Source organism: uncultured Arthrobacter sp., assembly GCF_947495145.1.
Taxonomy (GTDB): domain Bacteria; phylum Actinomycetota; class Actinomycetes; order Actinomycetales; family Micrococcaceae; genus Arthrobacter_D.
Map to the genome: position 1 here is coordinate 170443 of NZ_CANLXP010000004.1, position 48607 is coordinate 219049.

Consider the following 48607-nt stretch of genomic DNA (forward strand, 5'->3'; position numbering starts at 1 on the left):
CGGGATCCGCTGAGCAACCTACCCGCGATGCCGGCGACCAGGAGGAGAATCCCGGCCGCCAATGCCGCGAGACACCATTCCTGGAAGTCGCTTGCTGCACGCTCGGCGAGCGCATCTTTGAAGACATCCGCAACAGCATTCCCATCAGCGACGTGGTCTACAAGATCCGGAGCGACGCTGGCACCGAGCCACAGCGCGGCGCCGCCGATCAGTATCCCGAGACCAAGGAGAGCGAGCGTGGTACTGCGACGGCGTGCGAGCAAAAGCGCAAGAACCGCTCCCACGCCGGCAGCGATGGTCAACGCAGGCCACAGGTTTGCCGCCGCCTGTACCCGCTCCACGACGGCTTGCTGGTTTGCGTCCCCGACGTTGACGAGAGTTTGTCCGGGGGCGGGAACGTCAACCCCGAGCTGGCCCCCGATTTCGTTCGTAATCAGCCTCACGAGAGGGGCGATATCCAACGTGAACGCAGCAGCTGCGCTGGTTTCACCTGCCTGCGGCTCCTGGTCGGAGAAAGTCAGGGCGTGCGAGCGGCGAAGCGTCTCCTGCCAAGCCGAATCGAAGTTCGGTAGCTGCGTTATGCCTTGCGTGACTTCCCGTACCACTGGTTCAAGAACCCCCGCGACCCCGGCAGGCACTTCCACGCCGGCCGCAGCTTCCTCGGACAGAGCGTCGGCGAGCGTACCCGTGAAGCCGGCGTCGCTGGCCAGCGGCGAGGCGAGCTCGACAAACCCGTCTTCAGCCACCACGTGGGAAGCGAGCCAGGCGCTCGGCAGTGCCACGAGACCGAGGACCAGGGCGAACAGGACAAAGAAGGCCGATCCAGCGGTTCTCATCAGCTCTCGTTCCGTTGATTGACGATCCTACGATTATGCCTGCGTCCGCGGTCATGCCTGCGGCCACCTTCCCCGTGCACGGTCCGGGTTCTCTTCCTGCACATGGGCGCTTCCGGTCCTGCACATAGGCACTTCCGGTCCTGCACATAGGCACTTCCGGTGCCGTGGATGTCGGGGGCACCTGATAAACATTAACCAGAAGAACGCGGAAAATAGCCTGGACAGGCAATGCACTGTTTATTGGGAGGATGCGGTAATTGATGAACCACGACGGCGCGCCGTTGGGCACCGTGGTCGCAGCTGACCCGCCAGCTGCAACAGATCCCTCCACTCTCCCGGAAACTGCAGCCGACACATCAGCGGAACGCCCTTGGCCACTGCATGTGCTTTCCGAGAAGTTGAAGGCCCACATCGAGCGTGCCCCTGCCGCCTGGGTTGAAGGGCAGGTCATTGAGCTCAACAAACGGGGAACAATGTGCTTCGTCACCCTTCGCGATGTGGATGCCGAAATATCCCTCTCCCTGACCGTCTGGGGCACTGTGATGGATCGGCTGACCGTGCCTCTGGAACGCGGATCCCGCGTTGTGGCCCGTCTCAAGGCGGACTTCTGGGTCAAGACCGGGCGGCTGTCCATGCAGGCCTGGGATATCCGTCCGGTCGGCCTTGGCGATCTGCTCGCCCGGATCGAGCGTCTTCGCCAGGCCCTGTCAGCTGAAGGGCTCTTCGCAGCACATCGAAAGCGTCCCCTCCCAGCGCTGCCGCATCGAATTGGGCTCATTACGGGACGTGATTCGGATGCTGAAAAGGACGTTCTGAAGAACGCCCGCCTGCGCTGGCCTGCGGTGGAGTTTGAAATACGAGAAGTCGCCGTGCAGGGTGTCAATGCCGTCTCGCAGATTCGTTCTGCGCTGTCGGAACTTGACCGGATGCCGGAGGTGGATGTCATCATCATCGCCCGCGGCGGGGGGTCCCTGGAGGATCTTCTTGCCTTCAGCAGCGAGGAACTCGTACGCGCCGTGTCTGCTGCCAGTACCCCCATCGTCAGCGCAATCGGTCACGAGGCTGACCACCCGCTGCTCGACGATGTGGCCGACCTCCGGGCCTCCACACCCACGGACGCTGCAAAGCGCGTTGTCCCCGACGTCACCGAGGAACAACAGCGCATCCGACAGGCGCGCGCACAGCTCTCCCGTTTCGTTGACCAGCTGATGTCGAGAGAAACTGAGCGGCTGGTACATCTGCGTTCCCGCCCGGTCCTCGCCCAACCCGCCGGCATGGTAACCGTCCGGCATGACGACCTTGTGCGGCTCCGCAACCGGAGCACCATGGCAATCGAAAGCGCACTGGCCCGAGAAACAGACCGGGTGTCCCACCTACGGGCACATGTGAGGTCACTCTCGCCCCAGAACACCCTGGACCGCGGATACGCGGTGGTACAGAACGAGCTGGGTGAAGTAGTGAGGACCCCCGACCAGGCGCCGCCGAATTCCCGGCTCGCCATCCGGGTTGCCGACGGAAAAATCAGCGCCCGCACCGAAACTCCTGCTGAGCCCCCCATCGATTCCCCCACCAGTAAGGACCAGAAATGACCGAGAATGCCGCCAGGGCCACAGCAGCATCCACCGATGTGTCGGCACTGAGCTACGAAGACGCGCGCGAGCAGTTGGTGAAGGTGGTCAGCCAGCTCGAGGCGGGCGGTGTGAGCCTTGAGCAGTCACTAGCGTTATGGGAACGCGGTGAAGCCCTCGCCGACCACTGCGAACAATGGCTGGAGGGTGCGCGCAAACGCCTCGCAGCTGCGCGGGAGACGGCCGATCCCGAGAACGCAGCGCAGGGCTGAGTCTCAGGTTTCGGCCAGCTTCGCCTTCTCAGCGGCGACGTCAAAGGTGGCTTTAGGCCAACTGAGCTGCATCCCGGCCAGTGCATCGGTCAGCAATTGCTGGACAGCAATCCGGGCATACCACTTGCGGTCTGCGGGGAGGACAAACCAGGGGGCGTCAGCAGTACTCGTTCGTTCGATAGCGATCTGGTAGGCGTGCTGGTATTCCTCCCAGAGTGCGCGCTCGGCCAAGTCTCCCGGGTTGTACTTCCAGTGCTTGTCTCTGCGTTCCAGCCGCTCACCCAAACGCTTTTTCTGCTCCTCTTTACCCAGGTGCAGCATCACCTTGATGATGCGGGTTCCCGATTCCACCAGGCCGGCCTCAAACTCCCGGATTTCCGCGTACCGATTGTCGAGGACGTCCGGCTCCGCAAGCTTGTGCACCCGGTGAATGAGCACGTCCTCGTAGTGCGACCGGTCGAACACGCCGATGATCCCCGGCCCTGGAAGTTCCCTGCGGACGCGCCAGAGGAAGTGATGCTTTTTCTCTGCCGCGGTGGGCGCCTTGAAGGCATGATGCCGAACCCCCTGTGGATCCACAGCTCCGACGACGTGCCGCACAATTCCGCCCTTGCCGGCGGTATCCATGGCCTGCAGGATCAACAGCACGGAGATATCGCTGCCGAACCGGCTCTCAGCGAATAACTTCTCCTGAAGTTCAGACAACCCCTCCTTGCCAGCTTCGAGCCGCGCCTTCCCTGCCTGCTTTCCGCCGCTGAAACCCGGAGTAGAGGCGGTATCGATCCGGGCCAGATCAAGGTCCGGCTCAGCGAGCAGCGACTGGGTGGGAGAAACGTTGAAGTCAGGAACACGGTGCATGGAACCTCCCTCGTTGAGGCGCCGCTGTGGCGCAGCTCAGGGCTTGTAGGTGCTAAGGAATTCTGCGAGGCGTCCTATCGCGTCTTCGATGTCTTCCACGTTGGGCAGTGTGACCATGCGGAAGTGATCCGGGTTGATCCAGTTGAATGCCGTACCGTGCGAAATAAGGATCTTCTGCTGTTTGAGCAGGTCAAGCGCAAACTGCTCGTCACTCTTGATCGGATACACCTCGGGATCAAGCTTCGGGAACAGATACAGCGCACCCTGCGCCAGTTCGCAGGAAACGCCCGGGATGGCGTTGAGCAGCTCATATGCCTTGTCCCGCTGCTGGCGAAGACGACCACCGGGCAGAATGAGGTCGTTGATGCTCTGATAGCCGCCGAGGGCGGTCTGGATGGCATGCTGCGCCGGAACGTTGGCACACAGCCGCATGTTGGCGAGCAGGTTGATGCCCTCAATGTAGTCAGCAGCTCGGTGCTTCGGGCCGGAGATAGCCATCCAGCCGCTCCGGAAACCAGCGATGCGGTATGCCTTCGACAGGCCGCTGAAAGTCAGGCAGAGGACATCCTCACCGGTGACTGAGGCAGCGTTCACGTGTACGGCGTCGTCGTACAGGATCTTCTCGTAGATTTCGTCCGCGAAAATGATGAGGTCATGGCGGCGCGCAAGATCCACGATCTGTTGGATCACGGAGCGGGGGTAGACGGCGCCCGTGGGATTGTTTGGGTTGATCAGCACGATCCCGCGCGTCTGCGGGGTGATCTTCGACTCGAGGTCCTCGACATCCGGCCACCAGGATTTACTCTCGTCGCACAGGTAGTGGACAGCCGTTCCGCCCGCCAGGCTGACCGAAGCGGTCCACAGCGGATAATCCGGAGTGGGCACCAGCACTTCTTCACCGTTGTTCAGCAGGGCCTGCAGAGAAAGCGTGATGAGCTCACTGACACCGTTGCCGAGGTAGACGTCGTCGACGTCGATGTTCTGGATGCCCCTGCCCTGGTAGTACTGGACCACTGCCGTTCGGGCCGAGAAGATGCCGCGTGAATCGCTGTAACCCTGCGCGGTCGGTAGGTTCCGGATCATGTCGACGAGGATCGCATCGGGCGCCTCAAAGCCGAAGGGCGCTGGATTGCCGATGTTCAGCTTGAGGATCCGGTGGCCTTCCGCCTCCATGATCTTGGCGTGCTCAAGCAGCGGCCCCCTGATGTCGTAGAGGACGTTGTGCAGCTTGTTGGATTGCTTGAATTCGGCCATTAACAAAGAATGCCATAGCCCGGGCCCACCCCCTCGCATTGTGATCAAGGGAACTGGGCAGGCCCGGGGCGAGGTGGAGTTACTCGCCGGCGAGACCGTTCTCGGCGAGCCAGTCTGCCGCGGCGTCTGCTGGGTTGCGCTTGTCGTCGCCGCTCACTTCGCGGTTGAGGTCGATGAGGTCTTCCGTGGTGAGCATGCTGGAGACTTCATTGAGAACCGATTGTGCCTCTTCGCCGACTGTGTCCAGGTTCACCAGCGGCAATACCTGCTGGGCGATGAAGTTGTTGGCCGGGTCCTCGAGCACAACCAGGTCATTGTCGGCAATGGACGGGGTGGTGGTGTAGATGTCAGCGACTTGGATGGTGTCGTTCAGCAGCGCTTCCAGCGTCACTGCACCGCCGCCGTCGTTAATAGCTTCGAAGGACTCCGGGACACAGCCGTAGTTTTCCTCCAGGCCGGGCAGTCCGTAGGCGCGCTCGGAGAACGTGCTCGGCGCACCGATGACCAGTTCGTCACACACCTCGGCCATGTCCTCGATCGAGGTCAGCCCGTACTCCTCAGCCGTAGCAGCCGTGACCACCATGGCGTCCTTGTTCTCCGCTTCGGCTGGTTCAAGGACGCCAAGGTTCATATCCGGCGTCTCAGCTTCCAGGGCCTCAGGAAGCGCCGTCATGATGTCCTCCGCGGATTCGGCGGTTGCCTCGGCATCCAGGAAGAGCAGCAGGTTACCGCTGTAGTCGGGGATGATGTCGACTGAGCCATCGACGAGCGCCTGATAGTAGATCTCGCGCGACCCGATGTTGAGCTGGGTGTCAGCCTCAATACCCGCAGCGTTGAGCGCGCCGGCATAAATTTCGGCGATGATCTGGCTCTCCGGGAAGTCGGCGGAGCCAACAGTCAGCGGCCCGCTGCTGCCCTCCGCGCCTTCGCTCTCCGTTCCACCCTGCGGATCCGAATTCACTCCGCAGGCCGTCATGGCGAGCGCCGCGGCCAACCCAGCGGTCAGGCCGAGCAGGCTGCGGCGCACGCCGCGCGTGGTTGTTCTGATCATGGTGTTCCTCCTTGTGGAACGACGTGGGCTTCCTGCCCACCGGTCTTTGACGGTTCCGCCGGTACGCGGGATGCCCGCAGGCCCGGCGATACAGCGAATCGTTGAAGCAGTGCCATGAAGCCGTCGACAGCGATGGCGACGACGGCGATCACCACGGCACCGCCGAAAAGGCGCCCGTTGTCCCGGAGTTGGGTGCCCTCGATGAGGAACACTCCCAGCCCGCCCAGGTTTATGAAGGCGACGACGGCGGCGGTCGCGACCACCTGTAGGACTGCTGCACGGAAGCCGCCGAGAATAACCTGCAGTCCGTTGGGCACTTCGACCCGGAACAGCACCTGCAATTCGGTCATGCCCATGCTCCGGGCGGCATCCACCACCGCGGGGTTCACTGAGGAGATACCGGCGTACACGCCCGCGAGAATGGGCGGAACGGCCAGGAGAACCAGTGCCCAGATCGGCGGCATCAGCCCCAGCCCCGCCAGCAGGACAAACAGAATCAGGACGCCGAGGGTGGGGAGGGCACGCAAGATGCCCACACCGGAGACGATGATCACGCGTCCTTTTCCCGTGTGCCCGACAATGAGGCCGACAGGAACGGCAATCGCCGCGGCGATCAGGATGGTGAGCGCGGTGTACCCGAGGTGCTCGACGATCCGGACCGGGATGCCATCGGGCCCGCTCCAGTTCGGGCCGAAGGTGAGCCACTCGAACATCTGGACCAGGAGGTTGCTGCTCGAGTAATCCATCAGTAGACACCTCCGGCCCGTGCGGCATCAGCGGAAAGATTTGCCTCCCGGGTAACAGCCATGGGATCAATGGGCTTTTCCGTGACCTTCGCCGCCCGCGCCCACGGCGTGAGCACTTTTTCGAGAACCACGAGCAGCAGGTCCATCACGAGTGCGAGGATCAGGGTCACGACAATCCCGATCACGATCTCGGTCGGGAAGGACCGGAACAGCCCGTCCGTGAACAGGGTGCCGAGGCTTGGAATTCCGATGAGCGCACCCACGCTCACCAGTGAAATATTCGTGACCGAGATGACCCTCAGGCCGGCGAACAGCACGGGGATGGACAGCGGCAGGTCCACGGTGAGGAAGCGGCGCAGCGGCGTGAAGCCCATCGCGACCGCAGCCTGTCGGACGCCGTCGTCGATTGAGTTGAGCGCATCCAGGGTTGAGCGGATAAGAAGCGCTACGGCGTAGATGGTCAGCGCCACGATCACGTTCGCCATGTCGAGCACCTGGGTGCCCAGAATCAGCGGTAGAAGAACGAACATCGCCAGGGACGGCACGGTGTACAGCAGTGCGGAGGTCGTGAGGATCACCCCTCCCAGCGGCTTGTTCAGCCGGGCAAGCTGCGCCACGGGGATGGCGATAACGACGCCGAACACCAGCGGAAGGATTGCCTGCACGAGGTGGTAACCGGTCAGTTCCGCGATGTACGAAAAGTTGTCTATGAACCACTCCATGTCAGACCGCCGTATTGTGATCGGCGCGGCCGCGGTTCAGGCGTGCCTCCTCGATGAGTTCAAGCACCTCCGCGGCCTGGACTACCCCGAGCACCCTGCCGCGCTCATCCACCGTTACGCCCAGGCCGGACGGCGCGGACAATGCGGCGTCAAGGGCACGGCGCAGCGAATCGCCACGGCGGTACAGCGAACCGCCGGGCACGACGTCGGCACCTGAGCGGATGCTGTGCCGCTTGGCCTGCGGCACCCAGCCCTGCGGACGTCCGTCGTCGTCAACCGCCAGTGTCCAGGAGGAATCTACAGTCACGTCCTGATCGGCGAGCCTGCTCACCCTGACCGTCTCGATGGGGTGGACGGTAACACCGTCACCGGTCTGGAAGGACAGCCGGCGGAAGCCGCGGTCCCTGCCGACGAAGCTTGCCACGAAGTCGTCCACGGGTGCGCGCAGAATCTCCTCGGGGGCCGCGTACTGGGCGAGGCGGCCTCCCGTGGCAAAAACCGCCACCTTGTCGCCGAGGATCGTGGCCTCATCGATGTCGTGGGTGACGAAGACGATGGTCTTTGCCAGATCACGCTGCAGGCGCAGCAACTCTTCCTGGAGTTCCTGGCGGACCACCGGGTCGACGGCGCTGAACGGCTCATCCATCAGCAGGATCGGCGGGTCTGCGGCGAGGGCGCGCGCCACACCGACGCGCTGCTGCTGGCCGCCGGACAGCTGGCCCGGGTACCGCTTGCCGAGTACTGAAGCGAGCCCGACGACGTCGAGCAGCTCTGCTGCCCGCTTCCGTGCAGTTGACCGCGGCACCCCATTCAGTCTCGGTACCGTCATGATGTTGTCGAGCACAGTGCGGTGCGGCAGCAGACCCGAAGACTGCATGACGTACCCCATGGACCGGCGCAACTCGGAGGCGCGCTGCCGACCGATGTCCCGGCCGTCGACGACGATGGAACCGGACGTGGGCTCCACCATGCGGTTGATCATGCGCAGTGACGTGGTCTTGCCGCAGCCTGAAGGGCCCACGAGGACGGTGATGGTTCCCCGCTCGATGTCCATAGTGAGATTCTCGACGGCCGGGGCCGCGCCTCCGTAGCGCTTGGACACGTTGCGGAACCGAATCATTGCAGTGGAGCCGGAGCTGCCCTCGCCGGGGTCTGGAGTTTCGCCAGTCATGAAGCTATCCCTTTCATCGACGTCAGGCCCGGCCCGTGCCGCTCCCAAGCGATTCCACGCACCCACGACCCGCGGAAAGACGTTGGGCGGGGCATCATCTTGTTGAGTCTAGCTAGGCGTTCGTACCGCACAAGCGCTTGTATGGCCCATCCGGAGACTTTGTTTCGAATCGGCAGCACGGAACCGGTTCCCTCTTGATGAGCGGTGTTGTAAGTCACCAACACCGCGTTTCTCACCCCTCCGCGAAACGGTTTCGATAGTCCTTCGCCTTGGCCGCCTCTTTCGCCACCCGATGAAACGACTTGCCGTGGCGGCGTTGCTCCACGACGCTCTGACGACGGTGGAGGCTGGCAAGTTCCCGCTGCATCTTTTGGTAACTGAGCCAGCGGCGCTCCTCCAGGGCACCTCCGTCCATAGCCGCCTGGACAGCGCACCCGGGTTCGGCATTATGGGCGCAATCGTTGAAGCGGCAGTGTGGAAAAAGCTCCTCGATATCCCCGAACACCGCCTCGAGACCGTCCTCCGCATCCCATAGAGCAAATCCCCGGACGCCCGGCGTATCCATGAGCACCGAGCCGGATCCAAGCGGAATGAGTTCGCGTGCCGTTGTTGTGTGCCGTCCCTTGCCGTCCCCCGCGCGCACCTGTCCCGTGTCCTGGACGTCGGTCTCGGCGAGCGCGTTGATCAGAGTCGATTTGCCGGCCCCGGACGGCCCGATCAGCGCCAGCGTGTTTCCGGCACCGATCCGCTCGTGCAGTGCATCTAGGCCGTCTCCGGCCTCGGCGGAGGTTGTGAAAACCTCCACGCCGCGGGCACGTTCGATGGTCTGGGCAACCACTTCATCGAACCGGCTGCTGAGGTCGGCTTTGGTCAGGATGATGATCGGGACTGCCCCCGAGTCCCATGCCGCGACAAGGGTTCGTTCGAGCCGGTTGGCCGACAGCGGACGGTCGATGGGCACCACCACGCCCACGAGGTCGAGGTTGGCGCCCAGGACCTGCGCCTCGGACAGCGGATCATGCGCCCGCTTCCGCTGCAGGGTGGCGTAGCGCGGAAGGATGCCGACGACTACGGGTGGCGAGGCGCCGTCGTCGTTGTTGCGTGCCAGCGCCACCCAGTCCCCGGTGACCACGCTGCCGTCGGTTTCCACGTGCAGCGGCCCGTGATGCGTCATCAGCAGGACGCGCCCCCGGTCGGCGCGGACCGCTCGGGCCGGCTCAATGGCCGGAAGTTCAGTTGGAGATTCAGCTGAAGAGATCGCGGAGGGGAAAGATAGAAGGAACAGACCACGGATGCGGTCGGTGAAGCCGTATTCGGCAAGAGTGTTCAAGGGAAGTCCTTTGGAAGGGCCTCCACCCGTTGCAGGGAACGAGTCAGTGCGAATGCAGGTGGGAGGCGGGGGCTACGAATTGGATCGTTGGTAGTGCCTTTACAGGGCGAAATACAGCAACAGAGACCGTGTTCATAACGTCACCTCCCTCAGCGCCGATGGCGAGTCGATTGAGTTCCCGGTGGTCCGAGGACTGACAGAAGAGTTTTATAGTAGCGCCCGGCTGGGACTTTGGTAAGAGAGCAAAATCGCTTTGTCGACGAGGTCGACGCGCGTCAGGTTGGACACCTCGGCGATTGGAACCCAGGCCGCTTCATCGGTCGACCCGTCCAGCTCATGAACGAGCTCACCCGACACGGGATGCGCGCGGTAAACAATCCGAAGCGCATGCAGAGGCCTGCCCGAGCCGTTCAGCCGGTCCTCCGGCCGGATTTGCAGGCTGTCCACTCCGAGGAGCTCGTCAAGTTCGACGACGTAGCCCGTCTCCTCCAGCACCTCGCGGACTGCCGCGGTGGGCGCATCCTCGCCCAGTTCGAGACCACCGCCGGGGAGCGTCCATCCCTGTTTGCCGTGCTCGTTCCAGTGCGCAAGCAGGATCATCCCGTTCCGAACGACGACGGCATACGCACCTACCCGGGTGTCCCACTCCTGCGCCATGAACGCCAGTCTAAACCTGCCGCGCGTGGGCCCGGAGCGGTGCCAGCCTGCTGCAGCAGCAGCGCGCCGCCGGCTACAGCGCGCCGGTGCGCAGCAGGTAGTCCACACCGTGCACGGGGTCGATGCCGAGGAACCACACCTCGTCGAATCCCTCCTCCGCGAGCCCGGCGCGCAGGAGTTCCTGCAGCTTCGGCTGGTGCACCGCCAGGCCGCCGCCGATGATGACAGGACGGCGCACGCCGAGAACCGAGGCAACGTCGGCAATGAGACCGCGGAGGTGGCGGGCGCCGCTGTTGATGATCTGCTGCGCGGCCTCGTCGCCGGCCTTGGCCGCGTCGAACACGAGATGCGCGTGGCCGGCCCAGTAACGTCTTCCGGAAGGCCCGTGAAACAGGGCGATGAGCTCTTCGGGCTTCTGCACCCCGGCGGCCCGGAGCAGCGACTCGCCCAAGATGCCGAGCGGTTCTGCACGGTTGAAGCGGTGAAGCGTTGCGCGCACCGCTTCACGGCCCACCCAGTACCCGCTGCCCTCATCGCCGAGCAGGTACCCCCAGCCACCCGAACGCGCCTGCCTGCCCTCGCTGTCCAGTCCCCATGCCACGGATCCTGTGCCGGCAATGACTGCAATGCCGGTCGTGGCTGCGCCGGCGGCGAGGATAAGGCGCGTGTCATGCACAACGTCTATGCGGGCGTTCGGCACCTGCCGGGCGATCAGTTCCCTGAGGGCCTCGGCGTCGTCGTCGGTGTCCACGCCGCCGGACCCCGCCACCACGCGGCCGACCCGACCGGCCAGGGCCGTGAACAGTTCGGCCAGGTTCCGGTCAGCTTCCTCCCGCGGAACGTTCTGGACGTTGGCGCTGCCGCAGATTGCTTCCGCCACCACTTCTCCGTCGCGCCACCGCACTCCATGGGTTTTTGTTCCACCGATGTCGAGACCGACGACGTCGGAAGCTGGGAACTCGTCGAGCGTGTGCTTTGGCATGGGCACAAGGTTACGCACCCGCCGGTAGGCTAAAGGAATTCCCGCAGACAGGACCACAGGCGAAGCAGGAGCTCCCGCATGACGAACAGTGGCAAAGCGGACGGACTCGATCCGGTGGACCGTCGGATTGTGCAGGAGTTGCTCGCAGATGCGCGGATCACCAATGCGCAGCTCGCCGAGAAGGTGGGCGTTGCACCCTCCACGGCGCTGCTCCGAACCAGGCAGCTGACTGAGCGGAGAGTCATCACCGGCTACCACGCCGAACTGAACCTCGCCGCGATCGGGCGGGCCGTGCAGGCCCTGATCTCAGTGCAGCTGAAGGGCCACAACCGTGAGGAGATCGACAGGTTCACCTCACGGGTACCCGGCCTGCCCGAGGTGGTTGCCACCTTCCACGTATCAGGCGCGGTGGACTACCTGATTCACCTCGCGGTTCCCGACACCGATGCCCTGAGGGACTGGGTGCTGGACTACCTAACGACGGATCCGGTTGTGGGGCACACGGAGACCACCCTCATTTTCAACCGTATGGAAGGCAACGCGGGCCTGCTTCCGCCTTCCTAGCGCCAGAGTCTTCGTAGCGCCTGAGTATGCCTAGTGCCAGAGTCCGGAATGGCGCAGGGCCGCTCCGTCACGGAGACGTTCCTCATGTGCACTGTGGTTCAGCATGGCGTGTTCCTGTGCAGCCAGCCGCTCGCCTGTGGTGACGAGCCAGCGGCCAACGGTGATGAGGAGGGCGTCGAATCCGGAGGGTTGCGCGGGTGGATAGAAGCCGCTGAGCGTGGTCATGGCGTGTTCTCTTTTCGGAAAGGAGGCTCAGGGAACTGGCCCTGAACGATGGGGAAGGTATTGAGGTGAATCTGTACCGCCTTGGCGTCAGGCGATGCGGTGCCGTTCGGGCGGTATTTTTCGAAGAGGTCGCGTGCAAGCCGCATCAGCTCATCCGACAACTCGGCCAGCTGGGCAGCCGTGAGGCGTGCATTGATGGTGGAGATGACCGAGGCATCCAGCCACTCCTCCGGGAGCACGAGCGGACCGCGCTCCATGTAGTCCTCGAGCAGTGCTGCCCGGTTGTGGCTGAACTCCCGATTGACGATTGCGGCAACATCCCGGGTGCCGGGATCCTGAGCCATTTCGCTGGAGTAGAGGTTGAGGGCGCCGGGTGGGCGCTCCCACCAGCGCTCACGCGCTGATCCCCGACCCTCCACTTCGCGGACGAGCTGGTGTCTGGCCAGCTGCCGGAGGTGGTAGCTGGTGGAGCCGCTCGACTCACCGAGCCGGGCAGCGAGCGCACTGGCAGTCTGCGGTCCGAACTGCGACAACGCATTGAGGAGCTGGATCCTAAGTGGATGCGTGAGCGCCTTCAGTGCGTTGATATCGACGGTGCGATCGTTCGGCTTAGCTGACTCCATAGCAGCAGAATACGCTTGCAAAGCTTTCTTTGCAATGCTTTGTTTGCAAAGAACATTTTGCTGGTCTTAGCCGCCCGTCATGACGCTTCGCCGGAGGACAACCGCCATGGCCACGCAGGCTGCGGCGACCATCACTGCGAAGAATCCGACCGCCGTCGTCAGCCCTACGGCATCGGCAGCAAGCCCAAGGCCCAGTACCGGGACCGCACTGCCCAGATAGGTAATCACGTAGACCGTACTGATGATCTGCGCATGCTGAGATCCCTCAACCTGCTGCGCAACTGCGTTGAAGACGGTCCGGAAGGCAACGCCCTGACCTGCCCCGGCAAGAACCAGCGCCGCGATCAGGAGCGGAACATTGCCAACAGCGCCCGCCACCGGAATCAGCGCGACCCCGACCGCCATCACGAGCAGGCCGCGCACGCCAGCCTGAGCAGGCTTCGCGGCGCCCTGCGGGAACAGCTGGCTCGCTGCCGAAACCGCCAGCACCAGGCCGGCGATCAATCCGACGATCGGCCTGCCGACCTCTCCGGCCATGGTGGTGACATACGTTGGCGCCAGGCTGAGCGAAAAACCGAAGACCGCGAAGCTGAGGAACCCGACGGCGGAGGCGGACCAGAATGCCCGGCGCGCGGTTCGTGACACGGCAGGGCGCCTTGGCTTCAGCGCGGACAGCGGCCGCACGGGCTGCGCCTGCTTGATCGCCGGGCGCGCATCTAGGAGCACCAGCGGAATCAGCAGCAAGGTCAGGAAGACCGCGTACAGCCCGAATGGTACCCGGGTGGGTTCGGGCAGCAGCGACAGCAGTCCGCCGATCATCGGCCCCGCCGCCACTCCCCCGGCGGATGCCACCAGGGTAAAGCGTGACGCCCATTCCGGGCGGTGCGGCAATAGATCCCGAAGGGCGGCTGAACCGGCTCCGGTAGCGCACGCCACGGCGGCGCCCTGAAGGCAGCGGCCCAGCACCAGCAGCGGAAGCGAGGTGGCGGCGCCAAAAACAACGGCTCCCAGAACGCCGGTCAGAACGGCGAGCACCAGTGCAGCCCGGCGGCCGATATGATCCGACCAGTGACCCACCAGAAGCAGGCCCGCGACCAGGGTCAGGACATACGCGGCGAAAGCTACCGTCGTATCGAAGGCGCTCAGGCCAAGGCCGGCGCGGATGAGCGGGTAGAGCGGAGTCGCAAGATTCGCCCCGACAAGCAGGGTGGCCAGAACGACGACGGTGAGACCCAGCCGGGTGCGCACCGATGCGTCCCAGCGGGGAGCCTTCACGGGGGCAGGGCGCATGCGCAATTCGCTGATGACGCTCATGCTCACCTTCCGTCGATTCTTACCATTCCTCCTATTGATGGTGAGGTCTAAGTGTTAGCGTGGGAGCTCAAACGGACGTACTTTGATCATCGTGCTCAAAACTTGAGGAGATCCGGCTCCCCAACGGGCGCAACGAGGAGTTGAGCGCATGCTGGACCAGACCGACATCCGCCTCCTGCGCGAGCTTGTCCGAGACCCGCGCTCACAGGTCAGCCAATTGAGCGAAACGCTTGGTATGGCGCGCAACACAGCGCAGGCGAGAATGCAGCGCTTGTTTCGGTCGGGAATCCTGCGCCGGAGCGGAAGGGAACTGGATCTTGCCCGCCTGGATTACGACGTCGTCGCTTTCGTCACGATCGAAGTGACCCACCGCGAGCTGGACGGTGTCATTTCTGCCCTGCGAACGCTGGAGCATGTGCTCGAAGTCCATGAAATTTCCGGCAGGGGCGATGTCTGGTGCCGGGTTGCGGCGAAGGACACGCATCAGCTGCAGTCAGCCCTCCGGTCGATTCTGCGCATCAAGGGTGTCATCCGTACTGAAACAGTCCTGGCGCTCCATGAACACATTCCGTACCGCGTGGAGCCGCTGCTTGACCGCCTGCTCACCGAGAAGTCACAGGGCAAACACGTCACGGGCGGCTGAACAGTTGCCACCTGAACCGCTGCCCGTGCAGAAAGTTGCCGCCGTTCTCATCTTCATCTCATGATGTGCGGAGATACTTGATGCATGAAACGGTCGCAAGTGCACACCTGGCTCATCACCGCAGCCAGCGCGGGTGCCGTTGTAGCGGTTGGCGTGGCAATGATCGGTGTGTTGCGTAGCCCTGCGCCGGAAAACCTCGGCCCGGCGGTCGGGGTGACCGACACAGAAGTCCCGGCTCCTCCCGGGACGCCGTCGCCAACGCCGGCACCGTCGGTTTCACCCTCTGATGTACCCGCGTCGCCTTCGGATGAGCCTTCCGCCGAGCCGACCCAATCCGTTGCGCCGCCGCCCGCGGTGGTTCCCGCCCCGCCGCCTGCAACCCAGGACGATGACGATGACAACGGCGGGCGCGGACGCGGCGGTGACGACGGCGATGATGACGACGGCGAGATCGATGATGACTAAGCCCGACGCCGGTCCGGACTCCCCACCGTCCAGCGAGGCCCCGCCCACGGAGCGCATCCGGGTTGGCCCCCCGCCGTCCTCCGAACCGACGATTCTGGTAAGGGTTCCGCCGGCCCCTGAAGCTACCTCCGACGCCGGGAACGAGCGGGAAGACAGGCCCGGCATTCTCTCCCGTCTGCGGCAGTCGGTTCGAGGGTATTCCTCCGTACGGACTCGCGTGCTTACCGCCATGCTGGTACTCAGCGCGCTGGGACTGTTGCTGGCCGGGGCCACCGCTTATGCGCTCCAGCGCAATGACCTCAACAACGACATGGACGAATCGCTTACGCGCAGCTTCCAGGAATTCGAGACGCTGCTGGCGACGGGCATCGATCCCAACACACTGCAGCCGTTTCGGGAAGCAGATCAGCTGGTCTACCTGGTCATGCAGCGAACCCTCACCGAGCCCAATGAGGGAATGATGGCGGTCCGCGGCGATCAGGTGATTTTCTTCGCCAATGAGGAAGTCGAAGTCCGGCTTGAGGATGATCCCGCGCTGGTCAGCTACGTAACCGACACGGCGTCGCCGGAACAGGTGACTATCCAGTCCGTTCGAACAGACTTCACCAACTACCGGGTCATGGTGGCGCCGGTGTTGCTCGCGGACGATGCCGAGCCCACCTTCTTCGTTCTGGCCTTCGATGCCGAGGCGGAGCACCGCCAGCTGAACCGGACCTTCGGCACTTACTCGCTCATCAGCTTCGCCACCCTCGTGCTGATCGGCGTCGTCGGCTTCCTCCTCGTGGGCAAGTTGCTCGATCCGATCCGCAGGGTCCGGACCACAGCTCAGCGCATTACCGAGACGGATCTCTCCCAGCGGATCGAGGTCACAGGCAATGACGACCTCTCCGAACTCACCCGCACAGTCAACGCGATGCTGGACCGGCTGGAGGCTTCCTTCATGTCACAGCGCCGGCTGCTTGACGACGTCGGCCACGAGTTGCGCACGCCGATCACCATTGTGCAGGGCCACCTTGAGCTGCAGGACTCAACAGATCCGCGCGATGTTCAGGCAGTGCGTGACATCGCGCTGGACGAGCTCGACCGCATGCGCCTGCTGGTGGATGACCTGGTTACCCTCGCCGGCATTGCGGGGCCCAACTTCGTGCGCCCCGAGCCGGTGAACCTGGGCAGGCTCACCGACGACGTGATGGACAAGGCCCGCACGCTGGGCGCTCGCCGCTGGATCATCGACGCACGGGCAGAGGCAATCGCTGTACTGGATGCCCGCCGCATTACACAGGCCTGGCTGCAGCTGGTCGCCAACTCGGTGAAGTTCACCGAGGAAGGCACCACCATCGCGATTGGCTCCCGCAATGATGACGACGGCGTGTGGCTCTGGGTGCGGGATGAAGGTTCGGGTATCGCGCGTGAAGACCAGAGGAGAATCTTCGAGCGCTTCGAACGCGGAGCCAGCAGCAAACGCACCGAGGGTGCCGGCCTTGGGCTCACGATCGTCAGCGCCATCACCGAGGCGCACGGCGGCGAGGTGGAGCTCCGGTCAGCTCCCGGACAGGGAGCCACCTTCACCATGGCAATCCCGCACCTGCCCGTCCACTCTTCCCCATCCACAACTGCGGGAGATCACTCGTGAGCCAGATTCTGATTGTCGAGGACGAAGACCGCATCAGCTCGTTCGTGGCCAAGGGTCTGCGTTCCGCCGGCTACGTGCCGACCGTCGCCGACAACGGACGGGATGGCTACCATCTTGCCCAGACCGGTGACTTCGAGCTGATTGTGCTGGACCTCGGGCTGCCTGACCAGGACGGCTTCACCGTGCTCCGGCGGCTGCGGGAGTCCAGGAATACCACCCCGGTCATCATCCTCTCGGCGCGCAGCTCGATTGATGACACGGTTGCCGGCCTTGAGGGAGGCGCGGATGACTACATGTCAAAGCCCTTCCGGTTTGAGGAACTGCTCGCGCGGGTGCGCCTGCGCCTCCGCCAGGAAGCTCCATCCGCTGACAACTCTGTGCTCTCGCACAACGATCTCCAGCTTGACCTCCGGTCCCGCAGGGCCCTCGTGAACGGAAAGGAAGTTGACCTCTCAGCACGGGAGTTCGCCCTCGCAGAGGCGTTCCTGCGCAATCCCGGGCAGGTGCTCAGCCGGGAGCAGCTGCTCTCCCGTGTCTGGGGGTACGATTTCGACCCCGGTTCCAACGTTGTGGACGTCTACGTGCGGTACCTCCGGAACAAGCTGGGCGCGGAGCGCTTCGCCACTGTGCGCGGCATGGGCTATCGGCTTGTCGCGGACGACTCCTGACCCCGCTTCCATACTGCGTTGTGCCTTGGCGGGCCGTGGTTTGAACGCCCCCTCGTACAGGGGCGGACCCGGGCGCGGTTGGGGGAACGCGCCCGGGTCCTTCGGAGATGGCCGACAAACAGCTGGTGTCTCGTACGGCCACAGGTCCGGTGTCTCGAGCATGACCGTTAAATGTGAGAGCACGAGGAAAACCGGATGAGAAAGCTCTCATGAATTCCCATCGAACAGGCCGGCTTAGGAGCCGAGGAAGTGTTCTGCCACCCGCAGACGCCGCAGGGCGTCTGCCCGCCAGCCGTCGTCGGGCTGGTTCTGCCCTGGCTTGCGCGCTCCGGCGATGAGGGTCATCACTACGCCCGCTGTCCTTGCGCGAAGCGCTGAGGCTTCGACCCGCTCCTCGAACGCCCCCTGGAACCGCGTCAGGGCACCGGGAACGTGAACGTACCGCTCGTCGACGCACGGCAGCACGGCAAGGTGAGCCAAAAAACATGCCAAGTCATCCACGAGGTGTCCGGGGCCCACACCGTCGAGATCGAGGACACCGGTGACCTGGCCGTTTTCGATCAGGAGGTTCCCCTCATAGAAGTCGCCATGGGTTGCCACCACCGGGCCGGCAGGTTCAGTCCGGATCACTCCTTCTACGCGTACGGCGAGCTCCGCAATCCTCGCCGATTCCGCGGGAAGCGCGGCGGTCGCCGCGCGTGCGTAGTCCCGCACCCGAGCGGACCATGGCGGTCTGGCCGACAGGTTGCGTGCGCCCTGTGGGAGGCGTTCCAGCAGGTCTATGAGTGTCCGTGGTGCGAGGTCGGCTGCGCCGTCCAGCATCAACCGCGAGGCGAGGGGCGTTCCTTTCGCCGGCATGGTCACGAGCACGTCCTTGCGCGGTGAGGTCAGAGGCTGCGGGACGGGGATGCCGGCGTCGAGCAACAACTCGTGCCGGCGGCGCAGCGGCGCAACGTGGTCCTGCCGTAACACCTTCAGGAAGCGCGTTTCTCCCGCTCCCTCCGCTCGAAGTACAGCCCTTCTCATCGGCCGGTAGCCTAAAGTTGTGAGCTTGGCGGCGCGAACCCCGAAGAGGGCTGCGCCAACGGAATTGGCGTCGCAGGCCCATGCCAGGTCAGGAAGCAGCGGATCGTTGGGGTGGCTCCATGCCAGGAGCGCAATGCCTCCCGGGCCGCGCAGCCGCACCGAACGAGGAAACGTACCCTCGAAGGTCCGTGTGGTGAGGCACAGGAATCCCTCCAACTGACCGTCCGGAGTGCGGCACCGGACGGCATAGATTCCGGTGACTCCGGCGCCCGGGCGGTGGTGCATACCCCGCAGCGACCACTGCTCCAGCCTGCCGATCAACTGTGCCGCTGCTGTTGCTAGAGCCGGTTCAACGGCCGGCCCTTCGAGCAATGAGACCTCGCCGGCTTCCGTCACCGAGCGAGCGGATCCTGAACTACGCGCGGCGACGCTGCAGGATGTCGTCCAGGTTCATCCTGGGGGCAGCGGGTGCCTCAACCTTCGGAGCTACAGCGCCGTTCTTGATGGGCGTCTTCGCCTGCGGCTTCGGCGCCTCGGGCAGGTCGAGTGGAGCCGGATCTTCCCGCTCAGCCTTGGGCGCCTCAACATACGTCGGCTTCGGCACATCCACAGGCTGCCAGGGCGCACCTGTGCCGACGGTGTTCTCCCCCGCCTCAGCGGCAACGGCGAGCGCTGCTGCACGCAGCTCGGCCGCGGTGAACTGGACGGGCGCAGCGGTCTCTGCGCCGGCGTCGTCGTTGCTGTTGTCTTCCTTTGCCGCGCTCTCACCGGTGTCCTCGGCGTTGAACAGGGTGGTGGGCCGCTGTACTGCCGGGGCCTGTCGCGCAGCAGGCTCAGCGGGTTCCTCCGCTGCGGCAGGCGTCGCTTGCGAAGTACGACGGCGGCCGCGGACCGCGAGGGTGCGCAGCACTGCGATGCTCGCAATCGCAAGCAGGAGAGCCATCACCGGCACGATCGAGGGGACCAGCCCGACGACGGCCAGCACGGCGGTGACCAGTGCCGCTACGAGCGCAACCGCGCCGACCAGCGCAATCGAGAGCCGGTCCCAGCGGATGCGGAGCCTTGGCGTCCCGCCCGGCACTTTCGAAGAGCCGCCCGCCCGCCCTGGGGTTGCTGGTCCGGATGCGGGCCGTGAATCCTCGGCGGCGGACATAGTCATGACGCTCCTTCCGAACCCGGCGTTGCCGTGTGCGGTACCTTGTAGTGCGATGTGTGCAACGCCGGCAACGGGAAGGGGCTGCCTGTGCCGCAACAGAAAAGGAGCGACCCAAATGAGCCAGAGCCCGACGATTGCCGCCAGTACGACTGAGCTGTTCAGAGAGAAGTCCACTTACAAAACGTTAGGAGCAGATGCGCCTTCTGACTCTCATTCACCGCGGTGTGTCCGGGGCTAAATCGAGAAGTTCGGCTAGACCCGCGGTGCGGTCTCCTGCCAGCGTCGCAGGAGACCGCCTGGAACCTCATCCGCTGTGAGTGCAAACGAGCGGTGATCCGCCCACGAACCCGCGATGTGCAGGTACGCCTTGCGGACCCCCTCGTCCCGGAAACCCAGCTTCCGCACCACACGGAGACTGGCCAAGTTCTCCGGGCGGATATTGATTTCCATCCGGTGCAGGCCCAGTTCCCAGAAGCAGTAGTCGGTTGCGAGGGCAACCGCTGTCGGGGCGATCCCCCTGCCCGCACGCTCCTTGTCCACCCAGTAGCCGAGAGTCGCCGTCAGGGCGGAACCCCACACGATCCCGGATACGGTGAGCTGGCCTGCCATGGCGGGACGCCCTGACTCCGGCCGCTCCGCGATCACAAAGGGCAGGGCGCTGGCGGAGCGGACCTGGGAATTCAGGGCGCGGACCATCTCGTGGTACGTCGGCAGGTATCCGCCCGGAGCCGGATTGGACGCTTCCCAGGGCGAAAGCCACTCGAGGTTGCGCTGACGCAGCTCCATCCACTCGCGCTTGTCGCGGTGCCGGAGCGGACGTAACACAAGGTTGCCGGTTTCAAGGGTGACCGGCCAGGCAAACCGACCCCACATGTCCGTTGTTAGCGGTCGAAGGAGCCCGTGAACTCCTGCAGCCACTTCCTCAGGTCAGGTCCAAGATCCTCGCGCTCGGATGAAAGGGTAACCACTGCTTTCAGGTAACTCAGCTTGTCCCCCGTGTCATACCGGCGACCGCGGAACACAACACCGTAGACGCCGGAGCCTTCTCCCTCAGCAGCAGCAAGGGTCTGCAGGGCGTCCGTCAACTGAATCTCGCCGCCGCGGCCCGGGCCCGTCTCCTCGAGGACGCCGAAGACCCGCGGGTGCAGCACATAGCGGCCGATGACCGCCAGGTTGGACGGCGCCTCGTCGGCTGCCGGCTTCTCGACGAGCTTGTTGACGCGGACATAGTCCTCGCCATCGAGTGAGGAGATGTCTGCGCAGCCATAGGCACTGATCTGATCCGGGTCCACCTCGATCAGGGCGATGACTGAGCCGCCGGTTTTCGCCTGCACCTCGATCATGGTCTCAAGCAATTCATCGCGTTCGTCGATCAGGTCATCGCCGAGCAGCACGGCGAAAGGCTCATCCCCGACATGGAGCTTGGCACGCAGCACTGCATGCCCGAGGCCCTTGGGATCGCCCTGGCGCAGGTAGTGGATGTCGCCGAGTTCGGAGGCACGGCGCACTGATGCCAGCTTCTCGAGATCACCCTTCGCCTCAAGGGTCTGCTCGATGAACGGCACCCGGTCGAAATGGTCCTCGAGCGACCTCTTGTTGCGCCCGGTGATCATGAGGATGTCATTGATACCGGCGTCGACCGCTTCCTCGACCACATATTGAATGGCCGGCCGATCCACAACCGGCAGCATCTCCTTGGGCATTGCCTTGGTGGCCGGCAGGAACCTGGTACCCAGGCCAGCTGCGGGAATGACGGCCTTATTCACTCTTGGTCGCTCAGTCATGCCACAACACTACAGAATTGGCTGCTCCTTCGATGCACGTGCGACGCGCCGCGCCCGCTGTACAGTGCCACCATGGACTCATCAGCGCCGTTGCCGAAGCCCTCAGCAAACCCGTCGTCGGGCACCTCTGCGGTCAAGGAGGAACTGCGCCGGACGCTGCGCGAGCGGCGACGCGGGCTCTCTGCGCAACAGCAGCGGACAGCGGCGGAAGCGCTGGCTGGGCGAGTGCTGGCCTGGCTGGAGACCAACCCCGCCCCCGCTACCCGGCGTATTGCAGCGTACCTGTCAGCTCCGCCGGAGCCGGGCACAGAGGTACTGTTGCCCACCCTCATCACGGCGGGGTACGACGTCGTGGTGCCCGTGTGTGAGCCGCGGTACCAGTTGAGCTGGGTGCGCTGGAAGCCCGGCGTGGAGCTCGCCAGGAGCCCTCGTGCGCCACTTTGGGAGCCCGTTGGGGAACGCAGCTCTTTCACGGCCCTGACGCCTTTCCGCCTCGTTCTCGTTCCCGGACTCGGCATGGATGTGCAGGGAAACAGAATCGGCCAGGGCGGCGGGTACTACGACCGGTTCCTTGCCCAGTTGGTCCTCGAACAGCCCGACGCCGCACGGCTGGGCTACCTGTACGACGAGGAAGTCCTGCCCGTGGGCAGCATCGAAGCAACGCTACTGGACATGCCCCTCCACGGCGCCTTCACTCCTTCCGGATTGCGCCCGACGCCGCCTGCGCGTTCCTCATCAAAGAGCCAAACAGTGTAGAATTGGCACTCGGGCGGGTCGAGTGCCAAATCTGGTGGGAACCAGGGCATCGCGGACCGCCCACCAACAGCTTTCCCACAGGAGGATTGTCCATGCCTACATACGCTTACGCCTGCAGGGACTGCGGTCACGCCTTCGATGTGCAGCAGTCGTTCTCGGATGACTCCCTGACGGTATGCCCCGAGTGCGAGGGCCGGCTGCGCAAGAAGTTCAACAGCGTGGGTGTCGTTTTCAAGGGATCGGGCTTCTACCGCACAGACTCCCGATCCGCCTCCTCATCCGTTGAGGCCGGCAGTACCTCCCCCACGAAGCCCGCCTCGACGTCGGCAGGCTCCGAAGGAAAAGCATCGGGCTCCGAAGGAAAAACCGGGTCGTCCTCGGCTTCCTCTTCCGGAACCTCCACGGGAGCAAAGACGGCGCCGGCTGCCGCTTCGGCGTAGACCCGCACCTTAAGGAAACAACACTTCTCCGCCTCGGAAGTTCCGGCTGTCCTGCACAGCCGGTCCTTCCGGGGCGGTTTTTCCACATAGTGGTGCTTGCTCCGCCACCTCGGGGGCGCGTTACATAGCGTTGGGTTCATGAAGAATCCTGTTGCGCCCCACCGTCTGCAGAGCCGGCTTCGCGCGTTCGTCTTCCGCAAGCGGCGCCTGCTGGCAGCGGGGGTCCTCTGCATTGCGGCGGGTGTAACCGTTGAGGCGCTCCTGCCGGCCGAGCCGGCAACCGTACCGGTTGTTGCCGCATCGGCCGATCTTCCGGTGGGTACTGTCCTTACCGCGGATCAGCTTGCCATTGTCCGGCTTCCCGAAGCAGCTGTACCCGAACACTCGTTTCCATCGCCCGAGCTTGTTGCCGGGCAACAGCTGGCAACACCCGTGTACGCCGGTGATGTCCTGGCACAGAACTTTCTGGTGGGCGCCGGCCTCCTAGCCGGGAGTCCGGAGGGCACGGTAGCCGTTCCTCTCCGTCCTGCCGATGCCTCAACCGTTCAACTTCTCTCGCCCGGGCAGCGGGTCGATGTAGTCCTCAGCACCGGCAATGGGTTTGAGGTATCAGCGAAGAACACCATCCTGGCGCGCGGTGTGCCGGTGTTATGGACATCGGAGGAAGCGGGGGCCGGCCCGTTCTCTGCGCCGTCGGGAACTGAAGACGGCCTGGTGGTAGTTGCGGCGAATCCTGACGAGGCTGCAGCGCTGGCCGGCGCGTCGAGCACCGGCCAGGTTCACCTGGTGCTGACAGCGGCACCATGAACGGCTTGATGAATCCGCCACGCAGCGCTGGCCGTTCCTGAACTGTGCCGCACCTGAACTGTGCCGAGTCAACCCCAGGTTTGCGGCAGGCGAACCTGTCAGCTCCAGTGCGGAGGTTTCTGCTCCTTCAGCCACTCGTCCTGGTCGCCGTCCTCGTCATTCCAACCACGGGGATCGTCTTCAGCGGCACGCTGCGGAAGAACGTCGCCATGCGGCGCCGTGCTCGTGGCGGCCTCTGAACTCGGCTGGACTTCGGCCGGCCCTGCAGTGTCAGTCCCGACCTCGGCTTCGGCGCCAGTCCCGGACTCTGCCCCGGTCTCCTCCTGCTGAGCTTCCCCCTGCGAGGTCTCCTGCTGCGCCTCATCGTTGGACTGGGTGCTGTCTGCTGCGGTTCCCATCGTCTCTCCGTTTCCTGCAGGCGGCTGCTGTGCTGCCCGGCGCGGACTCGGCCGGTCCGCCTGCTCCAGACCAAGATAACCCGAGATCCGATCGGCGCAGCCCTCAGGATCCGTGAATACCTCGATGGTCCACAGCGGCATGTACCGCCAGCCCATGCGTTCCAGGAGTTGAGGCTGCAGCCTGCTGCGCTCCCTGACGGTCATGCGTCGGTAGCGATCAGATCCATCCGACTCGATGGCTACCGGCGGAACAAACTGGGCGGTGCCGTCGCTGTCGGTCCGGGCTTCCGGTCCCCCGGCAGCAACGATATCCAGTACGCCGTCATAATTGCTGCGCACTGCGGCACCGCGGGAACGCAACCGGTCCACCAGGTCGGCAACCAGCGGATCCTCGTTCGCGGTATCGGCTTCTGCAGCCGGGTGCCGGCCGTCCTCCGAGAGCTCCCTGCGGAGGAGCTCGTAGAAGTCGAGCGCGCCGTGCCCCAACCGCTCGGGGTCCAGGTCCTCGGGACGGAAGCAGGTCAGAACGTGCAGCTTGTACCTCGCCCGGGTCATGGCGGCGACAAACTTGCCGCGGCCGTCCGGAGCCGAAAGGGGGCCGAAGTTATGCAGTGCACGCCCATGCGGCGTCCGCCCGAACCCCAGGGAGAAAATCACCGCGTCGCGGGTGAGCCCGGCCGCGCGGTCGATCGGAACCACCCGGAACGACTCGTTGCCGGGCTTGAAGAAGTCCGCTGCCCAGGGCGCGTCTGCCATGGTGAGCCGAACAGCCTCGCCTACCCGCTGGGCGTGACGGGTGCTTGCCGTGACAACGGCCAGGGAGTAGCTCGGCCGCTGCCGGATGTGTTCGAACACCAGGTCCACCACACGGGTCACTTCGGCAGCGACGCTTTCAACGCCGTCGTGATCGGAGCTCGGCATGCCCGTTCCATCGGGAAGATACTCGACGGTCAGTGCACGGCCCCTGCCGGTGATTTCCGATCCGGAGGGTAGCCGCGTCAGTTCGTTGTCGTAGAAGCGTTCGCTGAGGAAGGTGGCAAGGTCCTTGTCCACTCCCCGGTAGACGTCCCGGAGCGCCAGTGACGGCAGTACCGCCGCCAGTGCCCGGTAGGCGCTCGGAAGATGTTCCGGGGTGTTGCGGCGCTCGTCCTCGACCGACACTGTGAAGCTGCGCGGGCCCCCGAGCCGGTCATCACCGAAGGCAATAACCTGGCGTGAGCGTGCCAGCGCCGGCACCACGGACTGCAGGGAGATCGATTCGGCATCGAGCACGATGACGGCGTCGAACGTTTTGTCCTCGGGAAGGACCAGCGGAAGAATCAGGGGGCTGGCTGCCCAGACCGGCATGAGCGCAGTAACCAGTTCATCGGCCTGTTCACTGAGCGCGTCCAGCCCGGGCTCGCCCTCGCGGAGCAGGCCACGCAACTGGTCCGCCTCGGCGGGCATGGTCTCGAGCGCCGCGCGCCAGCGCTCCGCAAGTGCCCACCGGATTCGGCCGGCGCCGGAGGCGATATGTGCGTTGTCAGCAAGCCGGTACTCAGCTTCAAGCGTTCGCAGGCTGGCGCCGTCGGACATCGCGAGGTAGTCATCCCCGCTGATCATCGCTTCAAGAGCCGACTGCCACCACGCCAGTTCAAGCTCTGCACCAACCTGGCGTGCACCCACTTCCCGCGCGGCGAGGTCGTCCAGCAGCTCCCCGAGGCCGTTCTCGCGCATCTCGTCGAGCAGCAGGGTGCGCTCAGGAAGCGTCGCAAGGCTCTGCTTGTCGCGGGCAAGGCCCGCGAGTCGGGCGGCGAGCTCGTCGAGGGGCAGCGCGGCGAGCTTCGGCTCATCCGGCGTGCCGGCCAGGATGGAGGTAAGTTCCTTCAGCCGGGAGTCGATTGTGCGGTAGAAGCTGTTGATCTCGGCCAGCCCGGTGGGCACCGAGGGATGCCGTTCAGTGGTCGCGTACCGAGTCCAGAGCGTGCGCTGTTCCTGCACCTCGACGAGTGACTGGTGGAGGTCTGCGATGTGGACGCCGGGACGGACATACTCTTTCGCGACCCTGCGAAGGCGTGACCGCGTCATTGAACTCATCTCGATGGTGCGCTCACGCCGCCAGGACGAGGGCGCAGTTGCCGAGATGAGGTCCGTGACCGGTCGGTCGAAAATATCCGGGGTGAACTTATCGAGGCTGGCGCGCACTGCGACCAGCAGGTCCAGCTGACCGCCCCACTCCTCGAACGTGGTTCCGAGTTCAATATGGGAATGCTCCGCGACCGCACGAACCTTCTCGCGCAGCAATGGAATGTCGCGGGCCAGGTCCACCGCAAGACTGTGGGCGTGCTCAGTCTCCTTGCGGTTGCGCAGTTTCGCGCCGTACCAGGGGCTCTGGGTTGCTTCCCTGGAGAAGCCGCCCAGCTCAGCGGCGCGACGGAGCCGCATCGTCAGTTCGGACCGGTTCGGAATGCTGTCCATGACGCTGCGCTTGAGCCGCACGGTGGTGGCAGGAGCAGGATTCAGCGACGTAAGCTCCGCAAGGGATTGCATTGCCTGGTACGGCGAGCACCCCCAGCGCGAGCGCACGTTGTGAAGGGATCGGACATGGTCGAGCAGCTTATGGCGGTGCGATACAAGCGTTTCATGCAGCGACGCGAGCCTGGGCTGCACAGCCTTTTCATTGCGGACGATGGCCCGGACCAGCTGGTCTTTCAGCTGCACGGAATTGCTGTTGGCATTGAGCTGGAGCACGAGCGAGCCAAGGTTCAGGGCATCAAGTTCCTGCACGAACTGGTTCAGGGTGCCCCGGCGCTCGGCGACCACGAGCACGCTCTTACCCTGCTCGGCGAGCGCTGCGGCCGTGTTCAGGGCAGTTTGCGTCTGGCCGGTTCCGGGAGGAGCGGACACGACGACCGAGCCGCCGGCAACCACCGCGTCAAGGACTTTCTGCTGGCGGGGATCCGCGTCGAGGATGAGGAGCTCGGTGGACGGGTGCCTGTCATCAAGCGGCGTATCCCGGGACGGAGCCTCCGCACCGGAAGGAGCGTCGATGCCCTCACGGGCGGCATCCATGAGCGCCGACAGCAAGGGGTGCTCAGGACGAACGGCAGAGTCTGCACCGACATCGGCGAGGTCTGCGAACGTCGAGACGAGAATGTGGTGCTCGATGGTCATGCCGCGCACGTTGTCGGTGAGTGCACGGAGGCGGTCCAGCACCGGATGCGGATCGAAGCGCGCAGTGCTGTAGGCAAGCTGCGCAACGGCGTCGGAATCGAAATCGATACCGTGATCTCTGTGCAGCGTACGTACCAGCGCCGGATTGAGGTGGGCCTGTTCAGTCAGCTGGAGTTCGTAGTCGTCCTGTGAGCTGTGCACGGTCAGCGCAACGGAAGTCAGCAGAACCGGCGCGGTCAGCGAATCCGTGCGGCCGCCGTCGTCCATGGACCGCCAGGAGGCGGTGCCCGCGGCGAGGTAGCCCACGTCGATTCCACGCTCAGTGGCGAGTTCATAGACCTTGGCGCGCAGCAGACGGGCTGCTTTCATGGCGGCCGCGTACTGGTCCGGATCACGAAGCAGCGTGGACAGGCGCGTGCGTCGGCCGGCCAGTAGCTGCGCCAGACCGGACGGATGCGCATGCGTAAGGTCGATACTGTTTGAGCGCGACGGCGTGAAGTGGAGGAGCGTATCGGTTCCGGCATGCGGACCAAGCCTCCGCAGCCACGGAATCAGGAAATCCTCAGCGGAGTCCCCGGCATCCTGCACTGGCACGGTTGTCCTCTTCCCTGCGGCCTCGCGGCCTGATCTTGACCAGATAGGCATGTCTTACAAGCTATCCGACGCTGCCCGCCGAGAGCTGCAAGCAACGCGGACCGGCGCCGGATTTCAAGCGAACATCAAGTGTTCACTCCCCTGCCGGCAACTACTGCCGGAAGCGGGTCACTCCCACTCGATGGTGCCCGGCGGCTTGCTGGTGACGTCCAGCACCACGCGATTGACGCCGTCAACCTCGTTGGTGATGCGGTTGGAAATCCGGGCGAGGAGGTCATACGGCAATCGCGACCAGTCGGCCGTCATGGCATCCTCACTGGACACCGGACGAAGCACGATCGGATGCCCGTACGTGCGGCCGTCGCCCTGGACTCCCACGCTTCGCACATCGGCCAGCAGGACCACAGGCATCTGCCAGACCTCGTTGTCCAGGCCTGCCGCCGTGAGTTCGGCGCGGGCGATCGCGTCTGCCTTGCGGAGCAGCTCGAGGCGTTCGGCGTTGACGGAGCCCACAATGCGGATTCCGAGACCGGGCCCGGGGAACGGCTGGCGCCCGACGATCTCCGCCGGGAGGCCGAGTTGGGCGCCTACGGCGCGGACCTCGTCCTTGAACAGGGTACGCAGCGGCTCGACGAGCTCGAACTGCAGGTCTTCCGGGAGACCGCCGACGTTGTGGTGGCTCTTGATATTGGCTGCACCCTCACCGCCGCCGGATTCCACGACATCGGGGTAGAGCGTGCCCTGCACGAGGAAGCGGATTTTCTCGCCGTGGGCTTCCGCATCAGCGATGATGGCGCGTTCGGCTTCCTCGAATGCGCGAATGAACTCGCGCCCGATGATTTTGCGCTTGGTTTCCGGGTCCTCGACACCCTCGAGTGCTTCCAGGAACCGCTTCTGCTCATTCGCGACGTACAGGTTGACGCCCGTGGCGGCTACGAAGTCACGTTCCACCTGTTCCGCTTCGCCTTCGCGCAGCAAACCATGGTCGACGAACACGCAGGTCAGCTGATCGCCCACTGCGCGCTGGACGAGAGCCGCAGCGACAGCGGAATCCACGCCGCCGGAAAGCCCGCAGATGACGCGCGCGTCTCCTACCTGCTGGCGGATGCGTTCAACCTGCTCCTCGACGATGTTGCCGGTCGTCCAGTTGGGATCCAGCCGTGCGCCCTTGAAGAGGAAGTTCTCCAGGACCTGCTGGCCATGGGCGGAATGCTTGACCTCGGGGTGCCACTGGACGCCGTAGAGCTGCTTGCCCTCATTGGCGAACGCTGCGACCGGGGCGCCGGCTGTGCTGGCCAGCACGTCAAAACCGTCCGGCGCCGCCTGGACCGAATCGCCGTGACTCATCCACGCGTTCTGGTGCTCCGGAGTTCCCTCAAGGATGGACCGCGGACCATCGGAAACGGCGACGTCGGTGGAACCGTATTCACGCAGGCCCGTCTTTGCGACAGTGCCGCCGAGCGCGGAGGCCATGGCCTGGAAGCCGTAGCAGATGCCGAGAACGGGGACACCGGCGTCGAACAGTTCGGGGTCCACGCGGGGGGCGCCCTCGGCGTAGACGCTGGACGGCCCGCCGGAAAGGATGATGGCCACGGGATTACGTGCCAGCATCTCCTCAGTGCTGAGGGTATGGGGAACGATCTCCGAGTACACGTCCGCTTCCCGAACGCGGCGGGCGATCAACTGGGCGTACTGCGCGCCGTAATCGACAACGAGGACCGGCTGGTGTTCTGGAGCAGAAGCGGGGGTAGTCACGCGTCAACAATAGTGCGAGTGCCGGTAGTGCTGCACATTATGGAGTCAGTACCTTGACTTCGCATCCGGGTGGGCAGCAAGCTCGGCCTCCACGCGGCGGTGGACGCGCTTCTCGACGATGAAGGAGAGCAGCGGGACTACGCCTCCCAGCGCAATGATGACGAACTGCGAAAACGGCCATCGCATGAACTGCCAAAGCCGGAAGTCGGCGATGAGGTAAACCACGTACAGCCAGCCATGGACAATAAGGACGGCCGTTGAGAGATTGAAGCCGCCCGCGCCGTCGAGCTGTGCTTCCTCGACCAGGCCAAGCGCACCGGCCGATCCGCCCGCGATGATCTCCGCCCCGAAACCATACTTGGCCACCATCTCGACCACAACGAGCAGCAGCATGACGCCGGTGGCATAGGCCAGTACCTTGTAGAAGCTCAGCGCCGATCGGATCTGGGCGTGGGTTCCACCGAAGCGGCGTTTGCCGGCAGGGCTCTTGGCGGGTGCGGGTTTACTCACGTTCTTACCTCATCGGTTGTGGGTTCTGTCTGTTGCGGTGAGTAGTGATCAGCCGGGATGTCCTGGTCCTCTTCCTCCTCCAGCGCGCGGCGGTGATCGTCGGCAACGAGCCGCCACCACAGGAAGAAGGCAAATCCGGCAAACACAAACCATTCCACCGCGTAGAAGATGTTGAGCCAGTTCACCGGCGTCTCCTGCGGCTGCGGGCCAATGCGGACTGCCTCCAGCGGCGGCGCAGGCGGAACGGGACTGCCGTCCACAACAGTGTCGAAGGAGACAACGAATCCGGAGTACATCACCGGCACATCCCACACGTTGATGAGCTGCGCTACGGAGAGCGTTGGGACCTGTCCGGCAACGGGCCGCTGCACCACTGGTGCCTCAGTAGGGAGGAGCCTGCCCTCCACGGCTGCCGCACCGACGTGTCCGGACACTTCGGAGACTGAATCCGCATCGGGCACCCAACCGTGGACTACAGGCAGAACGGCGGCAGGCTGCCCTGATCCGGCAACCTCGAAAGCCGAGACGACCCACAGGCCGTCCCGGTCATCCTGAAGGCGCGTCTGCACCAGCACGCGGGTATCCGGCAGGAAGCGACCCTCCATCCGGACCATTTGATCGGCCACGCCGGCTGTCATCGGAACGCCCGGCTCGAAGACCTCGGTAAGGGGCCGGACCTGCTCGGTGGTGCTCGGCGGCGGCGGAGCGGCATCCTGCGAGCGGGAGAACTGCCACTGACTCAGGAGGACGAAAAGCGCGGCGATAGCCATGGCGAGGATCAGCGAGAGGATCCATCGAGGCTTGAGCGCGGTTTTCAACACCTCTTAACGGTACTTGGTGCCCGTTGAAGGGGACGAATTTCGACCCCTCACGGGAGACGGAGATCACTGTGCAAAAGTGATTGGGAATCATCTATCACTTCGGAGGAATTGAGACTACGATTGATTCTCGTGCGCTCGTACCCATACCCCGATCCAGGTCCGCCTGACCTCAGGTCGCCGTCCCGCTATCTGCTGTGGCTGGCGGCACGACAGAAGGGAACCCTGGCTGCCGCCGTCGTACTGGAAACGCTCCTCATGGTGGCGCAGGCTGTTGTCCCCTTCGCTCTCGGGCGTGCCATCGATGAGGGCATCATCGGGCGCAGCTGGGACGCGCTGTTGTGGTGGGTGGGGATCCTCATTGCGCTCACCGTTGGTCAGGCCTTCGCCGGCATGCTGGCGCACCGCGCGGCGATCAGCAACTGGATGCAGGCAGCCTTCAAATCAATCCGCCTCGTGGGCTACAAGATCACCCGGACCGGTGACGCGCTGCCCCAGAAGCTTTCGACCGGCGAGGTGGTATCCACAGCTGCGTCGGATGCAACCCGCCTCGGCGAGATCTTCTATGTTGCCGCCCGCCTGGCCGGCGCACTCGTGTCATGGCTGGTGGTGTGCGCGCTCATTTCCCTGAGTTCGGTCACGCTGGCGGTTGTTGTGCTGATCGGCGTTCCGGCGTGCTGCGCGCTGCTCTTGTTCGTGGTGCGTCCGTTGCAGGCCCGCCAGCGAGACCAGCGCGACGCCTCAGGAAAGATGACCGCGGTCGGCGCCGATACTGTTGCAGGCCTGCGGGTGCTGCGCGGCATCGGCGGGGAGCACATCTTCGTCAGCCGCTACCGGCAGCGGTCAGCGGAAACGCGCGACGCCGGCATCAAGGTCGCACGCTCGCTGGCCACCCTGGAAGCCTCGCAGGTTTTCATCTCGGGCGCGTTCAGCGTGGTCTTCACCTGGGTGGGCGCAACGCTGGTGCTCAACGGTGAAATTGCGCCCGGCCAGCTGGTGGCCCTTTTTGGCTATTCCGTGTTCCTGATGACCCCCATCCGAAGTGCCGCCGACGGGGTCTCACACTCGATCCGGGCGCTCGTGGGGGCGCGCAAGATCATCAACGTGCTGTCCGTGGATGCCAACGTTTCCGACGGCGCCACGGCCGCTGCTCCTTCCGGACCCGCTCCCCTTGTGGACGTTTCGAGCGGCGTGGCGCTGAAGCCGGGCGGGTTGACCGCGCTTGTTTCTGCCGACCCTGCAGCCTCGGCAGACCTCGCCACGCGGCTGGGCCGGTTCGATGACTCGGTTCTGCGGGAAGCTGTGGTCCGATGGGGCGAAGCCGCGCTGCATGAGGTTCCGCTCGATGAGGTGCGGCGCCGCATTGTGGTGAGCGAAGCCAACCCGCAACTGTTCACCGGAACACTGCGCAGCCAGTTGGATCCGCACGGACGGCACACCGATGCGGAAATCCTTGCCGCCCTCGAAGCTGCCAGCGCGCTGGACATCCTCGATGGCCTGGAGGCCGGCCTGGACTCCGAGGTCACTGAGCGGGGACGCGGATTCTCGGGCGGACAACGCCAGCGCCTGGTCTTTGCGCGGGCGCTGCTGACAGACGCCGAGACCCTCGTGCTCATCGAACCGACCAGCGCCGTCGATGCCCACACGGAGTCCCGGATTGCCGAGCGGCTGGGACGGGCGCGGCGCACCGAAGGCGGTACCACCGTCGTCGTCACTGCCAGTCCGCTGATGCTCGGTGCCATGGACCATGTTGTCTTCCTTGAAGATGGCCGCCTGAGTGCGCAGGGATCGCACCAGGAACTGATGTCGGCTGTCCCTGCCTACCGGAATGTGGTGATCCGCAGTGAGTGATACCCAGGTGATTGAGCCTGCAGCCGACCCGGGTGTTGCCGCCTCGGGCAAGCTGCCGGTTGCTGACGCGCGTGCCGTGAAGGCAGAGTCGCTGCGGCTTGTCCGCCAACACCGCGGCGGGCTGACCAGGGTGGTGCTGCTCTACGTCGGCTCGGCCGCTGCCGGTCTGGTGGGTCCGTTCATCCTCGGCCGGGTTGTCGATGCAGTGGTTGCGGGCACCACCAGCGGATTCATCGCCGCCATGTCGCTGCTCATGCTGGGCTTTCTGGTGGTGCAGGCGCTGCTGCGGAAGCTCGCCGTCAAGGCGGGCATGGTCTTCGGCGAAACGGTGTTTGCCGAGCTGCGCGAGGACTTCATGGCGCAGGTCACCTCGCTGCCGCTGTCCACAGTGGAGAAGGCCGGCACAGGCGATCTCGTTTCCCGGACGACCAACGACGTCGACTCCGTCTCCCACACTGTCCGATTCGGCGTTCCGCAGGTGGTGGTGTCGGTGGTGACGATCATCATCACGCTGGCCGCGGCAATCCTCACCTCTCCCCTGCTCTCCCTGGCCCTCCTGGTGGGCGTCCCGCTGCTCTACCCGGCTACCCGCTGGTACCTCAAACGCAGCTCGGCCGGCTACAAGGCCGAGCGGGAGAGCTACGCGGTGGTGAACGGAGCCATCACCGAGACCATCGAGGGTGCGCGGACCGTTGACGCGCTGGGTCTCGGGGGGCTGCGCCGCGACCGGATGGACGAGTCGCTCTCAGGCAGCTTCGCCGCTGAGCGGTACACCCTCTGGCTGCGGTCGATACTGTTTCCGGCTGCGGACACCGCGTTCTGGCTCCCGGTGGCCGGCGTGCTCCTGTGGGGCGGCTGGCTGGCGTCCACGGACGCGGTGACCCCCGGTGCTGTTGCAACGGTGGCGCTCTTTGCCGTCCGCCTGATCGACCCAGTTGACCTGCTCATCATGTGGACGGACGAGATCCAGGTGGGAGCTGCATCCTTGGCGCGGATCATCGGCATCAAGAATGTTCCGGGCGACCGGACCGCGACGGATGAGCAACCCGCCTCCGACGACATCACGGTTTCCGGTGCCCGCTACGCGTACCGTCCCGGTCACGATGTGCTGCACGGCGTCGATCTTCAGCTGCGGCGCGGGGAGCGCCTGGCGATGGTCGGGCCGTCCGGTGCCGGCAAGTCGACGCTTGGGCGGCTCATCGCCGGAATCCATCCGCCCACCGGCGGCTCGGTGACGGTTGGCGGTGTGCCGCTGGTCGACCGGCCGCTTGATGCGCTGCGCCGCGAGGTCGCCCTGGTGACCCAGGAGCACCACGTTTTCGTGGGCTCCCTGGCCGACAACATCCGGCTGGGCAAGGCCGACGCGACCGAGAGTGAGATCGAAAAGGCACTGGACGACGTCGGTGCGCTGGACTGGGCGCGCACCCTGCCGGAGCGGCTCGATACCGAGGTCGGTTCGGGAGCGTACGAGCTGACGCCCGCGCAGGCACAGGAAGTCGCCCTGGCCCGCCTGGTGTTGGCGGATCCGCACACTCTGGTGCTCGATGAGGCGACGTCCCTGATCGATCCGCAGGCCGCGCGAGATCTTGAGCGCTCGCTCAGCGCAGTCCTCGAGGGGCGCACGGTGGTGGCGATTGCCCACCGCCTGCATACCGCGCACGACGCCGACCGCGTGGCTGTGGTGGAAAACGGCAACATCACCGAGCTCGGCTCCCATGACGAGCTGCTCGCGCTCGGCGGCTCGTATGCCTCGCTCTGGCGGTCCTGGCGGACCGAGTAGCTGCCAGCTCGAGCAGACTGGACATCGACTCGAGCAATCCGGACACAAAACCGAGCAACCTGGACCGATGTGAGCGAAATTCCGCTCACTTGTGTCCAGGTTGCTCCCGCTCGTACGGGACTAGTGGTCGAAAAACACCAGCGATGAGTTGATGAGTTCGCTGATCACTTCGGCGTCGTGCGCCCGGCGGAGTGATTCGCGGAAGTTTTCCTTGAACAGCGAACGGGCAAGCGTGGCGAGGACCTCCAGGTGCTCGGAGAAGGACGCCGCGGGCGTTGCGATCAGGAGCACCAGTGTTGCCGGGCCGTCCTGGGCGCCGAAGTCCAGGCTGTGCCCGTACCGGGTGACGCCGACGGCGATGGAGGTCTGCTCGACGAACTCGCTGCGGGCGTGGGGCACTCCCACTCCGCCGGGCAGGCCGGTAGCCATCTGGTGCTCACGGGAATTGACCTGTGCGAGGAAGCCCTCAAGGTTGGTGATGCGCCCGGACTGGTGCAGGCGGGCAGCCAGCTGGGCGGCGGCGTCGGCCTTGTCCTCAGCCACCATGTCGAGGATCACCATCTGCGGTGTGGTCAATTCGGCGTCATGCAGATCGAGGGGTGTCACAACCGGCCTCTCACAGGGATATCGGGAACTGGTGCGTCTGGAAGAGTGCGCCGGACGCCAGTGCCTGACCGGCGCGCCGATCCGATTCCTAGCTTAGCGGCACGATGTCTTCGACTCCCATGCGTGCGCTGTCGGCCGATTCGTCGTCGGGCTGCTGTTGACTGAGTCTTTCGGCTTCGACCCGGGCGAGGTAGTGCTTAACCTCACGGTCGATCTGGGCTTCGCTCCAGTTGAGGTGCGGCGCCATCAGTTCCGCCACGACAGGAGCCGCCGACACTCCGCGGTCCCAGGACTCGATTGAGATGCGGGTACGGCGGGTCAGCACGTCGTCGACGTGGCGTGCGTCCTCGTGGGTGGTTGCGAACACGGCTTCAGCGGCCAGGTAGTCGTCAGCACCGGGAAGCGGTTCAGCCAGCGTAGGGTTCTCCCGGATGAGGGCGAGCACCAGTTCGGCGTCGGTGCCATACCGCTGCAGCAGGTGCTCGACGCGTGCCACATGAACCCCGGCTTCCTCGGCCATGCGGGCACGCTTGTTCCAGGCCGCCTTGTAGCCCTCCGCGCCGAGCAGCGGAACGGTCTCGGTGCAGCTGTCCGGAACCCGTTCGTCGAGGGCGCGGGAAGCCTCATCCACCGCGTCCTTCGCCATCACCCGGTAGGTGGTCCATTTGCCGCCGGCGACCACAACGAGGCCGGGGACCGGGTGCGCAACGACGTGTTCACGGGAGAGTTTGGCAGTGGAGTCGTTCTCCCCCGCCAGCAGCGGACGCAGGCCCGCGTAGACACCCTCCACATCCTCGCGCGTGAGCGGCCGCTTGAGCACGCGGTTGACGTGCTCAAGGATGTAGTCGATGTCCGACGAGGACGCCGCCGGATGGGCCTTGTCCAGGTCCCAGTCGGTGTCAGTGGTGCCGATGATCCAGTGCCGGCCCCACGGAATGACGAACAGCACCGACTTCTCGGTGCGCAGGATGAGCCCGACGGTCGACTGGAACCGGTCGCGCGGCACCACGAGGTGGATGCCCTTCGAGGCCCGGACCTTCAGTTGGCCGCGCTCGGTGACCATGGCCTGGGTTTCATCGGTCCAGACACCTGTGGCATTCACGACCTGCTTGGCGCGGATGCTGAATTCCTCGCCGGTCTCCTGGTCCTTGACGCGGGCGCCGACCACCCGCTCACCCTCACGGAGGAAGTCGACGACGGAGACCCTGTTTGCTGCCTTTGCGCCGTAGGAGGCTGCGGTACGCATCATGTTGACGACGTAGCGCGCGTCATCAACCTGTGCATCGTAGTAGCGGATGGAGCCAACCATGGCGTCATTCTTGAGGCTCGGAGCCGCCCGGAGGGTGCCCCTGCGAGTCAGGTGCTTGTGCATGGGGACGCCCCTGGAGTTGCCCGAGGTCATGCCCATGGTGTCATACAGGATGATGCCGGCACCGACGTACGGCCGCTCGATGAAGCGCTTGGTCAGCGGGTAGAGGAACGGCACCGGGCGAACCAGGTGCGGCGCGATCCGCTGGATCAGCAGGCCACGTTCCTTGAGCGCTTCCTGGACCAGCGCGAAGTCCAGCATCTCCAGATAGCGCAAACCGCCGTGAATCAGTTTCGAGGACCGGGAGGACGTGCCCGCCGCCCAGTCCCGTGCCTCGACGATTCCGACATCCAGCCCGCGGGTCACCGCATCCAGGGCTGAGCCGACGCCGACGACGCCGCCGCCCACGATCAGGATGTCCAGTTCCTTGCCGGGCTGGTTGGTGGACTTCAGCGCGGCAAGTGCCTCTTCGCGCTGCTGTGGGCTGAGGGCGCCTTTGTTCATGGCCGTTTATCCACCTTCATCGTTGCGGATTGGTCCCTCAACCTTAGGCAATCAGCCGTTGGAAAGGTAGGGAGAGAGTACTACCTCAACCCGCTGAAACTCCTTCAGGTCCGAGTAACCGGTGGTCGCCATCGCCCGGCGCAGCGCGCCGATCATGTTCGAGGTGCCGTTGGTATGGTGCGAGGGCCCCCAGAGCACTTCCTCCAGCGGGCCCACCGTACCCACGTTGACCCGGTCTCCGCGGGGCAGCTCGTTGTGGTGGGCCTCCTGTCCCCAGTGCCAGCCCTTGCCGGGTGCTTCCTCGGCGCGGGCAAGAGCTGAGCCCAGCATCACCGCGTCAGCCCCGACGGCGATGGCCTTCACGATGTCGCCGCTGGTGCCCATCCCGCCGTCGGCAATGACGTGCACGTAGCGGCCACCGGACTCGTCCAGGTAGTCGCGGCGGGCGGCGGCGACGTCCGAGATGGCCGATGCCATCGGTGAGTGGATGCCCAGGGCGCGCCGCGTCGTCGTCGTTGCTCCGCCGCCGAAGCCGACCAGCACGCCGGCCGCGCCGGTGCGCATGAGGTGCAGTGCCGGGGTGTAGCCGGCCGCGCCGCCGACGATCACCGGGACGTCCAGCTCGTAGATGAACTGCTTGAGGTTCAGCGGCTCCTCGTTCTTGGAGACGTGCTCGGCGGAGACCGTGGTGCCGCGGATGACGAAGATGTCGACGCCGGCAGCGAGGACCGTCTTGTAGAACTCCTGGGTGCGCTGAGGTGTCAGGGCCCCGGCAACCGTGACGCCGGCGTCGCGCATTTCCGCCAGGCGGCTGGTGATCAGCTCAGCCTGGATGGGTGCCTCGTAGAGCTCCTGCATACGGCGGGTAGCTGCAGGACTGAAGTTCTCTGTGGAGAGTCCCGCGATTTCCTCGAGGACCGGCGTCGGGTCCTCGTAGCGTGTCCAGAGACCCTCAAGGTTGAGCACGCCGAGGCCGCCCAGCTTGCCCATGGCAATAGCGGTGGCGGGCGACATGGTGGAATCCATCGGCGCTGCGATCACGGGCATCTCGAACTGGTAGGCGTCGATCTGCCACTGGACCGAGACGTCCAGCGGGTCCCGCGTGCGGCGGGACGGGACCACCGCAAGGTCATCGAGGGAATATGCCCTGCGTCCGCGCTTGCCTCGGCCGATCTCAATCTCGTAAGTCACCGGTCTAGGTTATCCCAGCGGGGAGACCTGCCCATCGCCCACGCGGCTTCCGTTCCGTACAGTCGGAACCATGTCTGGGGAAACAATCGGGGCCAACCCCGAACAGTTGCGCGATCTCGCCCGCTCAATGGGGAGTTCAAGTGCCGCCATTACGACGGCGGACCAAACCATTACTGCGATGCTCAACGGAATTCCCTGGAACGGGCCAGACGCCGCCCAATTCCGTACCCGCTGGCATACGTCCGTACGGGTGCAGCTCAACCAGACAGCGGCCATGCTGGAGACGCAGTCACACGCGCTGGCTGACCAGGCCGCCCAACAGGAACAGACAAGCAACGACGACGGCGGCGGCGGCGGCGGATTCGACGGTGTACCTGCGAGCGCGAATAGCGGAAGCACCCAGGGATCCTCGGAGGATGACCTTTTCGATCTGTTCGGCAACACGCTGGGGGACCTCGGCGCCTGGCCGCCGTTCCAGATCGCGAATTGGGTCACTTCTGCCGGCGGATTGGGAGCCGAACGCCTTCTGAATGCGATGGCGCGGGCGGACCTGCTGACTCCCGGCTTCGGCACTGCGCCCGAAGTGGGCTACCTTCGCGGGACGCAGACCCTCAATGCCCTGAACCTGGCGGGTAAGTTCGCCGGCGGGCTCAGTATCCTGACCGGGCTGGGGCAGACCTACCAGGGCATCCAGTCAGGAGACGGGCACGTTGTTGCCGATGGTGCAATCACCACCATCCTTGCGGCGGGCAGCCTTACGCCTACACCGGCTGCTCCGTTCTTTGCGGCGGCCTCGCTTGTCTGGGCGGGCGCACAGTTTTTGTCCGGTGACGTGCCGGTCACCGAAAGGATCACCGATTTTGCATCCGATGCTGGTGACGCAATCTCTGACGGGGCTGACGCCATCGCAGAAGGAGCGGAAGATGCATGGAACTGGGCCTTCGGATAGTAGCGTCATTCCCGGAACCCGCTAAAGACCCCCGATCTCGGAGAGAGCATTGACCACCACGGATTCGCTGCAACTGACCGAACACGAGATTCTGGCTTTACTTGCCTTCAACGACGTTGAGTCCACTGCGCTGACACGCGAGATCTTCCGGCTGACCCCGCAGGCAGGCAACGAGCAGCTGACCAAAGCCGGCATGACAACGCTGCTGGTGCGCGGCCTGGCCGAGCTGAACCAGGGCGACCTGGTCCTCAAGGGGCCCACCGAGTTCATAGCTGCAGTGATGGCAACTGCGGGCGAGTGGCTTGAGATTGCGCTGCTGACTCCGGACCGGAACCACGTCATGTTCGCCGTTGCCTCCGCCGGCGGGGTTTTTGTGGCAAACGCCAACGGAAACGGCACACACGGGTTCACTCCCCTGAAGAACGACCGCCCCGTCCTGAAGTTCGGGGTGGATGCGGCAGCGCACTACCTTCGTGATTCGGGGTCGGAACCGGACGGAAGCGGCTCAACCGCTCGCCGTCCGGTTGCCGCGCAAATGAAGCACCATGGCCTGGGCGTGCAGCCGAGGACCGCGAACCTCATGGTTGACGAATCCGGCACGTGGCATCTGGCTACGGGCGAGGGTGCTGAGCTTGTGAAGCGCGAAGTGGACGAATCCGTTGCGCTGGAGCTGTTTGAGCAAGCCCTGGACCTGGATCACGGGACGATTGGTTCCGAGTGAGCTGGGAGACCCGTCCACTCGAATACTGGATGTCGCCTCAACTCAGTGAGGCAGGACAGGGTTCCGCCAGCGTCCTCAGGCGGATGGCTCTCAACGACGCGCAGAGCCGGGCAACCTACCTCATGCTGTACTTCTGGTGCGCCTGGCTGGCGCTGGTGGCACTGGCGCTGGCGTTCACCGCGTCCGGTGCGGTTCCCTACGCTGTTGCCGGGGCTTTGCTCACAGGCGGAGCTGCCGGTGCGCTGCAGGCACGCCGACGCGGCCGGCACGTTCCTTCATCCCGTCATCCGGCGTCGTCAAGGGCTCCCCGGACGGTGCGCGGTGCCTGGACCGGAATCACTCTCGTGGCGGTCGGTTCGTGCGGGATAATGCTGGCGCTTGCCCTATCCGGGGACGCGAGCCTCAGTGCAGGGTCCGTCGCCGGTGCTGTCCTGGGAGTGTTCTTTCTTGTCGCGTTCTTTGCCGGCACTCTCCTCATCCCCGCCTGGCACATCGAGAACGCGGCGCGCCTCTTCCGTGCCCGGATTGGGCAGGAGCCCGACTTAAGGGAGGCGCTTGAGGAGATGTCCCAGAACCACCGCGACCCGAACGGCAGAACGCAGTTCGGGCCGCTCTAGCTTCCGGCTGGCTACTTCGATCCGTAGTTGGGTGCTTCCACCGTCATCTGGATGTCATGGGGATGCGATTCCTTGAGCCCGGCTGAGGTGATGCGGACGAACTTGCCCTTGGCTTTCAGTTCTTCAATGGTGCGTGCACCGGTGTAGAACATCGTCTGGCGCAGGCCGCCGACAAGCTGGTAGGCAACGGATGCGAGCGGCCCGCGGTAGGCGACGCGTCCTTCAATGCCCTCGGGGATGAGCTTGTCGTCTCCCGTGACGTCGGCCTGGAAGTAGCGGTCCTTGGAGTACGAGGTGTTCTTCCCACGGGTCTGCATGGCGCCGAGCGAACCCATGCCGCGGTAGGTCTTGTACTGCTTGCCGTTGACGAAGACCAGCTCACCGGGTGCTTCAGCGGAGCCTGCCAAAAGAGAGCCAAGCATGACGGTGTCCGCTCCCGCTACCAGGGCCTTACCGATGTCGCCCGAGTACTGCAAACCGCCGTCGGCAATCAGGGGAACGCCTGCCGGAATTGCGGCCTTGGCTGACTCGTAGATGGCCGTGACCTGAGGAACGCCGACGCCGGCAACGACACGCGTGGTGCAGATGGAGCCCGGGCCTACGCCCACCTTGATGCCGTCAGCGCCGGCATCAATGAGGGCCTGGGCACCTTCTCGGGTCGCTGCCTGGCCTCCGATGATGTCCACGTGCGCAGCGGACTTTTCGGCCTTGAGCCTGGCAATCATCTCGAGGACTCCGGCGCTGTGGCCGTTGGCGGTATCCACGAAGAGTGCGTCCACACCGGCGTCGACCAGCGCCATGGCGCGTTCCCAGCCGTCGCCGAAGAAACCGATGGCGGCGCCCACACGGAGGCGGCCGTCGTCGTCCTTTGTGGAAAGCGGATACTGCTCCGCTTTCGTGAAGTCCTTGACGGTGATGAGACCGCGGAGGATGCCGTCGTCGTCGACCAGCGGAAGCTTCTCGATCTTGTTCTTGCCAAGCAGGCCGATGGCGTCCTCGCCGCTGATGCCCACGTGTCCTGTGACCAGCGGCATTTGGGTCATCACTTCGCGGACGAGGCGGTTGGGGAAGTCGGATTCCGACACGAAGCGGGTGTCGCGGTTGGTGACGATGCCGAGGAGCTTGCCGCCGCCGTCGACCACGGGAAGGCCGGAGACGCGGTAGTGGCCGCAGAGGTCGTCGAGTTCGCGGAGGGTGGCGTCAGGGCCGATCGTGACCGGGTTGGTGATCATGCCCGACTCGCTGCGCTTGACGCGGTCCACCTGCTCGGCCTGGTCGGCGATGGACAGGTTGCGGTGGATGACACCGAGCCCGCCCTGGCGTGCCATTGCGACGGCCATGCGGGCCTCGGTGACAGTGTCCATGGCGGAGGACAGCAGCGGCGTCTGTACGGTGATCCGCCTGGAAACCCGCGAGCTGGTGTCCGCTTCGGACGGGATGACATCGGTGTGCCCGGGCAGCAGCAGGACGTCGTCGTACGTCAGGCCGATGAAGCCGAAGGGATCATGGTTCGACAGTTCGCTCAACGCGGCGCCTCTTTCGGGGGATGCTGTGGGAGTGATCGCGGGTGCGGTGGACCAACGCTTTCCGGGTTCTATCGTAGAACGAATGAATTGCAACCCCTATTCCGGTGACCGGTATCCGGATGTGAAAAGAGCAACGTTCCGGCCCTCCTGAAGGACCGGAACGTTGCTCCTGGTGGCTTTCGCCGTTAGCAGCAGCGCTGCCTAGTGGCTGTGGCCGTGGCCCTGCTCTTCGTCCTCGGCAGGCTTCTCAACCACGAGGGTTTCGGTGGTAAGAACCAGCGCCGCGATCGAAGCTGCGTTGCGCAGCGCCGACCGGGTGACCTTTACGGGGTCGATGATGCCGGCGTCGACCAGGTTTTCGTAATCGCCGGTAACGGCGTTGAAGCCGTGTCCGACCTCAAGCTGACCGACCTTGTCGATGACGACGTAGCCCTCGTAGCCGGCGTTCTCGGCGATCCAGCGCAGCGGCTGAACCAGAGCGCGGCGCACGAGGCCGACGGCGGTAGCCGCGTCGCCCTCGAGCTTGAGGACAGCGGGGTCCTCGTCGAGAACCTTCGAAGCGTGAATCAAGGCAGAACCGCCGCCTGCCACGATGCCCTCTTCAAGGGCTGCGCGGGTGGAGGACACTGCGTCCTCGATGCGGTGCTTCTTTTCCTTCAGCTCGACCTCTGTGGCTGCGCCGACCTTGATGACGCCAACGCCGCCGGAGAGCTTCGCCAGGCGCTCCTGGAGCTTCTCGCGGTCCCAGTCAGAATCGGTGCGCTCAACCTCGGCGCGGATCTGCGAGACGCGATCAGCAACATCCTGCTCGCTGCCTGCGCCGTCAACGATGGTGGTGTTGTCCTTCGTCACGGTGATGCGGCGTGCAGTGCCCAGAACCTCGAGACCGACCTGGTCCAGCTTCAGGCCCAGATCCGGGGAGACGACCTGCGCACCGGTGAGGGTGGCGATGTCCTGGAGCATGGCCTTGCGGCGGTCGCCGAAGCCGGGAGCCTTGACTGCGACAACGTTGAGGGTGCCGCGGATCTTGTTGACCACCAGCGTGGAGAGGGCTTCGCCCTCGATGTCCTCGGCGATGATGAACAGCGGCTTACCGGCCTGCAGCGCCTTTTCGAGCAGCGGCAGGAACTCCTGCAGAGCCGAGATCTTGCCCGAATTGATCAGGATCAGTGCATCCTCGAGGATGGCTTCCTGACGCTCGGCGTCGGTCACGAAGTAAGGGCTGAGGAAGCCCTTGTCGAACTGCATGCCTTCGGTGAGGACGAGTTCGGTCTGCGTCGTCGAGGATTCCTCGATGGTGATGACGCCGTCCTTGCCGACCTTCTCGAAAGCTTCGGCAAGCAGGTCGCCGACTTCCTGGCTCTGGGCCGAGATGGCAGCAACGTTCGCCGTCTGCTTGCCGACAACCTCGCGGGCGTTCTCGAGCAGACGGGCAGCAACGGCCTCGATGGAGACCTCGATGCCGCGCTTGAGTGCGCCGGGGGCTGCGCCGGCTGCGACGTTGCGCAGACCTTCCTTGACCAGTGCCTGGGCGAGGACGGTAGCCGTCGTCGTGCCGTCACCGGCGACGTCGTTGGTCTTGGTGGCAACTTCCTTGGCGAGCTGTGCGCCGAGGTTCTCGTAAGGATCGTCCAGCTCAACCTCACGGGCGATGGTTACACCATCGTTGGTGATGGTGGGGGCGCCCCACTTCTTGTCGAGCACGACGTTGCGTCCGCGGGGGCCGAGCGTCACCTTGACGGTGTCGGCCAGCTTGTCGACACCGGCTTCCAGCTTGCGGCGGGCGGCGTCGTTGAACTCCAACTGCTTTGCCATGTCTTGTTCCTTTCAGGCTTGTGCAGGGATGTGTATGACGAGTTGTTATCTGACAGGAAAGAACCCCGGCCGAATGTGACCGGGGTTCTTCTGCACAACTACTTGACGACGATCGCCAGAACGTCGCGAGCGGAGAGAACCAGGTATTCCTGGCCACCGTGCTTGACTTCGGTTCCGCCGTACTTGGAGTAGATGACGACGTCGCCTTCTGCAACGTCGACGGGTACGCGGTTGCCATTGTCGTCAACGCGGCCGGGGCCTACTGCGACAACTTCGCCCTCCTGGGGCTTTTCCTTGGCAGTGTCCGGGATAACCAGACCGGATGCGGTGGTCTGCTCGCCTTCCAGCGGGCGGACGACAATACGATCTTCAAGAGGCTTGATAGAGACCGACACTCGGACCTCTCCTTCACTTGGTTTGAATGAATCTTTGGGTATCGAGCAGGCGCTGACCGTCGTCGCGGTGCCGGTTGGCGCATCCTCGAAGGATTAGCACCCTCATAGTGAGAGTGCCAAGTCTGACTTTATGCAACGGTTAGCACTCGGTCAAGGCGAGTGCCAGAGGGTTGGTTTTACGCGCTCCGACAGGTCGGGGTGAGCGACCCGGACACCGAGCCGAGCAAACTGGACCTTGAGCCGAGCAAACTGGGCACGAACTCGACCAACCCGGACTGAGGTGAGGGAAATTCTGCTCACCTTTTTCCAGATTGCTCCCGTGTCCGCGGAACCGGCACCGCCACCACGCTGATGCCGCAGAACCTCTAGACTGAAAAGCCCGGCGCAACCGCCCACCGCACGCCCGCCGAAAGCTTCAAGCCGAAAGCGACACCTTGACCCAGAACCTCCTTGAGCCCATCCTGACCCCCGAGGGCTGGGAACTGCTCAACTCGCTCGGACCCTATTCCGAGGCCGAAAGTCTCCGGCTCAACGAACAGCTCCGCGCCGCCGGTCACTCCCCCGACGTCGTCAACGCCGCCCTCACCCAATCCCGGCTCCGCGCCAAGGCCCAGGCAAAGTTCGGTCCTTTCGCCGCCCGCATGCTCTTCACGCCCGCCGGCCTCGAACAGGCCACCCGCCTCAACGTTGCTGCCCGCCACGCCCAGCGCTACGTCACCGCGGGCCTGCAGAAGGTCGCAGACCTCGGCTGCGGCATCGGCGCGGATTCGATGGCCCTCGCCACGCTGGAACGCGACGTCACCGCCGTCGAACTCGACGAAACCACCGCCGCTGCCGCCACCATGAACCTGCTGCCGTGGTCCAACGCGACTGTGGTCAACGCCGACGCCTCAGCCCTTGACCTCACAGAGTACGACGGCGTCTGGCTGGATCCCGCCCGACGGACCACTTCCAGCGCAGGCACCAGGCGCCTCTTCGACCCGGAAGCCTTCTCGCCGCCGCTCTCCTTCATCGAAAGCCTCGCCGACACCGGTATGCCGGTCGGTGTGAAGCTCGGACCCGGAATCCCGCATGAGGCGATCCCGCCCAACTGCGAAGCCCAGTGGGTGAGCGTCGACGGCGATGTCGCCGAAGTTGTCCTCTGGTTCAACGCCCTCCGCCGCGAAAACGTCCGCCGCAGCGCCCTGCTCATCGGCGCGGACGGCGCCACTGAGCTGACCAGCCACACGAACTTCGGTGAGGACGACGACGCCCCGATCGGCCCGGTCGAGGGGTACCTGTACGAGCCGGACGGCGCGGTGATCCGCACGGGATTGGTGGCCGACGTCGCCCACTCCATCGGCGGGCATCTGATCGATCCGCACATCGCCTATATCTGCGCACCGGAGCTGGTTGAAACCCCGTTCGCCCGGCCCTACCGCGTACTCGAGGTGATACCGTACAACGTCAAGGCGCTGAAGGCCTGGGTGAAGGCAAACGACATCGGCGTCCTCGACATCAAGAAGCGCGGAACGTCCGTCACGCCCGAGGAGCTGCGCAAGCAACTCCTCGCCGGCTCGAAGAAGGCGACGAACAAGGCCACGCTGGTACTGACGCGGATCGGCGAAGATCGCGTCGCCGTCGTCGTCGATCCGGTACTGGGCTAACTGGAAAGGCTACGCGGGCTGCCGCGAGAACTCCCCCGCCTGGCGGATCTGCTCAGCCGACGGGCGGACGCCGGTGTAGAGGACAAACTGTTCGGCCGCCTGCAGCGCAATCACTTCAGCACCGGTAACGACGGGCTTTCCTGCGCGCCGTGCAGCCCGGACGAGCGGCGTCTCAGACGGCAACGCAACGACGTCGAACACCAGTGACGCCGCAGCAATCGCGTCATCGCTGAACGACTGGATGTCCTCGTCCTGCCCGGCCATGCCGAGCGGTGTCACGTTGATGAGCAGGTCCGCCGTGGCGTTCCCCGGTTCAGCCTGCCACTCGAAGCCGTACAGCCCGGCCAGGTGCCTGCCGGCCTCCTCGTTCCGGGCGACGATGGTCACCTGAGTGAAGCCCGCATCCCGGACAGCTGCCGCAACTGCCTTGGCCATTCCGCCGGATCCGCGCAACAGAACCGACGACGACGGCGTCACCTCCGCACGCTGTCCAATCAGTTCCGCGACCGCAAGGTAATCGGTGTTGTAGGCGGTGAGGACGCCGTCGTCGTTCACGATGGTGTTCACCGAATCGATGGCCAGCGCCGAGGGGTCCATCCGGTCCACCAGCGGGATGACATCTTCCTTGAACGGCATGGACACCGCACAGCCGCGAATTCCCAGCGCGCGCACGCCGCCGATGGCCGCCGGAAGATCCGTCGTGGTGAACGCCTTGTAGATGTAGTTCAAATCGAGCTGCTCATAGAGCCAATTGTGGAAGCGCGTTCCGATGTTGCTGGGCCTCGCGGCGAGGGAGATACACAGGACCATGTCTTTGTTCAGGATCGGCACCCGTCAATTATGCCCGGTTGCAACATACCGCAGGGCGGATCCGGCTCTGCACTACTATTGAGGTCAGTTCTCACCCGCGATGGCGCGATACCGAGGCACTATTCCCCCACAGTCCGGTACCGGTCAGGAGCACACCATTGAACATTGAGTTCGCGAAGTCCGAGCAGTCGACGCTCGGCGTTGAGTGGGAGCTCGCGCTCGTCGACCGGTACAACGGCGACCTCGTCTCGGTGGCCAAAGAGGTGCTCCGCGGCGTCAACAAGCGGCATCCCGAACTGCAGGCTGACGACGAACACCCCCACATCAAGCAGGAACTCCTCCTGAACACTGTGGAAATCGTGACCGGCATCTGCCATACGGTCGCCGAAGCCAAGGAGGACCTGCGCCGGTCACTCGCCGCCGTCCGCGAGGTGACGGACCCGATGGGCGTTGAGCTGTTCTCCGCCGGTTCCCATCCGTTCAGCGCACCGCGCTCCCAGCCGGTCACGGACAAGGAACGGTACTCCAAGCTCATCGACCGCACCCAGTGGTGGGGCCAGCAGATGGTGATTTACGGCGTCCATGTGCACGTCGGCCTCGATCACCGCGACAAGGCACTTCCGGTGCTCGACGGTCTCGTGAACTATTTCCCGCACTTTCAGGCGATTTCTGCGTCGTCGCCGTTCTGGGGCGGCGAGGACACCGGATACGCATCCCAGCGGGCGCTGATGTTTCAGCAGTTGCCCACCGCCGGACTCCCGTTCCAGTTCCCCAACTGGGCGGAATATGAGTCCTATGTGCAGGACATGTTCACCACCGGCGTGATCGATTCGGTCAGCGAGATCCGTTGGGACATCCGCCCGGTCGGGAACCTCGGCACCATCGAAATGCGTGTCTGCGACGGGCTTTCAACGCTGGAGGATGTCGGCGCCGTCGCTGCTTTGACCCAGTGCCTCGTGGACGACTTTTCAACCACCCTCGACAACGGCGGCACCATCCCCACCATGCCGCCGTGGCATGTGCAGGAGAACAAGTGGCGCGCAGCCCGTTACGGGTTGGAGGCCATCATCATTCTCGACGCCGCCGGCACCGAACGCCTGGTCACCGAACACCTGATGGATGAGCTGAACCGGCTGGAACCGGTCGCGGCGAAGCTCGGCTGCTCCGAGGAGCTCGCCGACGTCGAGAAGATCCTGCAGCGCGGCGCGGGGTACCAGCGCCAGCGCCGCATCGCCGCTGAGACCAATGGCGACCTGAGCGCCGTCGTACTGGATATGGTGCGCCAGCTCCGCAGCTGACCCTCCCTGCGTTCATTTGGCAGGACACACCCCTTTTGCCCCGTGCTTTCGGGGCGTGTCCTGCCAAATGAACGGGGAGGAGCGAACGCTGATTAGGCGTTGACGGACGACTGCCAGCCAGCGTCGCGCCCCATTCGCGCAAGTAGCCTGGTTGCCCGATCCGCATCGGCCGGGGCGGGAAGCGCCGGCCGGCAGATCCCTTCCATGTAGAGGTTTTCGCCGAAACCCTCGAGCGACTGCTCGATGAGGTCAAGCTCTGATTCGTTGAACCTGGTGTCCCTGCCGGCGCCGCGCGCAATATCCCAGCGATGCACCAGCAGGTCGAACCCGTAGAAGGTTGCGAGTGTAGCGCCGACCGTTGTGGGCCCGAAGAACCCGTCGAACGACGTTTCGGCAAGCTTCGCAGTATCGAGGACGTTCTGGACGCGCGACGCGTGAGTCTTCCAGGCGCCCACCGGGTCCTGCGCCGTGTCCGGCCGGGAGCCCGCGTCAATGTCATGCTGGCCCAGGAAGTCGCGTTCGGTGTCGATCAGGTGGTCCAGAACATCGCGGACAGCCCAGCCGGTACACGGCGACGGGGCGTTCCAGTCCTCCACCGTCTCGAGGATCTCGGTCAAGCGGGCATTCTCAATCCGAAACAGTTCCGAATAGGTAGTCATGGCACAACCGTAAACCGCCGCTCACCGGAGCGACAGCCCCCGTTGAGTTGGCAGGACACACCCCTTTTGCCCGTGGCAAAGTCATATGGTCGAAGCAACGCTCTGATTGATGGAGCGTTTGATGGTCAAGTTGTTTCCTGTGAATGCGCGT

Annotated in this window: 46 protein-coding genes (1 of these 46 cut by a window edge); 17 read left to right on the forward strand and 29 right to left on the reverse strand. The window is 64.6% G+C overall.

Going from position 1 to position 48607, the window contains the following annotated elements:
- Nucleotides 1-836, reverse strand: partial view of a hypothetical protein gene (locus Q0877_RS04715; RefSeq protein ID WP_299166141.1) — the 5' portion only. It extends 7 nt beyond the left edge of the window; only the first 836 of its 843 coding nucleotides appear in the window; the start codon lies at nucleotides 834-836; its stop codon lies beyond the left edge, outside the window.
- Nucleotides 837-1096: 260 nt separating this feature from the next.
- Between Q0877_RS04715 and xseA the strand changes: the two genes are divergently transcribed.
- Complete coding sequence (gene xseA, locus Q0877_RS04720; RefSeq protein ID WP_299166142.1) at nucleotides 1097-2425, forward strand: exodeoxyribonuclease VII large subunit; 1329 nt, start codon at nucleotides 1097-1099, stop codon at nucleotides 2423-2425.
- Entirely contained in the window at nucleotides 2422-2676 is a 255-nt protein-coding gene (locus Q0877_RS04725; protein WP_299166144.1) for an exodeoxyribonuclease VII small subunit, read from the forward strand. Before xseA ends, Q0877_RS04725 begins: the two co-directional genes overlap by 4 nt.
- A gap of 3 nt (nucleotides 2677-2679) precedes the next feature.
- Here the strand turns inward: Q0877_RS04725 and Q0877_RS04730 are convergent, their stop codons facing one another.
- From Q0877_RS04730 to Q0877_RS04770, 9 genes are all read right to left on the reverse strand, one after another.
- On the reverse strand, nucleotides 2680-3534 hold the full coding sequence (locus Q0877_RS04730) for a PPK2 family polyphosphate kinase (protein ID WP_299166145.1): 855 nt from the start codon (nucleotides 3532-3534) through the stop codon (nucleotides 2680-2682).
- A gap of 36 nt (nucleotides 3535-3570) precedes the next feature.
- Nucleotides 3571-4788 carry a pyridoxal phosphate-dependent aminotransferase gene (locus Q0877_RS04735; protein WP_299166146.1) on the reverse strand — a complete coding sequence of 406 codons (1218 nt, stop codon included), beginning with the start codon at nucleotides 4786-4788 and terminating at the stop codon, nucleotides 3571-3573.
- A 79-nt stretch (nucleotides 4789-4867) separates the two neighbouring features.
- Nucleotides 4868-5839, reverse strand: a complete 972-nt coding sequence (locus tag Q0877_RS04740; protein ID WP_299166147.1) for an ABC transporter substrate-binding protein — start codon at nucleotides 5837-5839, stop codon at nucleotides 4868-4870.
- Complete coding sequence (locus Q0877_RS04745; protein ID WP_299166148.1) at nucleotides 5836-6585, reverse strand: ABC transporter permease; 750 nt, start codon at nucleotides 6583-6585, stop codon at nucleotides 5836-5838. Before Q0877_RS04745 ends, Q0877_RS04740 begins: the two co-directional genes overlap by 4 nt.
- Nucleotides 6585-7307 carry an ABC transporter permease gene (locus Q0877_RS04750; RefSeq protein ID WP_299166150.1) on the reverse strand — a complete coding sequence of 241 codons (723 nt, stop codon included), beginning with the start codon at nucleotides 7305-7307 and terminating at the stop codon, nucleotides 6585-6587. Before Q0877_RS04750 ends, Q0877_RS04745 begins: the two co-directional genes overlap by 1 nt.
- A gap of 1 nt (nucleotide 7308) precedes the next feature.
- Nucleotides 7309-8427: an ABC transporter ATP-binding protein gene (locus Q0877_RS04755; protein WP_299166204.1), complete on the reverse strand. Its 1119-nt coding sequence runs from the start codon at nucleotides 8425-8427 to the stop codon at nucleotides 7309-7311.
- A gap of 283 nt (nucleotides 8428-8710) precedes the next feature.
- A complete protein-coding gene (gene rsgA / locus Q0877_RS04760) occupies nucleotides 8711-9736 on the reverse strand; it encodes a ribosome small subunit-dependent GTPase A (RefSeq protein WP_299166205.1) in 1026 nt (341 codons plus the stop codon).
- A 279-nt stretch (nucleotides 9737-10015) separates the two neighbouring features.
- Nucleotides 10016-10465, reverse strand: a complete 450-nt coding sequence (locus Q0877_RS04765; RefSeq protein WP_299166151.1) for an NUDIX hydrolase — start codon at nucleotides 10463-10465, stop codon at nucleotides 10016-10018.
- Between the two features lie 73 nt (nucleotides 10466-10538).
- Entirely contained in the window at nucleotides 10539-11447 is a 909-nt protein-coding gene (locus Q0877_RS04770) for an N-acetylglucosamine kinase (RefSeq protein ID WP_299166152.1), read from the reverse strand.
- A 78-nt stretch (nucleotides 11448-11525) separates the two neighbouring features.
- On the opposite strand from Q0877_RS04770, the gene Q0877_RS04775 reads away from it, so the two are divergent.
- Nucleotides 11526-12011 (forward strand): Lrp/AsnC family transcriptional regulator, encoded by a 486-nt coding sequence (locus Q0877_RS04775; protein WP_299166153.1) that lies wholly within the window; start codon nucleotides 11526-11528, stop codon nucleotides 12009-12011.
- 30 nt (nucleotides 12012-12041) lie between these two features.
- Here Q0877_RS04775 and Q0877_RS04780 read toward each other — a convergent pair whose 3' ends face one another.
- From Q0877_RS04780 to Q0877_RS04790, 3 genes are all read right to left on the reverse strand, one after another.
- On the reverse strand, nucleotides 12042-12236 hold the full coding sequence (locus Q0877_RS04780; protein WP_299166154.1) for a hypothetical protein: 195 nt from the start codon (nucleotides 12234-12236) through the stop codon (nucleotides 12042-12044).
- On the reverse strand, nucleotides 12233-12859 hold the full coding sequence (locus tag Q0877_RS04785; protein WP_299166155.1) for a helix-turn-helix domain-containing protein: 627 nt from the start codon (nucleotides 12857-12859) through the stop codon (nucleotides 12233-12235). Before Q0877_RS04785 ends, Q0877_RS04780 begins: the two co-directional genes overlap by 4 nt.
- Before the next feature lie 66 nt (nucleotides 12860-12925).
- Complete coding sequence (locus tag Q0877_RS04790) at nucleotides 12926-14173, reverse strand: MFS transporter (RefSeq protein ID WP_299166156.1); 1248 nt, start codon at nucleotides 14171-14173, stop codon at nucleotides 12926-12928.
- 148 nt (nucleotides 14174-14321) lie between these two features.
- Here Q0877_RS04790 and Q0877_RS04795 point away from each other — a divergent pair, with 148 nt between their 5' ends.
- The 4 genes from Q0877_RS04795 to Q0877_RS04810 all read left to right on the forward strand — a co-directional run bounded on the left by Q0877_RS04795 (nucleotide 14322) and on the right by Q0877_RS04810 (nucleotide 17582).
- Nucleotides 14322-14816: an Lrp/AsnC family transcriptional regulator gene (locus Q0877_RS04795; RefSeq protein WP_299166158.1), complete on the forward strand. Its 495-nt coding sequence runs from the start codon at nucleotides 14322-14324 to the stop codon at nucleotides 14814-14816.
- An 84-nt stretch (nucleotides 14817-14900) separates the two neighbouring features.
- A complete protein-coding gene (locus tag Q0877_RS04800) occupies nucleotides 14901-15281 on the forward strand; it encodes a hypothetical protein (protein WP_299166159.1) in 381 nt (126 codons plus the stop codon).
- A complete protein-coding gene (locus tag Q0877_RS04805) occupies nucleotides 15205-16914 on the forward strand; it encodes a cell wall metabolism sensor histidine kinase WalK (protein ID WP_299166160.1) in 1710 nt (569 codons plus the stop codon). The genes Q0877_RS04800 and Q0877_RS04805 overlap by 77 nt, the downstream gene beginning before the upstream one ends.
- Entirely contained in the window at nucleotides 16911-17582 is a 672-nt protein-coding gene (locus Q0877_RS04810; protein ID WP_299166161.1) for a response regulator transcription factor, read from the forward strand. Before Q0877_RS04805 ends, Q0877_RS04810 begins: the two co-directional genes overlap by 4 nt.
- A gap of 234 nt (nucleotides 17583-17816) precedes the next feature.
- Here the strand turns inward: Q0877_RS04810 and Q0877_RS04815 are convergent, their stop codons facing one another.
- The 4 genes from Q0877_RS04815 to galU form a co-directional block, all read right to left on the reverse strand.
- Entirely contained in the window at nucleotides 17817-19004 is a 1188-nt protein-coding gene (locus Q0877_RS04815) for a phosphotransferase (RefSeq protein ID WP_299166163.1), read from the reverse strand.
- A 19-nt stretch (nucleotides 19005-19023) separates the two neighbouring features.
- Nucleotides 19024-19767 carry a hypothetical protein gene (locus Q0877_RS04820; protein ID WP_299166165.1) on the reverse strand — a complete coding sequence of 248 codons (744 nt, stop codon included), beginning with the start codon at nucleotides 19765-19767 and terminating at the stop codon, nucleotides 19024-19026.
- Between the two features lie 249 nt (nucleotides 19768-20016).
- Nucleotides 20017-20637 (reverse strand): GNAT family N-acetyltransferase, encoded by a 621-nt coding sequence (locus Q0877_RS04825; protein WP_299166207.1) that lies wholly within the window; start codon nucleotides 20635-20637, stop codon nucleotides 20017-20019.
- Between the two features lie 8 nt (nucleotides 20638-20645).
- Entirely contained in the window at nucleotides 20646-21548 is a 903-nt protein-coding gene (gene galU, locus Q0877_RS04830) for a UTP--glucose-1-phosphate uridylyltransferase GalU (RefSeq protein ID WP_299166167.1), read from the reverse strand.
- A 72-nt stretch (nucleotides 21549-21620) separates the two neighbouring features.
- On the opposite strand from galU, the gene Q0877_RS04835 reads away from it, so the two are divergent.
- The 3 genes from Q0877_RS04835 (at nucleotide 21621) to cpaB (ending at nucleotide 23551) form a co-directional block, all read left to right on the forward strand.
- The gene (locus tag Q0877_RS04835; RefSeq protein WP_299166169.1) at nucleotides 21621-22304 is read left to right on the forward strand and encodes a 5-formyltetrahydrofolate cyclo-ligase; all 684 of its coding nucleotides are present in this window, start codon (nucleotides 21621-21623) and stop codon (nucleotides 22302-22304) included.
- A 92-nt stretch (nucleotides 22305-22396) separates the two neighbouring features.
- Nucleotides 22397-22744: an FmdB family zinc ribbon protein gene (locus Q0877_RS04840; protein WP_299166171.1), complete on the forward strand. Its 348-nt coding sequence runs from the start codon at nucleotides 22397-22399 to the stop codon at nucleotides 22742-22744.
- Nucleotides 22745-22882: 138 nt separating this feature from the next.
- Nucleotides 22883-23551, forward strand: coding sequence for a Flp pilus assembly protein CpaB (cpaB, locus tag Q0877_RS04845; protein WP_299166172.1), 669 nt, complete (start codon nucleotides 22883-22885; stop codon nucleotides 23549-23551).
- A gap of 98 nt (nucleotides 23552-23649) precedes the next feature.
- Here the strand turns inward: cpaB and Q0877_RS04850 are convergent, their stop codons facing one another.
- The 4 genes from Q0877_RS04850 to Q0877_RS04865 all read right to left on the reverse strand — a co-directional run bounded on the left by Q0877_RS04850 (nucleotide 23650) and on the right by Q0877_RS04865 (nucleotide 30782).
- Nucleotides 23650-27747 carry a DUF4011 domain-containing protein gene (locus Q0877_RS04850; RefSeq protein WP_299166173.1) on the reverse strand — a complete coding sequence of 1366 codons (4098 nt, stop codon included), beginning with the start codon at nucleotides 27745-27747 and terminating at the stop codon, nucleotides 23650-23652.
- A 117-nt stretch (nucleotides 27748-27864) separates the two neighbouring features.
- Nucleotides 27865-29451 (reverse strand): glutamine-hydrolyzing GMP synthase, encoded by a 1587-nt coding sequence (gene guaA, locus Q0877_RS04855; protein ID WP_299166174.1) that lies wholly within the window; start codon nucleotides 29449-29451, stop codon nucleotides 27865-27867.
- A 45-nt stretch (nucleotides 29452-29496) separates the two neighbouring features.
- Nucleotides 29497-29961, reverse strand: coding sequence for a DUF3817 domain-containing protein (locus Q0877_RS04860; RefSeq protein ID WP_299166175.1), 465 nt, complete (start codon nucleotides 29959-29961; stop codon nucleotides 29497-29499).
- Complete coding sequence (locus Q0877_RS04865; RefSeq protein WP_299166176.1) at nucleotides 29958-30782, reverse strand: SURF1 family protein; 825 nt, start codon at nucleotides 30780-30782, stop codon at nucleotides 29958-29960. Before Q0877_RS04865 ends, Q0877_RS04860 begins: the two co-directional genes overlap by 4 nt.
- Nucleotides 30783-30911: 129 nt before the next feature.
- Between Q0877_RS04865 and Q0877_RS04870 the strand changes: the two genes are divergently transcribed.
- Nucleotides 30912-32630, forward strand: a complete 1719-nt coding sequence (locus Q0877_RS04870) for an ABC transporter ATP-binding protein (RefSeq protein WP_299166177.1) — start codon at nucleotides 30912-30914, stop codon at nucleotides 32628-32630.
- The gene (locus Q0877_RS04875) at nucleotides 32623-34410 is read left to right on the forward strand and encodes an ABC transporter ATP-binding protein (protein WP_299166178.1); all 1788 of its coding nucleotides are present in this window, start codon (nucleotides 32623-32625) and stop codon (nucleotides 34408-34410) included. The genes Q0877_RS04870 and Q0877_RS04875 overlap by 8 nt, the downstream gene beginning before the upstream one ends.
- A 120-nt stretch (nucleotides 34411-34530) precedes the next feature.
- On the opposite strand, the gene Q0877_RS04880 is transcribed toward Q0877_RS04875, so the two are convergent.
- The 3 genes from Q0877_RS04880 to Q0877_RS04890 all read right to left on the reverse strand — a co-directional run bounded on the left by Q0877_RS04880 (nucleotide 34531) and on the right by Q0877_RS04890 (nucleotide 38020).
- On the reverse strand, nucleotides 34531-35016 hold the full coding sequence (locus tag Q0877_RS04880) for a PTS sugar transporter subunit IIA (RefSeq protein WP_299166179.1): 486 nt from the start codon (nucleotides 35014-35016) through the stop codon (nucleotides 34531-34533).
- Between the two features lie 88 nt (nucleotides 35017-35104).
- Nucleotides 35105-36829, reverse strand: a complete 1725-nt coding sequence (locus Q0877_RS04885) for a glycerol-3-phosphate dehydrogenase/oxidase (RefSeq protein WP_299166180.1) — start codon at nucleotides 36827-36829, stop codon at nucleotides 35105-35107.
- Nucleotides 36830-36880: 51 nt separating this feature from the next.
- Nucleotides 36881-38020 carry a GuaB3 family IMP dehydrogenase-related protein gene (locus tag Q0877_RS04890; protein WP_299166182.1) on the reverse strand — a complete coding sequence of 380 codons (1140 nt, stop codon included), beginning with the start codon at nucleotides 38018-38020 and terminating at the stop codon, nucleotides 36881-36883.
- 70 nt (nucleotides 38021-38090) lie between these two features.
- Between Q0877_RS04890 and Q0877_RS04895 the strand changes: the two genes are divergently transcribed.
- The 3 genes from Q0877_RS04895 to Q0877_RS04905 are packed head-to-tail and all read left to right on the forward strand — an operon-like array spanning nucleotide 38091 to nucleotide 40307.
- Complete coding sequence (locus Q0877_RS04895) at nucleotides 38091-38969, forward strand: hypothetical protein (RefSeq protein ID WP_299166184.1); 879 nt, start codon at nucleotides 38091-38093, stop codon at nucleotides 38967-38969.
- A 49-nt stretch (nucleotides 38970-39018) separates the two neighbouring features.
- Nucleotides 39019-39690, forward strand: coding sequence for a hypothetical protein (locus Q0877_RS04900; protein ID WP_299166186.1), 672 nt, complete (start codon nucleotides 39019-39021; stop codon nucleotides 39688-39690).
- Nucleotides 39687-40307: a hypothetical protein gene (locus tag Q0877_RS04905; RefSeq protein ID WP_299166188.1), complete on the forward strand. Its 621-nt coding sequence runs from the start codon at nucleotides 39687-39689 to the stop codon at nucleotides 40305-40307. The genes Q0877_RS04900 and Q0877_RS04905 overlap by 4 nt, the downstream gene beginning before the upstream one ends.
- An 11-nt stretch (nucleotides 40308-40318) precedes the next feature.
- On the opposite strand, the gene guaB is transcribed toward Q0877_RS04905, so the two are convergent.
- The 3 genes from guaB to groES form a co-directional block, all read right to left on the reverse strand.
- A complete protein-coding gene (guaB, locus tag Q0877_RS04910; RefSeq protein WP_082565830.1) occupies nucleotides 40319-41833 on the reverse strand; it encodes an IMP dehydrogenase in 1515 nt (504 codons plus the stop codon).
- Between the two features lie 201 nt (nucleotides 41834-42034).
- Nucleotides 42035-43648 (reverse strand): chaperonin GroEL, encoded by a 1614-nt coding sequence (groL, locus tag Q0877_RS04915; RefSeq protein ID WP_299166191.1) that lies wholly within the window; start codon nucleotides 43646-43648, stop codon nucleotides 42035-42037.
- Between the two features lie 98 nt (nucleotides 43649-43746).
- Nucleotides 43747-44043: a co-chaperone GroES gene (gene groES, locus Q0877_RS04920; protein WP_026545960.1), complete on the reverse strand. Its 297-nt coding sequence runs from the start codon at nucleotides 44041-44043 to the stop codon at nucleotides 43747-43749.
- Nucleotides 44044-44477: 434 nt separating this feature from the next.
- Here groES and Q0877_RS04925 point away from each other — a divergent pair, with 434 nt between their 5' ends.
- Nucleotides 44478-45689 (forward strand): class I SAM-dependent methyltransferase, encoded by a 1212-nt coding sequence (locus Q0877_RS04925; RefSeq protein ID WP_299166193.1) that lies wholly within the window; start codon nucleotides 44478-44480, stop codon nucleotides 45687-45689.
- Nucleotides 45690-45698: 9 nt separating this feature from the next.
- Here Q0877_RS04925 and Q0877_RS04930 read toward each other — a convergent pair whose 3' ends face one another.
- Nucleotides 45699-46520 carry a shikimate 5-dehydrogenase gene (locus tag Q0877_RS04930; RefSeq protein WP_299166195.1) on the reverse strand — a complete coding sequence of 274 codons (822 nt, stop codon included), beginning with the start codon at nucleotides 46518-46520 and terminating at the stop codon, nucleotides 45699-45701.
- A gap of 137 nt (nucleotides 46521-46657) precedes the next feature.
- Between Q0877_RS04930 and Q0877_RS04935 the strand changes: the two genes are divergently transcribed.
- The gene (locus Q0877_RS04935) at nucleotides 46658-47797 is read left to right on the forward strand and encodes a glutamate--cysteine ligase (RefSeq protein WP_299166196.1); all 1140 of its coding nucleotides are present in this window, start codon (nucleotides 46658-46660) and stop codon (nucleotides 47795-47797) included.
- Nucleotides 47798-47889: 92 nt separating this feature from the next.
- Here the strand turns inward: Q0877_RS04935 and Q0877_RS04940 are convergent, their stop codons facing one another.
- The gene (locus Q0877_RS04940) at nucleotides 47890-48456 is read right to left on the reverse strand and encodes a TIGR03086 family metal-binding protein (RefSeq protein ID WP_299166198.1); all 567 of its coding nucleotides are present in this window, start codon (nucleotides 48454-48456) and stop codon (nucleotides 47890-47892) included.
- Nucleotides 48457-48607 lie beyond the last annotated feature (151 nt).

Bases quoted from the DNA above. Each gene is read 5' to 3' on its own strand.
- xseA (WP_299166142.1), top strand. From the start codon at position 1,097: ATGAACCACGACGGCGCGCCGTTGGGCACCGTGGTCGCAGCTGACCCG.
- Q0877_RS04725 (WP_299166144.1), top strand. From the start codon at position 2,422: ATGACCGAGAATGCCGCCAGGGCCACAGCAGCATCCACCGATGTGTCG.
- Q0877_RS04730 (WP_299166145.1), bottom strand. From the start codon at position 3,534: ATGCACCGTGTTCCTGACTTCAACGTTTCTCCCACCCAGTCGCTGCTC.
- Q0877_RS04735 (WP_299166146.1), bottom strand. From the start codon at position 4,788: ATGGCCGAATTCAAGCAATCCAACAAGCTGCACAACGTCCTCTACGAC.
- Q0877_RS04740 (WP_299166147.1), bottom strand. From the start codon at position 5,839: ATGATCAGAACAACCACGCGCGGCGTGCGCCGCAGCCTGCTCGGCCTG.
- Q0877_RS04745 (WP_299166148.1), bottom strand. From the start codon at position 6,585: ATGGATTACTCGAGCAGCAACCTCCTGGTCCAGATGTTCGAGTGGCTC.
- Q0877_RS04750 (WP_299166150.1), bottom strand. From the start codon at position 7,307: ATGGAGTGGTTCATAGACAACTTTTCGTACATCGCGGAACTGACCGGT.
- Q0877_RS04755 (WP_299166204.1), bottom strand. From the start codon at position 8,427: ATGATTCGGTTCCGCAACGTGTCCAAGCGCTACGGAGGCGCGGCCCCG.
- Q0877_RS04765 (WP_299166151.1), bottom strand. From the start codon at position 10,465: ATGGCGCAGGAGTGGGACACCCGGGTAGGTGCGTATGCCGTCGTCGTT.
- Q0877_RS04770 (WP_299166152.1), bottom strand. From the start codon at position 11,447: ATGCCAAAGCACACGCTCGACGAGTTCCCAGCTTCCGACGTCGTCGGT.
- Q0877_RS04775 (WP_299166153.1), top strand. From the start codon at position 11,526: ATGACGAACAGTGGCAAAGCGGACGGACTCGATCCGGTGGACCGTCGG.
- Q0877_RS04780 (WP_299166154.1), bottom strand. From the start codon at position 12,236: ATGACCACGCTCAGCGGCTTCTATCCACCCGCGCAACCCTCCGGATTC.
- Q0877_RS04785 (WP_299166155.1), bottom strand. From the start codon at position 12,859: ATGGAGTCAGCTAAGCCGAACGATCGCACCGTCGATATCAACGCACTG.
- Q0877_RS04790 (WP_299166156.1), bottom strand. From the start codon at position 14,173: ATGAGCGTCATCAGCGAATTGCGCATGCGCCCTGCCCCCGTGAAGGCT.
- Q0877_RS04795 (WP_299166158.1), top strand. From the start codon at position 14,322: ATGCTGGACCAGACCGACATCCGCCTCCTGCGCGAGCTTGTCCGAGAC.
- Q0877_RS04800 (WP_299166159.1), top strand. From the start codon at position 14,901: ATGAAACGGTCGCAAGTGCACACCTGGCTCATCACCGCAGCCAGCGCG.
- Q0877_RS04805 (WP_299166160.1), top strand. From the start codon at position 15,205: ATGACGATGACAACGGCGGGCGCGGACGCGGCGGTGACGACGGCGATG.
- Q0877_RS04820 (WP_299166165.1), bottom strand. From the start codon at position 19,767: ATGACTATGTCCGCCGCCGAGGATTCACGGCCCGCATCCGGACCAGCA.
- Q0877_RS04825 (WP_299166207.1), bottom strand. From the start codon at position 20,637: ATGTGGGGTCGGTTTGCCTGGCCGGTCACCCTTGAAACCGGCAACCTT.
- galU (WP_299166167.1), bottom strand. From the start codon at position 21,548: ATGACTGAGCGACCAAGAGTGAATAAGGCCGTCATTCCCGCAGCTGGC.
- Q0877_RS04835 (WP_299166169.1), top strand. From the start codon at position 21,621: ATGGACTCATCAGCGCCGTTGCCGAAGCCCTCAGCAAACCCGTCGTCG.
- Q0877_RS04840 (WP_299166171.1), top strand. From the start codon at position 22,397: ATGCCTACATACGCTTACGCCTGCAGGGACTGCGGTCACGCCTTCGAT.
- cpaB (WP_299166172.1), top strand. From the start codon at position 22,883: ATGAAGAATCCTGTTGCGCCCCACCGTCTGCAGAGCCGGCTTCGCGCG.
- Q0877_RS04850 (WP_299166173.1), bottom strand. From the start codon at position 27,747: ATGCCTATCTGGTCAAGATCAGGCCGCGAGGCCGCAGGGAAGAGGACA.
- Q0877_RS04885 (WP_299166180.1), bottom strand. From the start codon at position 36,829: ATGAACAAAGGCGCCCTCAGCCCACAGCAGCGCGAAGAGGCACTTGCC.
- Q0877_RS04895 (WP_299166184.1), top strand. From the start codon at position 38,091: ATGTCTGGGGAAACAATCGGGGCCAACCCCGAACAGTTGCGCGATCTC.
- groL (WP_299166191.1), bottom strand. From the start codon at position 43,648: ATGGCAAAGCAGTTGGAGTTCAACGACGCCGCCCGCCGCAAGCTGGAA.
- Q0877_RS04940 (WP_299166198.1), bottom strand. From the start codon at position 48,456: ATGACTACCTATTCGGAACTGTTTCGGATTGAGAATGCCCGCTTGACC.